The sequence below is a fragment of the Pseudonocardia yuanmonensis genome (assembly GCF_039542425.1).
Classification (GTDB): domain Bacteria; phylum Actinomycetota; class Actinomycetes; order Mycobacteriales; family Pseudonocardiaceae; genus Pseudonocardia; species Pseudonocardia yuanmonensis.
The window spans coordinates 1-55,515 of the sequence record NZ_BAABIC010000030.1 but is presented as its reverse complement, the minus strand read 5'-3'; the positions used below and the strand labels follow the sequence as shown (position 1 = coordinate 55,515).

Annotated in this window: 59 protein-coding genes and 1 pseudogene (1 of these 60 only partly in view); 8 read left to right on the top strand and 52 right to left on the bottom strand. The window is 73.9% G+C overall.

What is annotated here, in order from left to right; all coding sequences use genetic code 11:
* Positions 1-976 carry the 3' portion of a DEAD/DEAH box helicase gene (locus ABD990_RS30535; RefSeq protein ID WP_345384246.1) on the top strand. The gene continues 407 nt to the left of window position 1, outside the view, so the window shows 976 of its 1,383 coding nt (coding positions 408-1,383); its start codon lies beyond the left edge, outside the window; its stop codon occupies positions 974-976.
* A gap of 69 nt (positions 977-1,045) precedes the next feature.
* On the opposite strand, the gene ABD990_RS30530 is transcribed toward ABD990_RS30535, so the two are convergent.
* Both ABD990_RS30530 and ABD990_RS30525 read right to left on the bottom strand, forming a co-directional pair.
* Positions 1,046-1,453: a LapA family protein gene (locus ABD990_RS30530; protein WP_345384245.1), complete on the bottom strand. Its 408-nt coding sequence runs from the start codon at positions 1,451-1,453 to the stop codon at positions 1,046-1,048.
* 105 nt (positions 1,454-1,558) lie between these two features.
* Entirely contained in the window at positions 1,559-2,017 is a 459-nt protein-coding gene (locus tag ABD990_RS30525; protein ID WP_345384244.1) for a GNAT family N-acetyltransferase, read from the bottom strand.
* A gap of 61 nt (positions 2,018-2,078) precedes the next feature.
* Here ABD990_RS30525 and ABD990_RS30520 point away from each other — a divergent pair, with 61 nt between their 5' ends.
* Together ABD990_RS30520 and ABD990_RS30515 are read left to right on the top strand one after the other, a co-directional pair.
* Positions 2,079-3,461: a mycothione reductase gene (locus ABD990_RS30520; RefSeq protein ID WP_345384243.1), complete on the top strand. Its 1,383-nt coding sequence runs from the start codon at positions 2,079-2,081 to the stop codon at positions 3,459-3,461.
* 92 nt (positions 3,462-3,553) lie between these two features.
* Positions 3,554-4,551 (top strand): annotated as a pseudogene (locus tag ABD990_RS30515) (acyl-CoA desaturase).
* A gap of 430 nt (positions 4,552-4,981) precedes the next feature.
* On the opposite strand, the gene ABD990_RS30510 reads toward ABD990_RS30515, so the two are convergent.
* Positions 4,982-5,803, bottom strand: coding sequence for a lysophospholipid acyltransferase family protein (locus tag ABD990_RS30510; RefSeq protein WP_345384241.1), 822 nt, complete (start codon positions 5,801-5,803; stop codon positions 4,982-4,984).
* Between the two features lie 166 nt (positions 5,804-5,969).
* On the opposite strand from ABD990_RS30510, the gene ABD990_RS30505 reads away from it, so the two are divergent.
* Positions 5,970-6,671 carry an alpha/beta hydrolase gene (locus ABD990_RS30505; RefSeq protein WP_345384240.1) on the top strand — a complete coding sequence of 234 codons (702 nt, stop codon included), beginning with the start codon at positions 5,970-5,972 and terminating at the stop codon, positions 6,669-6,671.
* A gap of 95 nt (positions 6,672-6,766) precedes the next feature.
* On the opposite strand, the gene ABD990_RS30500 is transcribed toward ABD990_RS30505, so the two are convergent.
* The 12 genes from ABD990_RS30500 to dxr form a co-directional block, all read right to left on the bottom strand.
* A complete protein-coding gene (locus tag ABD990_RS30500) occupies positions 6,767-7,387 on the bottom strand; it encodes a DUF4142 domain-containing protein (protein WP_345384239.1) in 621 nt (206 codons plus the stop codon).
* Positions 7,388-7,512: 125 nt separating this feature from the next.
* Positions 7,513-8,082, bottom strand: coding sequence for a pyridoxamine 5'-phosphate oxidase family protein (locus tag ABD990_RS30495; RefSeq protein WP_345384238.1), 570 nt, complete (start codon positions 8,080-8,082; stop codon positions 7,513-7,515).
* 31 nt (positions 8,083-8,113) lie between these two features.
* Positions 8,114-8,659 carry a TIGR03086 family metal-binding protein gene (locus ABD990_RS30490; RefSeq protein ID WP_345384237.1) on the bottom strand — a complete coding sequence of 182 codons (546 nt, stop codon included), beginning with the start codon at positions 8,657-8,659 and terminating at the stop codon, positions 8,114-8,116.
* Positions 8,660-8,705: 46 nt separating this feature from the next.
* Positions 8,706-9,557 (bottom strand): type I methionyl aminopeptidase, encoded by an 852-nt coding sequence (gene map / locus ABD990_RS30485; protein WP_345384236.1) that lies wholly within the window; start codon positions 9,555-9,557, stop codon positions 8,706-8,708.
* A gap of 73 nt (positions 9,558-9,630) precedes the next feature.
* Complete coding sequence (locus tag ABD990_RS30480) at positions 9,631-10,014, bottom strand: DUF3054 domain-containing protein (RefSeq protein ID WP_345384235.1); 384 nt, start codon at positions 10,012-10,014, stop codon at positions 9,631-9,633.
* Positions 10,015-10,056: 42 nt separating this feature from the next.
* Positions 10,057-11,877: a penicillin-binding transpeptidase domain-containing protein gene (locus ABD990_RS30475; protein ID WP_345384234.1), complete on the bottom strand. Its 1,821-nt coding sequence runs from the start codon at positions 11,875-11,877 to the stop codon at positions 10,057-10,059.
* 123 nt (positions 11,878-12,000) lie between these two features.
* Entirely contained in the window at positions 12,001-12,837 is an 837-nt protein-coding gene (locus ABD990_RS30470) for a GNAT family N-acetyltransferase (RefSeq protein WP_345384233.1), read from the bottom strand.
* 100 nt (positions 12,838-12,937) lie between these two features.
* Complete coding sequence (gene ispG / locus ABD990_RS30465) at positions 12,938-14,083, bottom strand: flavodoxin-dependent (E)-4-hydroxy-3-methylbut-2-enyl-diphosphate synthase (RefSeq protein WP_345384232.1); 1,146 nt, start codon at positions 14,081-14,083, stop codon at positions 12,938-12,940.
* Positions 14,084-14,162: 79 nt separating this feature from the next.
* Positions 14,163-14,564 carry a hypothetical protein gene (locus tag ABD990_RS30460; RefSeq protein ID WP_345384231.1) on the bottom strand — a complete coding sequence of 134 codons (402 nt, stop codon included), beginning with the start codon at positions 14,562-14,564 and terminating at the stop codon, positions 14,163-14,165.
* Positions 14,561-15,097: a phosphatase domain-containing protein gene (locus tag ABD990_RS30455; protein ID WP_345384230.1), complete on the bottom strand. Its 537-nt coding sequence runs from the start codon at positions 15,095-15,097 to the stop codon at positions 14,561-14,563. Before ABD990_RS30455 ends, ABD990_RS30460 begins: the two co-directional genes overlap by 4 nt.
* A 142-nt stretch (positions 15,098-15,239) precedes the next feature.
* Positions 15,240-16,532 (bottom strand): M50 family metallopeptidase, encoded by a 1,293-nt coding sequence (locus tag ABD990_RS30450; RefSeq protein ID WP_345384229.1) that lies wholly within the window; start codon positions 16,530-16,532, stop codon positions 15,240-15,242.
* Positions 16,529-17,689 (bottom strand): 1-deoxy-D-xylulose-5-phosphate reductoisomerase, encoded by a 1,161-nt coding sequence (dxr, locus tag ABD990_RS30445; protein ID WP_345384228.1) that lies wholly within the window; start codon positions 17,687-17,689, stop codon positions 16,529-16,531. Before dxr ends, ABD990_RS30450 begins: the two co-directional genes overlap by 4 nt.
* A gap of 84 nt (positions 17,690-17,773) precedes the next feature.
* Here dxr and ABD990_RS30440 point away from each other — a divergent pair, with 84 nt between their 5' ends.
* Both ABD990_RS30440 and ligD read left to right on the top strand, forming a co-directional pair.
* Positions 17,774-18,025: a DUF2631 domain-containing protein gene (locus tag ABD990_RS30440; protein ID WP_345384227.1), complete on the top strand. Its 252-nt coding sequence runs from the start codon at positions 17,774-17,776 to the stop codon at positions 18,023-18,025.
* A 17-nt stretch (positions 18,026-18,042) separates the two neighbouring features.
* A complete protein-coding gene (ligD, locus tag ABD990_RS30435) occupies positions 18,043-18,999 on the top strand; it encodes a non-homologous end-joining DNA ligase (protein ID WP_345384226.1) in 957 nt (318 codons plus the stop codon).
* Between the two features lie 63 nt (positions 19,000-19,062).
* Here ligD and glnA read toward each other — a convergent pair whose 3' ends face one another.
* The 6 genes from glnA to ABD990_RS30405 form a co-directional block, all read right to left on the bottom strand.
* Positions 19,063-20,478, bottom strand: a complete 1,416-nt coding sequence (gene glnA, locus ABD990_RS30430; RefSeq protein WP_345384225.1) for a type I glutamate--ammonia ligase — start codon at positions 20,476-20,478, stop codon at positions 19,063-19,065.
* A gap of 221 nt (positions 20,479-20,699) precedes the next feature.
* Positions 20,700-21,254 (bottom strand): G/U mismatch-specific DNA glycosylase, encoded by a 555-nt coding sequence (mug, locus tag ABD990_RS30425; RefSeq protein WP_345384224.1) that lies wholly within the window; start codon positions 21,252-21,254, stop codon positions 20,700-20,702.
* A gap of 86 nt (positions 21,255-21,340) precedes the next feature.
* Positions 21,341-21,796, bottom strand: coding sequence for a MarR family winged helix-turn-helix transcriptional regulator (locus ABD990_RS30420; RefSeq protein WP_345384223.1), 456 nt, complete (start codon positions 21,794-21,796; stop codon positions 21,341-21,343).
* 61 nt (positions 21,797-21,857) lie between these two features.
* Positions 21,858-22,925 carry an ATP-dependent DNA ligase gene (locus ABD990_RS30415; protein WP_345384222.1) on the bottom strand — a complete coding sequence of 356 codons (1,068 nt, stop codon included), beginning with the start codon at positions 22,923-22,925 and terminating at the stop codon, positions 21,858-21,860.
* Between the two features lie 350 nt (positions 22,926-23,275).
* Entirely contained in the window at positions 23,276-24,388 is a 1,113-nt protein-coding gene (gene rlmN, locus ABD990_RS30410) for a dual-specificity RNA methyltransferase RlmN (RefSeq protein ID WP_345384221.1), read from the bottom strand.
* Between the two features lie 165 nt (positions 24,389-24,553).
* The gene (locus ABD990_RS30405) at positions 24,554-25,111 is read right to left on the bottom strand and encodes a hypothetical protein (RefSeq protein ID WP_345384220.1); all 558 of its coding nucleotides are present in this window, start codon (positions 25,109-25,111) and stop codon (positions 24,554-24,556) included.
* Positions 25,112-25,260: 149 nt separating this feature from the next.
* On the opposite strand from ABD990_RS30405, the gene ABD990_RS30400 reads away from it, so the two are divergent.
* On the top strand, positions 25,261-25,932 hold the full coding sequence (locus ABD990_RS30400) for a Rieske (2Fe-2S) protein (RefSeq protein ID WP_345384219.1): 672 nt from the start codon (positions 25,261-25,263) through the stop codon (positions 25,930-25,932).
* A gap of 1 nt (position 25,933) precedes the next feature.
* On the opposite strand, the gene ABD990_RS30395 is transcribed toward ABD990_RS30400, so the two are convergent.
* The 6 genes from ABD990_RS30395 to rpsB all read right to left on the bottom strand — a co-directional run bounded on the left by ABD990_RS30395 (position 25,934) and on the right by rpsB (position 30,912).
* The gene (locus tag ABD990_RS30395) at positions 25,934-26,662 is read right to left on the bottom strand and encodes a class I SAM-dependent methyltransferase (RefSeq protein ID WP_345384218.1); all 729 of its coding nucleotides are present in this window, start codon (positions 26,660-26,662) and stop codon (positions 25,934-25,936) included.
* A 22-nt stretch (positions 26,663-26,684) separates the two neighbouring features.
* Complete coding sequence (locus tag ABD990_RS30390; RefSeq protein ID WP_345384284.1) at positions 26,685-27,590, bottom strand: phosphatidate cytidylyltransferase; 906 nt, start codon at positions 27,588-27,590, stop codon at positions 26,685-26,687.
* 195 nt (positions 27,591-27,785) lie between these two features.
* Positions 27,786-28,343, bottom strand: a complete 558-nt coding sequence (gene frr, locus ABD990_RS30385) for a ribosome recycling factor (RefSeq protein WP_345384217.1) — start codon at positions 28,341-28,343, stop codon at positions 27,786-27,788.
* A gap of 32 nt (positions 28,344-28,375) precedes the next feature.
* Positions 28,376-29,128 (bottom strand): UMP kinase, encoded by a 753-nt coding sequence (gene pyrH, locus ABD990_RS30380; protein ID WP_345384216.1) that lies wholly within the window; start codon positions 29,126-29,128, stop codon positions 28,376-28,378.
* Between the two features lie 4 nt (positions 29,129-29,132).
* Complete coding sequence (tsf, locus tag ABD990_RS30375) at positions 29,133-29,948, bottom strand: translation elongation factor Ts (RefSeq protein WP_345384215.1); 816 nt, start codon at positions 29,946-29,948, stop codon at positions 29,133-29,135.
* Between the two features lie 94 nt (positions 29,949-30,042).
* Positions 30,043-30,912 (bottom strand): 30S ribosomal protein S2, encoded by an 870-nt coding sequence (rpsB, locus tag ABD990_RS30370; RefSeq protein WP_345384214.1) that lies wholly within the window; start codon positions 30,910-30,912, stop codon positions 30,043-30,045.
* A 697-nt stretch (positions 30,913-31,609) separates the two neighbouring features.
* Between rpsB and ABD990_RS30365 the strand changes: the two genes are divergently transcribed.
* The gene (locus ABD990_RS30365; RefSeq protein ID WP_345384213.1) at positions 31,610-32,092 is read left to right on the top strand and encodes a M23 family metallopeptidase; all 483 of its coding nucleotides are present in this window, start codon (positions 31,610-31,612) and stop codon (positions 32,090-32,092) included.
* A gap of 39 nt (positions 32,093-32,131) precedes the next feature.
* Here ABD990_RS30365 and ABD990_RS30360 read toward each other — a convergent pair whose 3' ends face one another.
* The 25 genes from ABD990_RS30360 to ftsY form a co-directional block, all read right to left on the bottom strand.
* Positions 32,132-33,388 carry a FliA/WhiG family RNA polymerase sigma factor gene (locus ABD990_RS30360; protein WP_345384212.1) on the bottom strand — a complete coding sequence of 419 codons (1,257 nt, stop codon included), beginning with the start codon at positions 33,386-33,388 and terminating at the stop codon, positions 32,132-32,134.
* Entirely contained in the window at positions 33,363-34,370 is a 1,008-nt protein-coding gene (locus ABD990_RS30355; protein ID WP_345384211.1) for a tyrosine recombinase XerC, read from the bottom strand. Before ABD990_RS30355 ends, ABD990_RS30360 begins: the two co-directional genes overlap by 26 nt.
* Before the next feature lie 405 nt (positions 34,371-34,775).
* A complete protein-coding gene (gene dprA / locus ABD990_RS30350) occupies positions 34,776-35,933 on the bottom strand; it encodes a DNA-processing protein DprA (protein WP_345384210.1) in 1,158 nt (385 codons plus the stop codon).
* Complete coding sequence (locus tag ABD990_RS30345) at positions 35,930-37,435, bottom strand: YifB family Mg chelatase-like AAA ATPase (RefSeq protein ID WP_345384209.1); 1,506 nt, start codon at positions 37,433-37,435, stop codon at positions 35,930-35,932. The genes dprA and ABD990_RS30345 overlap by 4 nt, the downstream gene beginning before the upstream one ends.
* Positions 37,435-37,803 (bottom strand): YraN family protein, encoded by a 369-nt coding sequence (locus tag ABD990_RS30340; RefSeq protein WP_345384208.1) that lies wholly within the window; start codon positions 37,801-37,803, stop codon positions 37,435-37,437. The genes ABD990_RS30345 and ABD990_RS30340 overlap by 1 nt, the downstream gene beginning before the upstream one ends.
* 140 nt (positions 37,804-37,943) lie before the next feature.
* Positions 37,944-38,267 carry a DUF2469 domain-containing protein gene (locus tag ABD990_RS30335; protein ID WP_037046945.1) on the bottom strand — a complete coding sequence of 108 codons (324 nt, stop codon included), beginning with the start codon at positions 38,265-38,267 and terminating at the stop codon, positions 37,944-37,946.
* Entirely contained in the window at positions 38,264-39,064 is an 801-nt protein-coding gene (locus ABD990_RS30330) for a ribonuclease HII (RefSeq protein WP_345384283.1), read from the bottom strand. The genes ABD990_RS30335 and ABD990_RS30330 overlap by 4 nt, the downstream gene beginning before the upstream one ends.
* Before the next feature lie 61 nt (positions 39,065-39,125).
* Positions 39,126-40,763, bottom strand: a complete 1,638-nt coding sequence (gene lepB / locus ABD990_RS30325) for a signal peptidase I (RefSeq protein ID WP_345384207.1) — start codon at positions 40,761-40,763, stop codon at positions 39,126-39,128.
* Between the two features lie 44 nt (positions 40,764-40,807).
* Entirely contained in the window at positions 40,808-41,167 is a 360-nt protein-coding gene (gene rplS / locus ABD990_RS30320) for a 50S ribosomal protein L19 (RefSeq protein ID WP_037046942.1), read from the bottom strand.
* A gap of 160 nt (positions 41,168-41,327) precedes the next feature.
* The gene (gene trmD, locus ABD990_RS30315; RefSeq protein ID WP_345384206.1) at positions 41,328-42,080 is read right to left on the bottom strand and encodes a tRNA (guanosine(37)-N1)-methyltransferase TrmD; all 753 of its coding nucleotides are present in this window, start codon (positions 42,078-42,080) and stop codon (positions 41,328-41,330) included.
* 112 nt (positions 42,081-42,192) lie between these two features.
* Positions 42,193-42,759, bottom strand: a complete 567-nt coding sequence (locus tag ABD990_RS30310; protein ID WP_345384205.1) for a Clp protease N-terminal domain-containing protein — start codon at positions 42,757-42,759, stop codon at positions 42,193-42,195.
* 10 nt (positions 42,760-42,769) lie between these two features.
* Positions 42,770-42,985, bottom strand: coding sequence for an AsnC family protein (locus ABD990_RS30305; RefSeq protein WP_037046931.1), 216 nt, complete (start codon positions 42,983-42,985; stop codon positions 42,770-42,772).
* Between the two features lie 112 nt (positions 42,986-43,097).
* Positions 43,098-43,646 carry a ribosome maturation factor RimM gene (rimM, locus tag ABD990_RS30300; RefSeq protein ID WP_345384204.1) on the bottom strand — a complete coding sequence of 183 codons (549 nt, stop codon included), beginning with the start codon at positions 43,644-43,646 and terminating at the stop codon, positions 43,098-43,100.
* Positions 43,624-43,863: an RNA-binding protein gene (locus tag ABD990_RS30295; protein WP_345384203.1), complete on the bottom strand. Its 240-nt coding sequence runs from the start codon at positions 43,861-43,863 to the stop codon at positions 43,624-43,626. The genes rimM and ABD990_RS30295 overlap by 23 nt, the downstream gene beginning before the upstream one ends.
* The gene (rpsP, locus tag ABD990_RS30290) at positions 43,860-44,303 is read right to left on the bottom strand and encodes a 30S ribosomal protein S16 (protein WP_345384202.1); all 444 of its coding nucleotides are present in this window, start codon (positions 44,301-44,303) and stop codon (positions 43,860-43,862) included. Before rpsP ends, ABD990_RS30295 begins: the two co-directional genes overlap by 4 nt.
* Positions 44,304-44,450: 147 nt before the next feature.
* Positions 44,451-45,311 carry a CPBP family intramembrane glutamic endopeptidase gene (locus ABD990_RS30285; RefSeq protein ID WP_345384201.1) on the bottom strand — a complete coding sequence of 287 codons (861 nt, stop codon included), beginning with the start codon at positions 45,309-45,311 and terminating at the stop codon, positions 44,451-44,453.
* An 80-nt stretch (positions 45,312-45,391) separates the two neighbouring features.
* On the bottom strand, positions 45,392-46,459 hold the full coding sequence (locus ABD990_RS30280; protein WP_425569694.1) for an amidohydrolase family protein: 1,068 nt from the start codon (positions 46,457-46,459) through the stop codon (positions 45,392-45,394).
* Positions 46,459-47,997, bottom strand: a complete 1,539-nt coding sequence (gene ffh / locus ABD990_RS30275) for a signal recognition particle protein (protein WP_345384200.1) — start codon at positions 47,995-47,997, stop codon at positions 46,459-46,461. Before ffh ends, ABD990_RS30280 begins: the two co-directional genes overlap by 1 nt.
* Positions 47,998-48,219: 222 nt before the next feature.
* Positions 48,220-48,846, bottom strand: a complete 627-nt coding sequence (locus tag ABD990_RS30270; protein ID WP_345384199.1) for an AAA family ATPase — start codon at positions 48,844-48,846, stop codon at positions 48,220-48,222.
* A gap of 206 nt (positions 48,847-49,052) precedes the next feature.
* Positions 49,053-49,391, bottom strand: a complete 339-nt coding sequence (locus ABD990_RS30265; protein ID WP_345384198.1) for a P-II family nitrogen regulator — start codon at positions 49,389-49,391, stop codon at positions 49,053-49,055.
* 26 nt (positions 49,392-49,417) lie between these two features.
* Positions 49,418-51,838 carry a [protein-PII] uridylyltransferase gene (locus tag ABD990_RS30260; protein WP_425569696.1) on the bottom strand — a complete coding sequence of 807 codons (2,421 nt, stop codon included), beginning with the start codon at positions 51,836-51,838 and terminating at the stop codon, positions 49,418-49,420.
* Positions 51,839-51,920: 82 nt separating this feature from the next.
* The gene (locus ABD990_RS30255; protein WP_345384196.1) at positions 51,921-52,259 is read right to left on the bottom strand and encodes a P-II family nitrogen regulator; all 339 of its coding nucleotides are present in this window, start codon (positions 52,257-52,259) and stop codon (positions 51,921-51,923) included.
* A 186-nt stretch (positions 52,260-52,445) separates the two neighbouring features.
* Entirely contained in the window at positions 52,446-52,784 is a 339-nt protein-coding gene (locus ABD990_RS30250; protein ID WP_037046916.1) for a P-II family nitrogen regulator, read from the bottom strand.
* Positions 52,785-52,787: 3 nt separating this feature from the next.
* Positions 52,788-54,146 (bottom strand): ammonium transporter, encoded by a 1,359-nt coding sequence (locus ABD990_RS30245; protein ID WP_345384281.1) that lies wholly within the window; start codon positions 54,144-54,146, stop codon positions 52,788-52,790.
* A gap of 298 nt (positions 54,147-54,444) precedes the next feature.
* Positions 54,445-55,515 (bottom strand): signal recognition particle-docking protein FtsY (gene ftsY / locus ABD990_RS30240; protein WP_345384195.1); only part of this gene is annotated, 1,071 nt, incomplete at its 5' end.

The following is a 55,515-nucleotide window of genomic DNA, read 5'->3' as shown; positions in this document are numbered from 1 at the left end:
CGTCGACCTGCTCGTCGCCACCCCCGGCCGGCTCACCGACCACCTGAACGAGGGCACCTGCGACCTGTCCGCCGTCGAGATCACCGCGATCGACGAGGCGGACCGCATGTCGGACATGGGCTTCCTGCCGCAGGTCCGGCGGATCCTCGACCGCACCCCGGCCGACGGCCAGCGGCTGCTGTTCTCCGCCACCCTCGACAACGAGGTGTCCACGCTGGTCGACCGTTACCTGCACGACCCGGTCACCCGCGCCGTCGCCTCGGCCGCCGCGCCCGTCGAAACCATGGACCACCACCTGTTCATGGTCGAGCGCGGCGACAAGAACCGGATCGTGCACGAGATCGCCGCCCGCGAGGGCCGCACGATCTTCTTCGTGCGCACCAAGCACGGCGCCGACCGCGTGGTGAAGCAGCTGCGCCGCGAGGGCGTGCAGGCCAGCGCGCTGCACGGCGGCAAGGCGCAGAACGCCCGCAACCGCGCGATCGACGCCTTCAAGGACGGCAGCATCCCGGTGCTGGTGGCCACGGACGTCGCCGCCCGCGGCATCCACGTCGACGACGTCAGCCTCGTCGTCCACGTCGACCCGCCCGGCGATCCGAAGGACTACCTGCACCGCGCCGGCCGCACCGCCCGGGGCGGGGAGTCGGGCGTGGTGGTCACCCTGGTCACGGATGCGGAGCGGCGCGACGTCGACACCCTGATGCGGCAGGCCGGCGTCACCCCCGAGGTGGCCGACGCGGCCCCCGGCTCGGTCTCGCTGGTCGAGGTCACCGGGGCGCGGCAGCCCAGCGGCGTCCCCGTCGAGGCGCCGAAGCCGCCGCAGCAGCAGCCCGCCGCCGGTACCGGACGGCGTCGCCGCGGCTCCGGGGGCGGGGCACCTGCCTCCGGTCAGGCCCGGTCGGGCGGCTCGTCCCGGGGCCAGCGGTCCGGCGGCCGGCGGGGTGGACGCGGCGGGAGCCCCCGCACCGCCGCCTGAGCACCGCCGTCCGACAGCGGGCGCGCCCTGACCACGGGGCGCCGCCCGTGGCCCGCGGCCCCGACCGGCCTACAGCGCCCGACGTCCCTTCTTCGCCGCGCGCCGGAGCTGCACGATCCGCGCGCTGCCCGGGATCGCGACGAGCAGCACCCCGGCGATCGCGGCGAAGAGCAGCGCGACGCCCGTCGGCAGGGTGCCCGTGGCGCCGAGGAAGTGGATCTGCACCGGGTTCAGGTTCTGCAGGATGAAGACCAGCAGGAACAGCAGGACGATCGCGGAGAGGACCAGCCCGACCCACATCCCGCTGATCCTCGTTCGGCCCGCCCCTGTCCGCGTGGTCCGTGGCGGCGTCGCCGGTCGGTCGCCCGGCACGGCCACCGTGGTGTCGGCCTCCGGCGCCGCCGACGGCACCACCGACGCGGTCTCCCTCTCGTCGGACGACCCGGTCCCGTTCGTCCGGACCTGCTCGTCGCTCATGACGTCCCCTCACACGCTCCGGGCACGAGCTGCCCGGCTGCGGGAAGTATCGCGCAGCGCCGACCGGTTCGCCCGGATCCCGGGCTCACCCGTGCAGGCGCATCCTCAGCGTGCCGGACGCCGCATCGGCAGGTGGGCGACACCGTCCCAGTCGTAGGCGGGGCCGGTCGGCTCGAAGCCGTAGGCGCGGTAGAACTCGGCGAGATGCTCCTGCGCATCGAGCACGCACGCCCCGTCCCCGACCTCGGCCATCGCCGCGTCCATCAGCTGCTTCCCGAGCCCCCGCCCGCGCGCGCTCTTCGCCGTGCACAGCCGCCCGATCCGGTAGCCGCCGTCGGGTTCCTTCAGCAGCCGCAGGGTCCCCAGGATCGCCCCGGGTTCGCCGTGGCCGGTCAGCCAGTAGTGGCGGGCCCGCTCCTCGAGGTCCCGTCCGTCGAGCTCGCCGTAGGGGCAGGCCTGCTCGACCACGAAGACGTCGACGCGCAGCCGGAGCAGCTCGTAGAGGGTGGCGGCGTCGAGGTCGAGGGCCCAGGATCGGCGGAGCGTCGCGGCGGTCTCGGTCATGGCCCGTGCCTACCAGACTTCCGGTCGAGCCGACGTGGGCGCGGGCGATTAGCCTCGTCCCGTGCGCCACCACGATCTCGTCGTCATCGGTACCGGGTCCGGCAACACGTTCGTCGACGAGCGGTACGCGGACAAGGACGTGGCCATCGTCGAGCACGGCGTCTTCGGCGGCACCTGCCTGAACGTCGGGTGCATCCCGACGAAGATGTACGTCTACGCGGCCGACGTCGCCGAGCACGTCCGGCGGGCGGCGAAGTACGGCGTCGACGCCAGCATCGAGAAGATCCGCTGGACCGACATCCGGGACCGGGTGTTCGGGCGCATCGACCCGATCTCGGCCGGCGGCCGGGAGTACCGGGTCGCGCGCAGCCCCAACGTCACGGTGTACTTCGGGCACGCGTCGTTCACCGGGCCACGGGCCCTCCGCGTCGAGTGTACGGACGGGTCCGGCGCGGACGAGCTGACGGCGGACCAGGTCGTCGTCGCGGCCGGGGGGCGACCGATGATCCCGCCGGTCATCGCCGAGTCGGGCATCCCGTACGAGACCTCCGACACGGTCATGCGCATCGACGAGCTGCCGCGGCGACTGGCGGTGATCGGCGGCGGCTACATCGCCGCCGAGTTCGCACACGTCTTCTCCGCGCTCGGCAGCAAGGTCACCCTGGTCGTGCGGGGCAGCCGGCTGCTCAAGTCGCACGACGAGACCATCTCGCGGGCCTACACCGACCTCGCGGTCCGGGGCTCGCGCATCGACGTCAAGCTCAGCACCCAGGTGCGGTCGGCCGCGCGGACGGCCGAGGGGATCGAGCTGGCGCTCGACGACGGGGAGACGCTCGAGGCGGACGTCGTGCTGGTCGCCGCGGGCCGCGTCCCCAACGGCGACCGGTTGAACCTCGGGGCGGCCGGGATCGGCACCCACTCCGACGGCCGGATCGAGGTCGACCGCTTCCAGCGCACCAGCGCCGAGGGGGTGTGGGCGCTGGGCGACGTCAGCTCGCCCTGGCAGCTCAAGCACGTCGCCAACCGCGAGGCGAAGGTCGTGGGGCACAACCTGCTGCACCCGGACGACCCGATCGAGATCGACCATCGCTTCGTCCCCTCCGCGGTGTTCACCGACCCCCAGGTCGCGAGCGTCGGGAAGACCGAGGAGCAGTGCCGCCTGGCGGGGATCGACTACGTGACGAAGGTCCAGCGGTACGGCGACGTCGCGTTCGGCTGGGCCATGGAGGACACCACCAGCCTCTGCAAGATCATCGCGGAGCGGGGCACCGGGCGGCTGCTCGGCGCGCACCTGATGGGGCCCGAGGCGTCGTCGTTGATCCAGCCGCTGATCCAGGCCATGTCCTTCGGCCTGCACGCCCGCGAGATGGCCACCGGGCAGTACTGGATCCACCCGGCGCTGCCGGAGGTGGTGGAGAACGCGCTCCTCGGCCTCGACATCTGATCTCGCCTTTCCGATGAGGCCACCCTTACCCTGAGAATGCCGATCACCGCGCCGGGGTTCCCCGGCCGCAGACCGACACACGAGGGACCCGCATGACCCTGGCCGCGCAGCCCGAGCAGACCCAGGCCTCGCAGACGCAGGACGCGCAGACGCCACCCGCGGCGCGGTCCGGAGCCAAGCCCGTCCTCGCCGGGACGCGCGGCCTGCCGCAGCAGATCGGGTCTACGTCTTCGTGTTCACGCCGCTGGTCGCGCTGCTGGCCGCGATCCCGCTGGCGGTGACCGTCGGGTTCCTCGGCTGGTCGGACGTCGTCATCGGCGCCGTGTTCTACGTGCTGAGCGGGCTGGGCATCACCGTCGGCTACCACCGCTACTTCACGCACGGCTCCTTCAAGGCCACCCGGGGGCTGAAGATCGCGCTGGCACTCGCCGGCAGCCTCGCCATGCAGGGCCCGGTGATCAAGTGGGTCGCCGACCACCGACGGCACCACGCCTTCTCCGACAAGGAGGGCGACCCGCACTCCCCCTGGCTCTTCGGCACCTCGACCCGCGCGTTGGCCAAGGGCTTCTGGCACTCGCACACCGGTTGGCTGTTCGACCGCAACCTCACCAACGAGGAGCGCTTCACCCCGGACCTGCTGGCGGACGAGGACCTGCGCCGCGTCGACTCGCTGTTCGGCCTGTGGAGCGTGCTGACCCTGCTGGTCCCCGCGCTGCTCGGTGGGCTGGTGACGTGGTCGTGGTGGGGTGCGCTCACCGCGCTGTTCTGGGCCGGCCTGGTGCGGGTGGCGCTGCTGCACCACGTCACCTGGTCGATCAACTCCATCTGCCACATGTGGGGCGAGCGCCCGTTCGCCGCCCGGGACCGCTCCGCCAACGTCTGGTGGCTGGCCGTGTTCTCCTTCGGCGAGTCCTGGCACAACCTGCACCACGCCGACCCCACCTGCGCCCGGCACGGTGTCCGCAAGGGCCAGATCGACCTCTCCGCGATCACCATCCGCGCCTTCGAGAAGCTGGGGTGGGCCACCGCGGTCCGCTGGCCCACCACCAAGCGCCTCGACCGCCTCGCCAAGGACCCCTCCGCGGCCTGAGCGCCTGCCGCGCATCGCCGCTGGCGAGATGCGCGTCGGGTCTCCCGGCGCGACCTCGATCCTCGGGACCGCGTGATCGACCGCGGCCTCGCCGTCACGGCACCCGCTCTCACCGTTCTGCAGACGACGCTCGCCCTTCCCGACGGCCCGACCTTCCTCGACCGCGCGCTGCAGAAGCACGTCTCGTTCCCGGCGGTGCTGAGCGCCTTCCGACGATCGATGGGCCGGGCCGGTTCCGCCGAGCTGGGCAGGCTGCTGGTCGCCGCGGCGGACCGGCTGGCGGCTGCTGCGATCAGTGGCAGATGCGCCGAGCACTCGGAGCGGTCGCCTGCGCGTGCTCCGGGCCGCTCGGGCGTGATTGGCACACGCGGTACCTCCCGGCCACCCACGGCCGCCCTGCACCGCGACGAGCGATCACCCGGCGCAGCCCTCAGCTCGCGGCGGGAGGCTCCGCGACCGGCTGCGGAGGGCCTGCGGGGGTGGGGGCGGAGGCGGGGTCGTAGGGCTGTGCGGGTGGCGTCTCCCCCCGCACCTGCCCGACCAGCTCCGTGACCGCGGACATGATGGCCGCGGTGGCGCCGTCGAGGTTGGTCCTGGTCCGCGGCTTGCCGATGTAGGCCGACAGGTCGACCGGTGGCCCCGCCACCACGCTGACCCGCTTCCGCGGCCACGGCGAGGGCTTGCCGTCGCGCGGCAGGAAATCCTGCGTCCCCCAGTTCGCCAGCGGGATCACCGGCACCCCGGTCATCACCGCGATCCGCCCGATGCCGTTCTTCGCCTTCATCGGCCAGCCCGCCGGGTCGGCCGTGTACGTGCCCTCCGGGTAGAACACCACGACCTCGCCGCGCTCGAGCGCCGCGACGGCCTCCTTGTAGGCGTCCGTGGCGCGCGTGGACTGCCGGTAGACCGGGATGTGCCCGCCCTTGCCGAGGACGGAGCGCACGATCGGCACGTCCCACAGCTCCGACTTGGCGAGGAATCGCGGCATGCGCCCGTGCGAGATCACGAACGCCGTGTCGAAGATCGGGTCGGACGACGACACGTGGTTGGCCGCGATCAGCACCCCGCCGGTGCGCGGGATCCGCTCCCCGCCCGACCAGCCGAGCTTGGTGAAGAGCATGACGAACGGCCAGATCACCTCGATGGCCAGCCCGAACCAGAAGCCCGAGCCCCGACGTCGGCGGCGCAGCGTCAGCAGCACGCGCCGGCGGGCGGTCAGCGGCGGCGGCAGGTCCGGCGCGGGACTCGTCACGTCTCCTCCATCGGTCGGCGGTCCTCCCGATCCTCGCTCACGGCCGACGGGCGGCCGGGCCCGGGTCGGGTGAGGATGTCCCCGGTGTGACACGTCTCCCAGCACACACGCCACGGGATCGGGTGGGATCGGGGGGACTACGGATCTCGACCCGCCTGGAGTGGACGTGCCCGACAGCCTGCCTCGGCTGGAGCCCGTGGGACCGCAGCCGACCCGGCCGGCCGGGCTTGTCGTCCTCGCGCACGGCGGCAGCGCCAACGCGACCGACTCCGGCGGCCGCCGCCGGCTCGCCTACTGGCGGATGATGCCGTTCGCCCGCGCGCTCGCACGCACGGACGGCCTGGCGGTGCTCGTGCTGCGCTACCGGCTGCGCGGCTGGAACGGCTCCGCCCGCGACGCCGCCCGCGACGCCGAGGAGATGCTCGCCGACCTGCACCGGCGCCGTCCCGGCGTCCCGACGGCGCTGGTGGGGCACTCGATGGGCGGCCGCGCCGTGCTCCACGCCGCCGGGGCCCCGGACGTCCGGGCGGTCGCCGCGCTGGCTCCCTGGCTCGACGGCACGGACCCCGTCGACCAGCTCGCGGGCCGGAGCGTGCTGATCGCGCACGGCGACCGCGAACGCATGACGGACCCGCGGGAGTCGCTGGCCTACGCGGTCCGCGCGCGCGAGGTGACGGATCGGGTCGCGCGGTTCGACGTGCTGGGCGACGGGCACGCCATGCTCCGCCGCGCCGCCGCGTGGCACGCCCTCGTCGCCCGGTTCGTGCGCGGCGAGCTCGGCTTCGCGCCGGAGGACCCGGCGATCGCGGCCGCCATGCGGCAGCCCGCCCCGGCCGGGCTCCAGGTACCCCTGTCGGGGGTCGGCTGAGGGATCGCCGGCCGGCGAATCGCCGGGCGGGCGCGACGACGGGTGAACCCGGCACACGCCGGGTCCACCCCTCGGATCGCGCTGGTCGGGCCGGGTCAGGCGGCGTGCTTCCCGTCCGGGCGGTCGTCCTTGTCGCCCTTCGAATCAGTGTCGTGGGCCGCGGGGGACGCGTGGTCGTCCTTCGCGTCGAGCAGCCGCTCCAGGTGGTCCTTGATCACGGGTGCCGACTTCTTCGCCAGCTCGATCACGTCGTCGTTCGATCCCTTATTCTGCTCCTTCTCGCCGTTCGCCAGCGCCTTCCGGTGCGCCACGATCTGCGCGTCGAGCCAGGCCTTGTCGAAGTCGCCCGAGAGACGCTTCAGCTTCGCCGCGACCGCGCGCTGCTCCGCGTTCGGCTTGTCGGGCAGGTCGACGTCGAGCTTCTCGGCGACCTTCTTCAGGTCGGCGTCGAGGTTGGTGTGGTGCTTGACGAACAGGCTGCCGAGGGCGCGGACGTCGGCGTCCTTCCCGCGCTTCTCGGCGAGCTCGCCGGTCTCGATCTCGGCGAGGTTCGACTGGTGGGCTGCACGGAGGAAGGCCTTGTCCTGGGCCGAGACCGCGTCGCCCTTGCCCGCGTCGCCGGACCCGGGGCCGGCCTGGGCGACGGCCGCTGGGCCCAGCAGGACGAGGGCGACCGCGGCGATTATCAGTCCCGCGGCACGGAGGATGGTTCTCATCGACGAGCTCCTGTGGTGGTTCGGGGAGTCGGCCCCCTGTGCCACCCGGTGAGCACGGCAAACCGGTCAGTGACGGCGGAGCGCGCGATCCCTTCCGGATCGGAAGGGTCGCCGACCCGGACGGCTCAGCCCGGTGTGACCAGACCGGGCAGCCCGTCCAGGCTGACGTCGTTGCGGGTGCGGTGGTACTCCACGAGCTGCTCGGGCGACTTCTTCGCCAGGGCCTTGTCGAGCACCGGCCGCTCCTCGACCAGGTCCATGCGCGGCACCGCGAACCCGCACGAGTCGGACACGCGCGTGACGTCCACGGTGACGACGGAGCGGGCGCCGTGTCGCCGGCTGGTGCCCGCCTCCCCGAACCCGGCGACGGCCTCCTCGAACCCGGGCTCGCCGACGGCCACCACGCGGCCCGTGCCGTGCAGCCGCACGATCGTCGGCCGGCCCTCGAACGCGCAGAACATCAGGCAGATCCGGCCGTTCTCGCGCACGTGGGCCACGGTCTCGATGCCGCTGCCGGTGAGGTCGAGGTAGGCGACCGTGTGCGCGTCGAGCACCCGGAAGGTGCCGCGCGTGCCCTTGGGCGAGACGTTCACCAGCCCGTCGCCGGCCAGCGGCGCCGTGCCGACGAAGAAGACCGGCTGCTGCTCCAGCCACTCCCACAGTTTCGGCGTGATGCCGTCGTAGACCGTGCTCACGACCCGAGCGTAGATCCCGACCGCCGCGGGTTCACCAGCCTTTCCGGCCGATCTCCGCGAGCAGACGGGTGTGCGCGTCGGCGTCGGACGGCGGCGTCAGCGCGGGACCGAACACCGTTCCGCTCGCGCGGACCTCGTCCGGCATCATCTCCAGCACCCGCGCGATGCTCGGGAACTCGTCCTCGGGGATCGTGACGTCCAGGCCGGCGGCCCGGCCCAGGTCCCACCGGTGGACGACGAGGTCGAGCGTCACGAAGCCGTCGACCGACCTCTCGAAGGACTGGGTGCCGAACATCCCCTCGTAGGTCGCACCCGCCCGCGACGGATCCTCCAGGTCCGCCTGCACGATCTTCCTGACGTGCGCGAACGCCTCGGCACGCCCCTCCGGGCCCGGCTCCGGCGTGCGGCCCACCAGGCCCAGGAACATGACGTGCACGTCGACGACGTGCGACACCACGTCCGCCGCGGTCCACCCCTCGCAGGGCGACGGCGCGGACCAGCGGTCCGCCGGGACGGCGGCGATCGTGGCGGCGAAGGCGTCGGCGTGCCGGGCGTAGCGCTCCGAGATCTCCGTCATGCGCCCAGCGTGGCAGTGCGCCGGGCGCCGGAACAGGAGAAACCCGTCAGGGCAGGGTGAGGATCTCGACGCCGTCGGCCGTGACGAGCACGGTGTGCTCGAACTGCGCGGTCCTCCGGCGGTCCTTGGTGACCACGGTCCAGCCGTCGTCCCAGATGTCGTAGTCGATCGTGCCGAGGGTGATCATCGGCTCGATGGTGAACGTCATCCCGGGCTCGAGGACGGTGTGGACGTCCGGCTGGTCGTAGTGGAGCACGACCAGGCCGCTGTGGAAGGAGCGGCCGATGCCGTGCCCGGTGAAGTCGCGGACCACGCCGTAGCCGAACCGCTTGGCGTAGGACTCGATGACCCGGCCGACGACGTTCAGCTCGCGGCCCGGCCGCACCGCCCTGATCGCGCGCAGCGTCGCCTCGCGGGTGCGCTCGACCAGCAGCCGGTCCTCCTCGGACACGTCCCCGGCGAGGAAGGTGGCGTTCGTGTCGCCGTGCACGCCGCCGATGTAGGCGGTGACGTCGATGTTCACGATGTCGCCGTCGTTGATCACCGTGGTGTCGGGGATCCCGTGGCAGATGACCTCGTTGAGGCTGGTGCAGCAGGACTTCGGGAAGCCGCGGTAGCCCAGCGTCGAGGGGTAGGCGTCGTGGTCGACCAGGAACTCGTGGACCACGCGGTCGACCTCGTCCGTGGTGACGCCCGGCCGCACGGCCTCGCCGCCCGCCTGCAGGGCCTGCGCCGCGATCCGGCTCGCGACCCGCATCGCCTCGATCGTCTCCGGCGTCTGGACGTCCGCGTCCCGGTTCGGCGACGGCGCCTTCTTCCCGACGTACTCCGGCCGCGGGATGTGGGCGGGGACGTCGCGGATCGGGGTGGGCGCGCCGGGAACGAGAACTGCGGTCACACCCCGACTGTAGCCCGGGGGTCCGGGCCCCTTCCGCTCACGGCGACGCAGGTCGCACCGGGGAGCCCTGGTCTCAGCGGACGGAGGTGCGGCGGTGGGAGAGACGGGAGGTGAGGGCGGCGATCCCCCGCCAGCCCAGCAGGAGCACCGCCAGCGACACGACGGTGACGATCGCGAAGCTCAGCGGCAGGCGGCCGGTGAAGGCGGCGCGGAGCAGCAGGCCGAGGACCGCGGTGCCGGCGAGGACCAGCCCGCCCGCCCGGATCCCGACGGGGTGCGCCCGCACCCACGGCGAGGCCCACGCGGCGACCACGCCGACCAGGAACGGGGCGGCGGTGCCGAGCAGCCCGACGACGCTGCCCGCCTCCTCGTGGCTCGCCCGCCCGATCGCGGCGAACACCAGGACGGCGACCGCGTCGGCGACGAGGGCGAGGACGGGGATGCGGGGACGACGCACGGCACGAGAGTACGCCCGTACTGCGGGGCGCCGCCGCACCGATCAGGTCCCGTTCAGGCCCGCCAGGAAGCGCTGGGCGGTCCCGACCGCCGGGCCGGAGGAGCCGCCGTCGACCACGAGCACCGCGAAGGCGAGGTCGCCGCGGTAGCCGACGAACCAGCCGTGCGCGCGGTTCGTCCCGTTCTGGCTGTACTCGGCGGTGCCCGTCTTGCCGTACACCTCGCCGGACCCGCGCAGCGCGGTGGCGGTGCCGTCCGTGACGACCTGCCGCATCATCGGGCGCAGCTGCTCGAGCGCGGCGGGGTCGGGATGCGTTGCGGCCGTGACCGTGGCGGTGGGGCGGCCACGGATCAGCTGCGGCACGACCGGGGCGCCGTGCGCGACCGTCGCCGCGACCAGCGCCATGCCGAAGGGCGTGGCCACGACCAGCCCCTGGCCGAAGCCGTCCTCGGCGCGCTGGACCAGGTCGTCGGCCGGCGGGACGGTGCCCGTCACCGTGGTCAGCCCGGGCACCGTGTAGTCCGCCCCGAACCCGAGCTGCAGGCCGGCGGTGGGCAGCGCGTCGGGGGCGAGCTGCGCGGCGAGGGTCGCGAAGGTCGTGTTGCAGGAGCGGGCGAAGGTCTGGCTCAGCGGCACCGTGCCCAGCACGAACTCGTCCTCGTTGGGCACCACCCGGCCGCCGATGGACGTCGTGCCCGGGCAGGGCTCCGGCGTGGTCGCCGTGACGCCCAGGTTCTGCAGCGCGGCGTTCGCCGTCACGATCTTGAACGTGGAGCCGGGCGGGTACCGGCCGGTGAACGAGATGGCGCCGGCCTGGTCGGCCGCGGGGTTCTGCGCGGCGGCGAGGACGTCGCCGGTCGACGGCTGGATCGCGACGATCGCGACCTGCTGCGGGAGCGCGTCCGCGGCGTCCTCGGCGGCGGCCTGGATCGTGCGGTCGAGGCTGACCTGAGCGGTGGTGCCCGGGGTGACGGGCTGCTCGGTCAGCGTCTTCTGCGTGGCGCCGGTGCTGTCGACGGCGTCGACGGACCAGCCGTTCGTGCCGTTGACCTGCCCGGCGACCTCCGTCCGCACGCCGGGCAGGACCTGGGAGGCGAAGTCCGCGTCGGGCGCCAGCAGCCGCGACGACGAGGTGAACCGCACGCCGGGCAGGTCGTGGATCTGGTCCCGGACGGTCTGGTAGTCGGCCTCGCGGAGCACCGCGACGGTGTAGGCCTGGCCGTCCGGGGTGCGCGCCGCGCCGTCGGTGATGGACCGCTGGGTGATCTCGCGGTCGATCGGACCGAGGGCCCGGGCGAGCGCGCCCGTGACGGCGTTGAGGTCGCCGGTCGCCTTGCGGTCCAGCAGGATCGTGACGACGGTCGTCGGCGCGAGCAGCGGGGTACCGGAGCGGTCGATGACCGGCGCGGGGTCGGGGCTGGTCGTGCGCAGCGCGAGGGCCTGGCCCCGCTGCAGGTCCGGGTGGACGGCGCCGGGCGCCCAGTGGATGCGCCAGCCGGTCTCCGCGTCCGGCGCAGGGTGCAGGTCGAGCTGGGTGAGGTAGCTCCAGCGCCGGTCCTGCCCGAGGTCCCAGGTCACGTTCACGGACGCCGACGACCGCTCCCCCGCGGTGCGGACCTGCGCCACCTCCGCGGTGATCGCGGCCGGTTGCAGGGCGGCGCGGGCCGAGCCGAGCAGCTCGCGGGCGGCGTCGGCGTCGTCCGTCTGCGCGGCGGCCCCGGCGTCGTCGCCCCCGGTCCACGCCGTGACGTAGGCGTCGACGGTGTCCTGGGGGCCGCTGTCGCCGAACAGGCCGCACCCGGCCGTCGCGAGCACCGTCACCAGGGCGAGCAGGAGGGCCGGGATCCGGGCGGGTCGGGGCACCGGACGAGTATGCATTATGGCTCGATAACGCGATTTCCGAGGGCCACCCGGCGCATTGTGGTTGCCTGATCCGCGCAGATCCCGCGCGAAATCACATTATGGTTCCCGGATGCGATTTGGCGACTAGAACAGCACCGTCGCGAAGCTCGCGACCTGTTGGAATCCGATCCGGTCGTAGGTGCGGCGGGCCGGCGCGTTGAAGCCGTTGACGTACAGGCTCGAGATCCGGCCCAGCGCCGTGAGCCGCTCGACCACGGCGGCGGTCCCGAGCGTGCCCAGTCCCTCGCCGCGGCGCGCCGGGTGCACCCACACGCCCTGGATCTGCCCGACCCGCGCGGACATCGCGCCGATCTCGGCCTTGAACACGACCTCGCCGTTCTCGTCGAAGCGGGCGAACGCCCGGCCCGCGGAGATCAGCTCGGCGACCCGCGCGCGGTAGCCCGCACCGCCGTCCCCGGCCCGGGGGTCGACGCCGACCTCCTCGGTGAACATCGCGATCGCGGCCGGCAGATACCGGTCGATCTCCTCCGGCCGCACGGGGCGGACCTGCGGGTCCGGCGCGATCCGCGGGGGGCCGGTCAGCACCATCAGCGGCTGGTCGGCACGCACTTCGCGGGCGGGCGCCCAGCTCGGTGCGAGCTCCTCCCACAGCGGCAGGACGAGCTCGGCCCGGCCGACGAGCGACGAGCAGGAACGACCGTGCCGGCGGGCGCGGTCGGCGAAGGCGCGGATGGCCCCGCGCTGCCCGCGCAACGGGACGAGGTTGGCGCCGGAGAAGCAGAGGCCCTCGAGCCGGGAGCCCGAGGCCCAGATCTCACCGCCGAGCCGCCAGGGATCCAGGCCGGCCGCCTCGACGCGGGCGGCGACCATGCACGACGCCACCGGGTCCGCCTCGAGGGCGGCGCGGACCGCCCCTCGGTCCCGATCATCGAGCAATCGAGCCCCGGCGACCCTCAGCACTCCCCTACGGTGCCATACGCGGGGCGTGCTGCCTACGTCAGGATCACCGGTCCGATCACCGGCACGGTCACCCCCGCCCCGCAGGACGTTCATCCGGCGCTCATCCGACGGTCACCGACGGCTCGCCGGCGCCCTCCTCCATCGTCTCGGCGATCTTCATCGCCTCCTCGATCAGGGTCTCGACGATGGCGTGCTCCGGCACCGTCTTGATGACCTCGCCCTTGACGAAGATCTGGCCCTTGCCGTTGCCGGAGGCCACACCCAGGTCGGCCTCGCGGGCCTCGCCCGGGCCGTTGACGACGCAGCCCATCACCGCGACGCGCAGCGGGACCTCCATGCCGGTGAGCCCGGCGGTGACCTGGTCGGCCAGCTTGTAGACGTCCACCTGCGCACGCCCGCACGACGGGCACGACACGATCTCCAGCCGGCGCGGCTTGAGGTTCAGCGACTCGAGGATCTGCCGGCCGACCTTGACCTCCTGGACCGGCGGCGCGGACAGCGAGACGCGGATGGTGTCCCCGATGCCGCGCGAGAGCAGCGCGCCGAACGCCACGGCGGACTTGATCGTGCCCTGGAACTCCGGGCCGGCCTCGGTGACGCCGAGGTGCAGCGGGTAGTCGCACTGCGCGGCCAGCAGCTCGTAGGCGCGGACCATGACGACCGGGTCGTTGTGCTTCACCGAGATCTTGATGTCGTGGAAGTCGTGCTCGGCGAAGAGGCCGGCCTCCCACATCGCCGACTCGGCGAGGGCCTCCGGGGTGGCCTTGCCGTACTTCTGCAGCAGCCGCTTGTCCAGCGAGCCCGCGTTGACGCCGATCCGGATCGGGGTGCCGTGGTCCTTGGCGGCCTTGGCGATCTCCTTGACCTGGTCGTCGAACTTCCGGATGTTGCCCGGGTTCACGCGCACGGCGGCGCAGCCGGCCTCGATCGCGGCGAAGACGTACTTGGGCTGGAAGTGGATGTCGGCGATGACCGGGATCTGCGCCTTGCGGGCGATCGCGGGCAGCGCGTCGGCGTCGTCCTGGCTCGGGCAGGCGACGCGGACGATGTCGCAGCCCGCGGCGGTCAGCTCCGCGATCTGCTGCAGGGTGGCGTTGACGTCGGCGGTGAGGGTGGTGGTCATCGACTGCACCGAGATGGGGTGCTCGCTGCCGACACCGACGGACCCCACCATCAGCTGCCGCGTCGGGCGGCGCGGCGCCAGGGTGGGAGCGGGTGTCGAGGGCATTCCCAGGGAGACGCTCACGACCCCCAGTATGCGCCTGTCCGGGGCGGGGATCGGTGTGACCCGGGTCTGCGTCACCCGCTGTTCAACTCTGCGCCGGTCAGCTCTGCGCGTTCACGGCGGCGGTCAGCAGCGACGTCAGGTCCCGGTGCACCGCCAGCACGTCGGTCGGGACGATGCCGAGCTCGTGGCGTTCCTGCGTGGGCAGGTGCACGGCGTACCGCGCGCTCGACCCCTCGGCGAGCACGAGGTACTCGTCCAGTCCGCCGGGGTCGCGGATCGCCTGGTTGTGCTCCACGAGCTCGCGGGTGCCGAACACCCGCAGGCCGTTCGCCTCGAACCCGTCCATCGCGCGCAGCAGCCACAGGAACGCCCGGGGCGGCTCGGCCCCGAACAGCGCGATGCACTCCGCGGCGAGGATCACGACGTCCGCCTCGGACGCGCCGGGCCGCAGCGGCTCCCCGCACTCGGCGGCGAGCGCCTTCAACCGCGCTGCGATCATGTGCGCCCCTTGTTCTCCTGGGCGTCCTGCAGGGTCGACGAGTGCGGCAGCCAGGTGGCCAGCTCGACCGGCCAGCCGTCCGCCTCCAGCACGCGGACGACGGCGGGGTCGTCGTCGATCACGGACGCGATCTCGCGCCGGTCGGCGAGCAGCCGCAGCACCTCGCGCTTCATCATGCGGGCCGGGCGGTAGTCGTCGTCCTCCCGCATGAACAGCGGGCCGGTGGGCAGGCCGTGCCCGGCGAGCCAGCGCTCGGTGAGCCGCCGGTTCCGCTCCGGCCGCCCGGTGAGGTACACGACGTCGTGGTCGGACTGGGCGGCCCGCAGCCGGTCCGCGCCCTCCTCGAGCAGCGGGTCGACGTCCGCGGCCGCGAAGAACCGCTCCCAGCGTTGCGGCCGGGCGCGCAGGTGGTGCAGACGGTGCGTGACGTCGGCCAGGACGCCGTCGATGTCGAAGACGGCCAGGGGCCGGCCGTCGAGCTCGGCGCCGTCGGTGCGGGGGCGGGTGCGGGGGCGGGCTCCGTTCCGGGTCACGGCACGATCACCGGTCCAGTATCGCCGGTGGTCGCCGTCTCAGCCCATCCGGCTCGGGCCGTGCCGATCGGCGCGCTCGGATCGGCCCGCGCCCGGATCGGCCCGCGCCCGGTCGGCCCCTGCCCGGTCGGCCCCTGCCCGGTCAGCTCAGCCGGACGGGGTTGATCACGTCCGCCACGAACACCAGCGCGCTCCAGCCGATGAAAATCAGCGCAACGGTCATCGCCACCGGCATGAGCTTGGCCGCGTCGACCGGACCGGGGTCCGGCTTGCCGCGCAGCATCGCGAAGCGCCGCCGGATCGCCTCCCAGACGGCCGGGAAGATCTGGCCGCCGTCGAGCGGGGGGATCGGCAGCAGGTTGAACAGGAACAGCGAGACGTTGACCAGCGCCAGCAGCGACAGGAAGGCGGAGATCTCCTGGCCCGGCGGGGCGTCGCTGGCCAGGATCTGCCCGCCGATCCGGGAGGCGCCCACGATCCCGACCGGCGAGTCCTGGTCCCGCTGCTCGCCCAGGAACACCGAGCCGAACAGGTTCGGCACGCGCTGTGGCATCTCGACGAGCTTCTGCCCCACCTGCGACACGATGTCGACCATCGTGGTGCCGACGGCGTCGATGCCCTGGCGCTGGACCTCCCGCAGCGGTGAGAGGCCGAGGAAGCTCGCCTGCTCGGTCCTCTCCGGGTCGTCGAGGTCCGGCAGCTCGGTGGTGATGAGGGTGGGAGTGAGTGCGACCTGCTGCCCGCCCCGGTCGACGACGACCGTGACCGTCCCGCTCGCCTGCCGGATGGCCGCCTGCAGGTCCTCCCACCTCTCGAAGGTCCGCCCGTTGAACGACACGATCCGGTCGCCGGCCTGGAAGCCTGCGGCGGCGGCCGGGGTCGGCGGCGCACCGGCCGGGCAGGTGTCGGTCCGGGTGGCGGTGGCGGGCAGGACGCACTGGCTGACCGTGCTCACGGTGAGCGTGGAGGTCATCTGCCCGAAGCCCATGAGCACGATCGCGAACAGGACGACCGCGAGGATCAGGTTCATGAGCGGCCCGGCGGCCATCACGATGATCCGCTTCCACGGGCGCCGGGTGTAGAACTGCCGGTCCAGGTCCTCCGGCCCGACGTCGGCCAGGGAGGCCTGCCGCGCGTCGTCGATCAGGCCCTGGAACGGCCCGGTGCGCCGGCTGCGCCCGTAGACCTCGCCCCTGGCCGGGGGCAGCATGCCGATCATGCGGATGTAGCCGCCGAGCGGGACCGCCTTCACGCCGAACTCGGTCTCGCCGACCTTGCGGGACCACACCGTCTTCCCGAACCCGACGAAGAACTCGGGGACCTTGATCCCGAACCACTTGGCCGTCGCGAAGTGGCCGAGCTCGTGCCAGGCCACCGAGAAGAGGATGCCGAGGAAGAAGACGACGATCCCGACGATCGTCCACACAACTGTCACAGCACCCGCTCCTGTGCGTGGGCCCGCGCCCACTCCTCCGCCGCCAGGACGTCCGCCACGGTAGCCGGGTCGCCGCACCAGGCGTCGGCGGCCGCCAGCACGCGCTCCAGCTCGTCCGTGATCGCCGTGTAGCCGATGCGGCCGGCCACGAACGCGGCCACCAGTTCCTCGTTGGCGGCGTTGAACACCGCCGGCAGGCACCCGCCGGTCTCCCCCGCCGCCCGGGCCAGCCGCACGCCGGGGAAGGCCTCCTGGTCCAGCGGTTCGAAGGTCCAGCTCTGCGGGGCGTCCCAGGTGCACTGCGGGGCCGCGCCTGGCACCCGCTCCGGCCAGCCGAGGGCGAGCGCGATCGGCAGCCGCATGTCCGGCGGGCTGGCCTGGGCGAGGGTGGCCCCGTCGGCGAAGGTGACCATGGAGTGCACGATCGACTGCGGGTGCACCACCACGTCGATCCGGTCGTACGGCACGTCGAACAGCAGGTGCGCCTCGATCAGCTCCAGGCCCTTGTTGACGAGCGTGGCCGAGTTGATCGTGACGACGGGGCCCATGTCCCAGGTCGGGTGCTTGAGCGCGTCGGCCACCGACACGTGCTCGAGGTCGGAGCGCGGCCGGCCGCGGAAGGGGCCGCCGGACGCCGTGAGCACCAGCCGCGCCACCTCCTCGCGGCTTCCCCCGCGCAGGCACTGCGCCAGCGCCGAGTGCTCCGAGTCGACGGGCACGATCTGGCCCGGGCCGGCCGCGTCGAGCACCAGCGGCCCGCCCGCGACCAGCGACTCCTTGTTCGCCAGCGCGAGCACCGCGCCCGAGCGCAGGGCTGCGAGCGTGGGGCCGAGGCCACGCGATCCGGTGATGCCGTTGAGCACGACGTCGGCCGGGGTGGACTCCACGAGCTCGGCGGCCGCCGCGGGCCCGTCGAGCACCTCGACGCCCGGCACCTGCTCGCGCAGCCGCGCGGCCGCGGCCGGGTCGGCGACCGCCACCCGGCCCACCCCCGTGGCCTTGACCTGGGAGGCGAGCAGCCCGACGTCACCGCCGCCCGCCGCGAGGCCGGCCACGGTGAACCGCCCGGCCGCCTTCTCGACGACCTCCAGGGCCTGGGTCCCGATCGAGCCGGTCGAGCCCAGGACCAGCACCGACCGTGGGGGGTTCGCGTTCATCACCGCCCATCATCCCCGGCGTCGTGTTGTGCGACGATGAGGCCCGCACGACAGCGCTCCCGTTCGGCGACACAGGAGGAACCCATGGCGAGCAGCTCCCGCGAGCTGGCGAAGGTCGACCCCGCGGACGAGCCCTCGGCCGAGTGGGGTTGGCACGGCACGTTCCCGAAGGCGATCCCGGCGGCGGGCGTCGTCACGGCGGTCCTGCTGTGCCTGATCCTGATCGGCCACCCCGCCAGCTGGACCGAGATCCTCTTCGCCGTGGTGCCCGCGGTGGCCATCCTGCTGGCCGTCATCGTCGGGACCGTCCGCAAGCGCAACGACTGGCGGCGCTGAGCCACCGGGCCGCACCGGTGGCGGGGGACGCGATCGAGCTGGAGGTCGGGGACCGCACGGTCCGGCTCTCCAGTCCCGACCGCGTGTACTTCGCCGCGCGCGGCGAGACCAAGCTGGATCTCGCCCGCTACTACATGGCCGTGGGGGACGGGATCGTCCGCGCGCTGCGCGAGCGGCCCTGCATGCTGCACCGCTTCCCCACCGGCACCAGCGGCGAGAAGGTGCACCAGAAGCGCCTGCCGCGCGGCGCCCCTGAGTGGGTGCGCACGGTGCGCGTGCACTTCCCCCGCTACAACCGGCATGCCGACGAGCTCGCCGTGACCCACCTCGCGGACGTGGTGTGGGCCGTGCAGATGTCCACCGTGGAGTTCCACCCGTGGAACTCGCGGGCGGCCGACACCGAGTCGCCGGACGAGTGGCGCATCGACCTCGACCCGATGCCCGACGCGTCGTACGCCGACGTCCGCCGGGTCGCGCACGTCGCCCACGAGGTGCTCGACGAGCTGGGGGCCACCGGCTACCCGAAGACGTCCGGCGGCAAGGGCATCCACGTCTACGTGCGGATCCCGCCGGAGCACGGGTTCGCCGAGGTGCGCCGGGCCGCGCACGCCTTCGCCCGCGAGGTGGAGCGGCGCTGCTCGATCGTCGACCTGAGCTGGTGGCGCAAGGACCGCGACCCCAGGTCGATCTTCGTCGACTACAACCAGAACGCCCGCGACCACACCATCGCCTGCGCCTACTCGGTGCGCGGCGTGCCCGAGGCGCGGGTGTCCACGCCGATCCGCTGGGACGAGATCGACTCCGCGGAGCCCGGCGACTTCACCATCGCCACCGTCCCGGCGCGGTTCGCCGAGTTCGGCGACCTGCACGCCGGCATCGACGACGACGTCTTCCGGATCGAGCCGCTGCTGGAGTGGGCGGACAAGGACGCCCGGGACTCGGGCAGGGACGTGCCGGACCTCGACGAGCTCTAGTGTCCTGCGACTGGACTCCGGTCACGCGTGCGGCGCGTCGCCGATCACGCGTCGGCATCGACGTCAGAGGTCGTAGTAGAGCATGAACTCCCAGGGGTGCGGGCGCTGGCGGATCTGGTCGAGCTCCTTGGTCCGCTTGTAGTCCAGCCAGGTCTCGATCAGGTCCTCGGTGAAGACACCGCCCTCGAGCAGGAAGTCGTGGTCCTCCTCCAGGGCCGCCAGGACGGCCTCGAGCGACGCCGGCACCTGGCGGATCGCCGTCGACTCCTCCGGGGCGAGCTCGTAGAGGTCCTTGTCGATCGGCTCCGGCGGCTCGATCTTGTTCCGGATCCCGTCGAGGCCCGCCTGCAGCATGGCGGAGAAGGCGAGATAGGGATTCGCGGTGGGGTCGGGAGGCCGGTACTCCAGGCGCTTCGCCTTGGCGCTCTGCACGTACATCGGGATGCGGACACACGCCGACCGGTTGCGCTGCGAGTACACGAGGTTGATCGGTGCCTCGAAGCCGGGGACCAGGCGGCGGTAGGAGTTGGTCGTCGGCGCGCAGAACGCCAGCAGCGCCGGCGAGTGCTGGAGCAGCCCGCCGATGTAGTGGCGGCCCATGTCGCTGAGCCCCGCGTACCCGGCCTCGCTGTAGAAGACGTTCTGCCCGTCCTTCCACAGGGACTGATGGACGTGCATGCCCGAGCCGTTGTCCGCGAACACCGGCTTGGGCATGAACGTGGCGGTCTTGCCCGCCCGCCAGGCGACGTTCTTGACGACGTACTTGTAGTTCATGACGTTGTCCGCCATGTGCAGCAGGGACGAGAAGCGCATGTCCATCTCGGCCTGGCCGGCGGTGCCGACCTCGTGGTGCTGGACCTCGACCGGGATGCCCAGGTCGACGAGGGTCAGCGCCATCTCGCTGCGCAGGTCCTGGTGCTGGTCCATGGGGGGCACCGGGAAGTACCCCTCCTTGTACCGGGGACGGTAGCCGCGGCTCCCCGGCTGTCCGGACGCCCAGACCCCCTCCACCGAGTCGACGTGGTAGTAGCCCTCGTGCTGGTTCTGGTCGAAGCGCGCCCCGTCGAAGATGTAGAACTCCAGTTCGGGGCCCCAGTACGAGACGTCGGCGAAGTCCGTCGTCAGCAGGTGCGCCTCCGCCTTCCGGGCGATGTGGCGCGGATCGCGGGAGTAGCTCGTCCGCGTGATGGGGTCGGCGACGAAGCAGTGGATCTGGAGCGTCGGCACCTCCCGGAACGGGTCCATCACCGCCGTCGTCGGATCCGGCATCAGCAGCATGTCGGATTCGTGGATCTCCTGGAATCCGCGGATCGAGGAGCCGTCGAAGCCGTAGCCGGCCTCCATGCCCTCCTCGGTCAGTTCCTCCACCGGGACGGAGAAGTGCTGCATCAGCCCGGGGAGGTCGCAGAAGCGGAGATCCACCATCCGGGCGGCACTGTCGTGGGCGAGAGCGACGACGTCTCGAGGGGTTTCAGGCATTTCCGGCTCCTCGCTGAATCCCATGCCCTGGAACTCGTGCGAGGTCAGCGGCCCGCTGCCCGGGCCGGCCGGGCCGCCACCCGCACCGACCGCAGCGGGTGCGGGACGTGGCCCGCGACGTGGCTGCCGAGGCGCACGTCCCCCGCTCGCTGCTGGTCGCCGGCACGACGCTAGTCCCACGGGGTGGCAGATGCCCAGGGGTTCCGGCGAGGCTCGCCGGGTCAGAACGCCGCGGCGTGCAGCCGCGCGAACTCCTCGGTCAACGTGGCCCGCGACCAGTGGGCGTTGAGGCCGCTCGGGTTGGGCAGCACCCAGATCCGGGTGGCGCCCAGCGTCGGCTCCTGCGCCCCGACGATCGCGCCGCGGTCGGCGAAGGCCGTGCGGTAGGCCCCCAGCCCGACGACGGCGAGCCACGTCGGCCGCAGCCGCTCCACCAGGGTCCGCAGCACCCGGCCGCCCTCGACCAGCTCGGCGTCGCTCAGCTCGTCCGCCCGGGCGGTGGGCCGGGGGGCCATGTTCGTGATGCCCATGCCCCAGCCCGGCAGCAGCCCCTGCTCGTCCGGGCGCAGCAGCCGGGGCGTGAGACCGGCGTCGTGCAGGACCGGCCAGAAGCGGTTGCCGGGCCGCGCGAAGTGGTGCCCGGTGGCGGCCGAGACGAGGCCGGGGTTGATGCCACAGAAGAGCACCCGCAGGGCGGGATCGTCCGGGCCGGGCAGGACGTCCGGGAGCAGGCGCTCGCGGGCGGCCTCGAGTTCGGCCGCGGTCGGCATCGCCATGGGGCCATCATCGCCGCGGGCACCGCGGCACGCACCCGGATGGAGGCGGAAGGGCCCGTTCGGGCGGGCTGTCCCGGCCCGGCCGGTCAGGACAGGTTGCGGGCCATCCGCTGCAGCACCGCGACGGTGGCCCGGTACTCCTCGTCGCTGACGCCCTCGGTGATCCTCGCGCGGTAGGCGCGCACCGCGGCGACCAGCCGGCCCCGGGCGGCCGCCCCGGCCGGGGTGATCGTCACGCGTCCGGCGGCCTCCTGCACCCAGCCCTTCGCGCGCAGCTGGTCGAGGACCATCCGGATCTCCGGCCCGGTGCCGCGGAACGGGGCGAGCGAGGAGTCGAGCGCGGCGACGGTGTCGGCGCCACCGGCGATGGCGTTGAGCGTCTGCCAGTGCCGGCGGCCGATCCCCTCCCCGGCGAGGGTGCGGTCGAGCGAGGACTCGATCAGCCGGTCGACGTGTTTGAGCCACCAGCCGATCGGCTTGTCGGCCGAGTGGTCGCAGCCGGGCCCGTGCACGTGTCCTGGCCGGTCGTGGGCGGTGTCCACGTGATCAGGATGCCCCTTCGGCGGCCCGCTGACCAGCGGTGACGCCCGGCGGGCCGCGGGGTCAGCCGCCCGCGAGCACCTCGGCGAGGTCGAAGGAGACGGGCCGCTCGAGCTGCTCGTAGGTGCACGACTCCGGCTCGCGGTCCGGCCGCCACCGGACGAACTGGGCGGTGTGCCGGAAGCGCGCGCCCTCCATGTAGTCGTAGCGGACCTCGACGACCCGCTCGGGGCGCAGCGGGACGAAGGACAGGTCCTTGCCCGCGTTCCAGCGGCTCTGCTCGTTCTTGCGCGGGGTCCGCTCCCCGTCCAGGTGCGCGGCCCAGTTCCAGGGGTGTCCCTCGAAGTCCGTGACCAGGGGCTGGAGCTCGGTGAACAGCTCCCGCCGGGTCGCCATCGGGAACGCCCCGACCACGCCGACGGACGCCAGCACGCCCCGGTCGTCGAACAGCCCGAGCAGGAGCGAGCCGATCGCGTCGGGCCCCGACTTGTGCACCCGGTAGCCGGCGACCACGCAGTCGCACGTGCGCTCGTGCTTGACCTTGGCCATCACCCGCTTGTCCGGCTGGTAGGTCAGGTCGGCCTCCTTGGCGATCAGCCCGTCGAGCCCCGCGCCCTCGAACTGCTCGAACCAGCGACGGGCCTCGTCGGTGTCGCGGGTCAGCGGCGTGAGGTGGATCGGCGGCTGCGCCTTCGCCAGCACCTCCTCCAGCCGGGCGCGGCGCGTCTCGAAGGGCTGCTCCATGAGGTCCTCGTCGCCGACGGCGAGCAGGTCGAAGGCCACGAAACTGGCCGGGGTCTGCTCCGACAGGAGCGTGACCCGGCTTGCCGCCGGGTGGATGCGCTGCTGCAGGGCCTCGAAGTCGAGGGTGTTGCGGGCGGTGTCGGCCACGACGATCTCGCCGTCGATCACCGCGCGCTCCGGGAAGTTGGCGAGCACGGCCTCGACGACCTCGGGGAAGTACCGGGTCATCGGCTTCTCGTTGCGGCTGCCGATCTCCACCTCGGCGCCGTCCCGGAAGACGATCGACCGGAAGCCGTCCCACTTCGGCTCGTAGAGCCGGCCGGGCGGGATGTCCTTGACGGGCTTGGCCAACATCGGCGCGACGGGCGGCATCACGGGCAGGTCCACGCCGCCCAGTGTGTCGTGCGGCGCGGGCGGAGGCGAGCGGACTCCCCCGGGCGGGACGCGTCCACGCAGCTCACCCGGGGTCGTGAGTGGCCAGTGCCCCTCTAGCGGCAGTTGCCGCTAACGGGCAGCCGCAGGGGTCCCGGTGCACGAACCTCGGGGTGAGCCGGGTGAGGTACGCGCGGCGGGTGACGATCCCCGCTGATTGAGCGAACGGCACTCTCGCTCAGATCTAGTGAGCGAGCGGCACTTTCGCTCAGTGCGAGCGAGCGACTCTTTCGCTCAAGCCTGTTGAGCGAGCGGCGCTCTCACTCAGACCTAGTGAGCGAGGGTGCCGCTCGTTCAACCCGTGGTCAGGAGCGGGCGGTGGCGGCGAGCTGGCCGCAGGCCGCGTCGATCTCCTGGCCGCGGGTGTCCCGGACCGTGCAGGAGACGCCGGCGGCCTGGACCCGGCGCACGAACTCGCGCTCGACGGGCTTGGGGCTCGCGTCCCACTCGCTGCCCGGCGTGGGGTTGAGCGGGATGAGGTTCACGTGCACCCGCCTGGTGCCGATCCGCCGGCGCAACAGCGTCCCGAGCAGGTCCGCGCGCCAGGGCTGGTCGTTCACGTCCCGGATCAGGGCGTACTCGATGCTGATGCGACGACCGGTCGTCTGCGCGTAGCGACGCCCGGCGTCGAGGACCTCGCCGACCTTCCACCGGTTGTTGACCGGCACGAGGGTGTCGCGCAGCTCGTCGTCCGGGGTGTGCAGGGAGATCGCCAGGGTGACCGGCAGTCCCTCCTGCGCGAGCTTGTCGATGGCCGGGACGAGCCCGACCGTCGACACGGTGACCCCGCGCGGGGAGATGCCGAGCCCGTTCGGGGCGGGCTCGGTGATCCGGCGCAGCGCGGCGACGACCCGCTTGTAGTTCGCCAGCGGCTCGCCCATCCCCATGAACACGATGTTGGACAGCCGCCGCGGCTCACCGAGCGCGCCCTCCTGCGCCTTGCGCGCGGCCTGCCGCACCTGGTCCACGATCTCCGCGGTGGACAGGTTCCGCTGCAGTCCGCCCTGGCCGGTGGCGCAGAAGGGGCAGGCCATTCCGCAGCCCGCCTGGCTGGAGATGCAGACGGTGGCGCGGTCCGGGTAGCCCATGAGGACGGACTCGGCCAGCGTGCCGTCGTGGCCGCGCCAGAGGGTCTTGCGGGTCTGCCCGTCGTCGCAGACCTGCTCGGTGACGGTCTCGACCAGCGGCGGCAGCAGGGCTCCGAGCTGCGCGCGGGCCGCCGCCGGGAGGTCGGTCATCTCGTCCGGGTCGGCGGTGAGCCTGCCGAAGTAGTGCCGCGCCAGCTGGTCGGCCCGGAAGCCGGGCAGGCCGAGCTCCGTCACCGCGGCCTTGCGGTCGGCGGGCTCGAGGTCGGCGAGGTGACGGGGCGGGGTCGCGCGCTTCGGCGCGTCGAAGACCAGGGGCAGGGATGTCGACATGGCCCTTCCAGTGTGCCACCCGCACCGGACCGCGCCGCTACCCGGCTCGGCCCGGCGTCGGGCGGCCGTCGGCCCGGGCTACGACCCGGACGACGACTCGGGCGGCGGCTCGGGCCGCGCTCGCGGCGACTCGGGCGGAGACCCGGGCGGAGACCCGGGCGCGACTCACCGGCCGACGCGCTCGCGCAGCTCCTCGACCAGCCCGATCCGGCGCGCCCCGGAGAGCCACAGCACCACGGCGCCGCCGATCCCGACCACACCGAGCGGGAGTGCGGCGCCCCCGCTGTTCAGCGCGAGCAGCGCCCCGACGGCACCGAGCACGACGAGCAGGCCCCCGACGGCGACGAAGGACCGCTCGCCGAGCAGCGTCGACAGCGAGCACAACCCGGCCCCGACGACCACCGCGCCGACCGGAACGGTCAGCTCGCCCCAGCCCTGCCCGATCAGCGGCAGCCCGACCCCCAGCACGACCAGCACCACGCCGACCACGACGGCGAGCCGCAGCACCCGCGTCCGCAGCACCCGGTCCAGGCGGGCACCGAGCCCCTGGCGCCGCCGGACGGTGAGGAACAGCCAGCCCGTGAGCAGCAGACCCGCCGCCATGACCAGGGTCCCGCCGCCCGCGCCGAACCCGAGCGAGCCCGCGACCCAGCCCGCGCCGCCCAGCAGGATCTCCAGCTGCGGCAGGGGGATGCCGGAAACGGTACGCGCGGTTCGGCTCATACCGCCACGGTAGCGAGGCCGTCACCCGGCCGGGGCACGGCCCGGGGCGTACCGCGGAGCCCGCCGTGGACCCACAGCGCCGCCACAGCCGGGCGTGCCAGGGTGACGGACACCACCACGACACTGGCCGATCCCCGTGAGGAGCCGACATGCCCGACCCCGCCGCCGCGCCCAGCCCCGCACCGTCCACCACCGCACCGTCCTCGACCGCACCGTCCTCGACCGCACCGCACACCTCCGCACCGCCCACGACCGACACGCCCACCCCCGCCACGCCCGCCCGTTCCGCACGCGCCCGCTCCTCCGCCCCGGACGCCGGCCCTTCCGGCGGTCCTGCCACCCGTCCGGCCGTCCCTGCCGCGGTCTCCCCCGCCGCGGCGCCCACACTCTCCCGTCGCGCCGCCGTGGCCGGTGCCGGCGTCGCGGCCGTCGGCGTCGGGTTGCTCGCCGCGGGCTGTGCGAGCGGCGGCTCGGGCAGCGCCCCCGGCGGGAGCACCGGCGGGGCCACGACGGGGGGCGCGCCCTCGGCCTCCGCGGGCGCCACGCTCGGCCCGGCGTCCGCCGTGCCGGTCGGGAGCGCCGCGGTGTTCGCGGACCAGAAGGTGATCGTCACGCAACCGACCGCCGGCACCTACCGGGGCTTCTCCTCGACCTGCCCGCACCAGGGCTGCGCGGTGTCCGAGGTCCGGGGCGCCACGCTGGTGTGCCCCTGCCACGGCAGCGTCTTCGGCCTCGACGGGCAGGTGCAGGACGGACCGGCCACCCGGGGCCTGACGCCGGAGACCGTCGCGGTCCAGGGGGACCGGATCACCCTGGCCTGAGTCAGCGGGTGGTGATGATCCCGGCGGGCCTGCGGCGTGTGTGCAGCCGGTAGCCCACGGGGATGCTGAGCCCGGTCGTCTCGGCGATCGCGCGTGCCGCGGTCGCGGGGGCGAACTCGATCCGCAGCACGGCCTCGAGCGTCTCCCGGTCGCGAAAGCGCCAGGTCGACGTGACGCGTTCCTGCGTGAAGCCCTGCCGCGCGAAGAACCGCTCGACGGCCGCAGGGTCGTAGCGCGGCAGGTCCGCGCGCAGCCAGTCGCCGTAGGGCGGCACGGTGAAGTCGAGGTCGACGATCGCGAGCACGCCGCCGGGCCGCAGCACCCGGTCCGCCTCGGCGAGTCCGGGCTCGCAGCCCTCGCCGAAGAAGTAGGCCGTGCGGGCGTGCACGACGTCCGCGCAGGCGTCGGGCAGCGGGAGCGCCTCCGCTCCCCCGCGCAGCACCTCGAACCCGCGCCGCCGTCCGCGCTCGACCAGCGGCGGGTGCGGCTCCACGCCCACCACCGAGCGCGCCTCCTGCGCGAAGTGCGGCAGGTGGAAACCGTCCCCGCAGCCGACGTCGACGACGTCCCGCCCCGCCCACGGCGCCGCGGTGCGCAGGGCCGCCCAGAGCACGCCGTCGGCGTCCTGCGCGCGGTTCTCGCGCTCGTACACGTCCGGCCAGTGCCAGATGTTGGGGCTGGGGATCGCGGGACCGGTCCTGAGCTGCCCGCCGAAGCCCTTGTACCTCATGCGGTCATCCGGGGCGCGTGCCTCACGTGACGGGGACGAAGACGCTCAGCAGCGCCCACGAGACGAAGGCGGCCGGGAGCATCGAGTCCAGCCGGTCCATCAGGCCGCCGTGACCGGGCAGCAGCGTGCCCATGTCCTTGATGCCGAGGTCCCGCTTGACCATGGATTCGGTGAGGTCGCCCAGCGTGGCCGTGACGACGAGGACGGCGCCGAGGACCGCCCCGAGCCACCAGGCGCCGTCGAGCAGCAGGAGCACGGACAGCGCGCCCGCGACCATGCCGGCCAGCAGCGAACCGCCGAAGCCCTCCCAGGACTTCTTCGGGCTGATCCGCGGGGCCATCGGGTGCCTGCCGGCGACGACCCCGGCGGCGTACCCGCCGACGTCCGACGCGACGACGCAGATCATGAAGGTCAGCACCCGGCCGACGCCGTCCTCGGGCAGCACGAGCAGCGTGGCGAAGGAGACGAAGAACGGGACGTAGGCGGCGGAGAAGATGCCGGCCCCGACGTCCCGGACGAACCCGTCGGCGGGGTTGAGGCCGCTGCCCTTCGCGCCGCCGCCGAAGCCCATCCGCCACAGCAGCGACACGAGGACCGTGACGGCGAACGCCACCGCCGATCCGCGGAGGCCGAACGGCCAGGCCAGCCACACCATCGCCTGCCCACCGACGAGCAGGACCGGCAGCGGAACCTTGATCTTCTCCCGGCTCCGGCGGAACGCGCCCGCGAGCTCCCAGGTACCGACGGCCGTGGCGGCCGCCAGCACGATGATGAAGGCCTGCCGCTGCACCAGCAGCGACGCCAGGATGACGGCACCCAGTGACAGCCCGACCGCGATGGCCGCGGCGAGGTTCCGGCCGAGCCGCGCGGACCGCGGCGGCGGCGAGGGCGCGCCCGGCAGCCCCGCCCCCGGGAGGTCCGAGGTCACGGGCGGCGTCCCTGCGGGATCGGTCGGCGGGCCGTCACCGGCCCGGTCGGCCCCGCGGTCGGTCCCGTCGGCCCCGCGGTCGGTCCCGTCGGCCCCGCGGTCGGTCCCGTCGGCCTCGTGGTCGGTCCCGTCGGCCTCGTGGTCGGCCTCGTGGTCGGCCTCGTGGTCGGCACTGTGCGAGGTGGTCACGGTCCTTCAGAGCTCGAGAAGCTCGGATTCCTTGTGCTTGACCAGCTCGTCGACCTGGTGGACGTACTTGTCCGTGACGCCCTGGAGCTCCTTCTCGGCCCGGGTGACCTCGTCCTCGCCCGCCTCGCCCTCCTTGACGATGCGGTGCAACTCGTCCATGGCCTTGCGGCGCAGGTTGCGGATGGTGATGCGCGCGTCCTCGCCCTTGCTGCGCGCGACCTTGACCATCTCCCGGCGCCGCTCCTCGGAGAGCTGCGGGATGATGCAGCGGATGATCTGGCCGTCGTTGCTCGGGTTCAGGCCCAGGTCCGAGTCCCGGATGGCCTTCTCCATCGCCTTGAGCTGGCTGGCGTCGTACGGCTTGATGACCGCCATCCGCGCCTCGGGGATCGTCACCGAGGCGAGCTGGTTGAGCGGCGTGTAGGCGCCGTAGTAGTCGACGACCACCTTCGAGAACATCGCCGGGGTGGCCCGGCCGGTGCGCACACTGGCCAGGTCGTCCTTGGCCACCTCGACTGCCTTCTCCATCTTCTCCTCGGCGTCGAAGAGGGTTTCGTCGATCACGGCTGCTCCCGGTGCGTTCTGGCGTGTCGTTCTCAGGTCTCGGGTGTGCTCACCAGCGTGCCGATCCTCTCACCCGCGACCGCGCGGGCGATGTTGCCCTCGGTCAGCAGGTTGAACACGATGATCGGCATCCGGTTGTCCATGCACAGGCTGAAGGCGGTGGCGTCGGCGACCTTGAGGCCCCGCTCGAGCACCTCGCGATGGGTGATCTCGTGGAACATCTCGGCCGTCGGGTCGATCTTCGGGTCCGCGGTGTAGACCCCGTCGACGCCCTTGGCCAGCAGCAACGCCTCGCAGCCGATCTCCAGCGCGCGCTGGGCCCCGGCCGTGTCGGTGGAGAAGAAGGGCATCCCGACGCCCGCCCCGAAGATCACGACCCGGCCCTTCTCGAGGTGCCGGATGGCCCGCCGGGGGATGTAGGCCTCGGCGACCTGCCCCATCGTGATCGCGGTCTGCACGCGGGTGTCGAGGTGGTGCTCGCGCTCGAGGAAGTCCTGCAGCGCGAGACAGTTCATCACGGTGGCGAGCATGCCCATGTAGTCGGCGCGGGCGCGGTCCATCCCGCGCTGCTGCAGCTCGCTGCCGCGGAAGAAGTTGCCGCCCCCGATCACGACCGCGATCTGGGCGCCGCTCGCGACGACCTCCGCGATCTGTCGGGAGACGGTCTCCACGACCTTGGGATCGACGCCGAGCCCGCCGCCGCCGAACATCTCGCCGCCGAGCTTGAGCAGCACGCGGCGGTACCCGGGGCGGGTGGTCTCGGCGTCGATCCCGTGGTCGTTCATGCGATCAGGCCTGGCCGACCTCGAAGCGGACGAAGTCCTTGACGGTCACGCCCGCCTCGTCCAGCAGCGCCTTCACGGTCTTCTTCGAGTCCAGCACGGAGGCCTGCTCGAGGAGCACGACGTCCTTGTAGAACCCGGTGATCCGGCCCTCGACGATCCGGTCGAGGATCTTCTCCGGCTTGCCCTCCTCGCGGGCGGTCGCCTCGGCGATCCGCTTCTCGTTCTCCACGACCTCGGTCGGGACCTGGTCGCGGGTGGTGAACTGCGGGCGCGCGGCGGCGATGTGCATCGCGACGTTCCGGGCGGCCTCGGCGTCCTCGCCCTCGTAGGCGACGAGCGCGCCGATGGCCGGCGGCAGGTCGCTGGCGCGGCGGTGCAGGTACACGGCGACGGGGCCGTCGACGTGGATGTACCGCTTGAGCTCGAGCTTCTCGCCGATGCGGGCGGAGAGCGCCTGGATCGCGTCGGCCACGGTGCCGCCCTCGAGCGGGGCCTTGGCCAGCGCCTCGACGTCGGCCGGCTTCTGCTCGACGGCGACGGCGAGGATCTTGGTGGCGAGGTCGACGAAGTCGTCGCTCTTGGCGACGAAGTCGGTCTCGCAGTTCAGCTCGACCATGGTGCCGCCCTCGGCGACGACCAGGCCGTTGGAGGTGGAGCGCTCGGCGCGCTTGCCGACGTCCTTCGCGCCCTTGATGCGGAGGAGCTCGACGGCCTTGTCGAAGTCGCCCTCGGCCTCCTCGAGCGCCTTCTTGCAGTCCATCATCCCGGAGCCGGTGAGCTCACGGAGCCGCTTGACGTCGGCGGCGGTGTAGTTCGCCATCTCGGTGTCTTCTCGTCCTTCGCGCTGCGGGTGGGTCGGGTCCGACCGGCGGCCGGGGCGGGGGTGCGCCCCGGCCGCCGTGATCGGGTGGTGCTCAGCCGGCGGTCTGCTGGGTGCCGTTGCTGGTGCTGGCCGGGACCGAGCCCGCGTTCGCCGCGGCCGGCTCGCCGCCCAGGCTCGCGCCGTCCGACCCGCCGCCGGTCAGGAGCTCCTGCTCCCACTCGGCCAGCGGCTCCTCGGCGCCCTCGGCCTTCTCGCCCTCGCCGCGGGCGCGCGCGGAGCGGGCCATGAGGCCGTCCGCCGCCGCCTTGGCGATCACCCGGGTGAGCAGCGCCGCGGAGCGGATCGCGTCGTCGTTGCCCGGGATCGGGTAGTCGACCTCGTCCGGGTCGCAGTTGGTGTCGAGGATCGACACGACCGGGATGCCCAGCTTGCGGGCCTCGCCGACGGCGATGTGCTCCTTCTTGGTGTCGACCACCCACACCGCGCTCGGCACCTTCGACATGTCGCGGATGCCGCCGAGGGTCTTCTCGAGCTTGTCCTTCTCGCGGGTGAGCATGAGGATCTCCTTCTTGGTGCGACCCTCGAAGCCACCCGTCTGCTCCATCGACTCCAGCTCCTTGAGCCGCTGGAGGCGCTTGTGCACGGTCTGGAAGTTGGTGAGCATGCCGCCCAGCCAGCGCTGGTTGACGAACGGCATGTTGACCCGGCCCGCCTCCTCGGCGATGGCCTCCTGGGCCTGCTTCTTCGTCCCGACGAACATGATCGTGCCGCCGTGGGCCACGGTCTCGCGGACGAACTCGTAGGCGCGGTCGATGTACGACAGCGTCTGCTGCAGGTCGATGATGTAGATGCCGTTGCGCTCGGTCAGGATGTAGCGCTTCATCTTCGGGTTCCAGCGCCGGGTCTGGTGCCCGAAGTGCACGCCGCTGTCGAGCAGCTGCTTCATGGTGACGACGGCCATGGCCGATGTTCACCTCTCGGTCGGGCGCGGGCGGCGGCGGGTGATCACCGATCACCACCGGCCGGTCCGCGCGTGGCGGTTGTCGCGGGACCCCCGCGGAGGGGCCCCGCCCTGGCGCCGCGCCGGCTCCCGGACCCGCACCCGGCCGCTCGGCGGGGATGCGGGACCGCCCGGTCGCCGACCCCGCTTCCGCAGGGCACGCGAGCGCGCGAAGTCACCTCGAGCGGTCGAGGTGCGTGGTCGAGTGTACGCCCGGCCGCCGATCGACCTCACCCGGGACGGCCCCGCCGGACCGATCCGTCCCCAGGCTCGGAGGCCTGTGGATCGATCGTCCCCACGACGCCCGGTCCCCCCTGCTCATGGGCAGGGTGACGGCATGGGGCGGGCGGGACGGACGGTGGGTCGGCGGGCGGGGCGGGTGCGGTGGGTTGACCAGAGGGCTGTGCGGGCGGCCGGGCAGGCGGCTGAGCGGGTTCGGCGGACCGGACGGGCGGTGGGGCGGCGGGTCGTGGTGGGCCTCGTGCTGAGCGGGCAGCTGCTCGGGACGGGGATCGGGGTGGGGGGCGGGGGTGGGGTGGCGCGAGTCGCCTTCGCCGCACAGGTCGATTCCGCGCCCGCGCCCGTGGAGCCCACGCTCGAGACGTCCAGGCCCGAGGAGCCCGCACCCGGGCAGCCGGCGCCCGAACAGGCGTCGGCCATGCCAGCGCCCCAGGAGCCGACCGCCGAGACGCTCGCGCCGGGAGTGGAGTACGGGTGGCCCTTGTCGCCGACGCCGGCGGTCGCGCGGCCGTTCGACCGGCCGCCCTTCCGCTACGGCCGCGGGCATCGCGGCGCCGACCTGGTCGGCGCCGTGGGGCAGGCGGTGCTCGCGGCCCGGAACGGGGTCGTCGTGTTCGCGGGGCCGGTGGCGGGGCGCGGTGTGGTGTCGGTCGAGCACGCCGACGGGCTGCGGACGACCTACGAGCCGGTCACCGGCACCGTCGCCGTCGGCGTGCGGGTGGCGCGGGGCGACCCGATCGGCGTGCTCGAGGCCGGGCACGCCGGGTGCCCGGCGGAGGCCTGCCTGCACTGGGGCGTGCGCCGGGGTGTGCGGTCGACGTCCGAGTACATGGATCCGCTGGTGCTGCTGCGGCCACGGCACGTCCGGCTGCTGCCGCTGCCCGATCCGTGGCCGGGATGAGCGGGCGCCGCCGTCGACTGCCGCGCCGGGCCGACCCGCTCAGGCGGGCTCGGTCAGGCGGGTGCGCAGCCGCGTGACCAGGCGGGAGTGCAGCTGGCACACCCGCGACTCGGTGACCCCGAGCAGGCGGCCGATCTCGGCGAGGGTCCGGTTCTCCAGGTAGTAGAGGCGCACGACCTCCCGGTCCCGCTCCCCCAGCGCGCCGACCGCGAGGGCGAGCTCGCGCACCGTCTCGCCGTGCTCCACGATCTCGGCCGGGCTCGGCGCCGACTCGTCCGGCACCAGCTCGGCGACGGGCACCTGGCTCTCGCCGCCGGCCTCGAGCGCCTCCACGCTCACCAGCTGGCGGTGCTGCAGCATCCCGCGCAGCTCCCGGAGCCCCACGCCCAGCTCCTCGGCGAGCTCCCGGTCCTCGACCGTGCGCCCGAGCCGCGTCTCCAGCCGCTCCCGCGCCCGCTCGGCCTCGCGACGCCGCGCGCGGGCCGTGCGCGGGACCCAGTCCTGTGCGCGCAGCTCGTCGAGCATCGCCCCGCGGATGCGCTGCGCCGCGTAGCTCTCGAAACGCACCTCGCGCTCGGGCTCGAAGCGCTCGACCGCGTCGATCAGGCCGAACATGCCGACCTGCACCAGATCGGCGGCGTCGACGTGCACGGGCAGGCCGCTGACCATCTTGCCCGCGACCCCCCGCACGAGCGCGCGGTAGTGGATCACGAGCCGGTCGCGGGAAGCCGGGGTGCGGTTCGCGAGGAAGTCCGCCCACAGCGTCGAGGTGATGTCGGCGGCGGCGCGGTCCCCGGCGGCTCGACCCTCGGCGACGCGATCTCCGGCGACGCGATCCCCGCCGGTCCGGTCTCCGGCACCGCGGTCCTCGGCTACCTCGTCCCTGTCCGCACCGGCCGTCGCCGGCTCGATGCGCGTCGGGGCCGCAGCGGCGCCAGGCGTGCCGACCGCGTCGGCGACCGGGGTCTTCGGGGAGGGCGTGCCGTTCACCGACGGGCGGTGCGCGATCGGGGGAACCGCGAGGGCGTCGGGCGTGTCGGGCCGGAGCGGGGCGACGAGGGCGACGTGTTCGGCGGCGCGGTGCGGCCCGCCGAGGTTCGATTCCGGGCCCGCCACGTCCGGTGTCACCCCGCACTCGGCCGGGACCGCCCGCAGTGACACCCTGCGTTCGGCGACCGGCGGCTCGTCCGCGGTGGTCAGGGCCCTGGCCAGGGCTCCGGCCAGCATGCCGATCGTGTGCGTGACCTGCGCAGACTCGACGTCCGGAACGTCATGCCCGGGGATGAGCCTGGTCATGGACCACCTTCAGACGGTCGACGGTCACGTGCGTGTACAGCTGAGTGGTCGACAGCGTAGCGTGACCAAGCAACTCCTGTACGTGACGAAGGTCGGCGCCGCCGTCGAGCAGGTGTGTCGCCGCGGCGTGCCGGAAGCCGTGTGGTCCGATGTCCGGCGCGTCGGGCAGCGCCGCCATCACGCGGTGCACGATCGTGCGTGCGACGCGGGCGTCGAGGCGTCCGCCGCGGACCCCGAGGAAGAGCGCGGGCGGAGAGCCCGGACGGGCCAGCGCCGGGCGGCCGAGGGCACGCCAGCGCCGCAGCGCGTCGGCCGCGGGCACGCCGAACACCACCGTCCGCTCCCGGTTGCCCTTGCCCAGCACGCGGAGGGTCCGCCGCTCGTCGTCGACGTCGTCGACGTCGAGCCCGCAGGCCTCGCCCACCCGGATGCCGGTCGCGTACAGGACCTCGAGCAGCGCGAGGTCGCGGAGCGCCTCGGGGTGCTCCTCGGCCGCGCCGGAGACGGCCGCGTCGAGCACCGCGGCGGCCTGGTCCTCCCGCAGCACCTCGGGCAGGGCTCCGCGCGAGCTCGGCGAGCTCAACCGGGCCCCGGGATCGCTCGTGATCAGCCCGGCGCGCGCCGCCCACGCCGTGAAGGTCCGGACCGCGGCCGCGCGGCGGGCGAGCGTGGCGCGGCTGGTCCCGGCCGCGTGCGCCTCCCCGAGCCGCCGCCGCAGGTGCGCGAGGTCGAGCGACGCCAGGGACGGCAGCCCCCCGAGCATCCCGGCGAGGTCCGAGCGGTACGCCCGCACGGTGTGGGTGGACCGGCCCCGCTCCAGCTCGAGGTGTCGGACGAAGCGCTCCACCGCGGCCCCGACGTCGGCCGCGAGTGTGCGGTGGGACGGATCGGCGCGCGGGTCGGCGGAACCGCCGGGCGTGCATCCGGCGTGCTCGCTCTCGGACCGATCTTCCGGCGGGTTCGCGGGTTCGGGCGGCGCCATCCCCCGACGGTGCGGGTCGTCCCCGCCCCGGTCAACGATCCACGCCGGAGGCATCGGCGCGGGTGCCGGCAGCTCACCCGCCTGCGTGGGTCGCCGCCGATGGCCGACGCGGGGCCGCCCAGCGGGTCGAGCACTCGGCTCTCCGGCCTCGGCCCGGACCGACAACGGCGCTGAACCAGGACGCCCCGTCCCCGCCCCGCCCGTCGCGGGGCTCCCTGTCCACCGTGATCTGGCTGGAGGAAGCAGACCCGGCGGCCCGCTCGTGATCGCCTCCTGTGGGTGCCCGGCGAACCCGCCGGCCGCGCTGCACCGCTCGTGGCGATCTCGGTGATCACGCAGACCCGCCGGCACGACCGGAGGTCATGTGCACCCGCTGAGCGCGTCGCGCTCGGCAGGCCGCAGCGCTCACCGGTTCCTCCGCCTCGTCCTGCGCTGCCACCGGCCCTCGTGGAACGAGGCGAGCCCGCGGCGCTCGAGCTCCATCAGCGCGGAGCGGACCGTGTCCCGGTCCATGCCGGCCTCGACCGCGAGCCAGGCGATGTCGCGGGCCGCGCGCGGGGGTAGCGCGTCGTGCACCCGCGCCTGCACCTCGTCGAGCGCGTCCGTGCCGCGCTGCGGCCGGTCCGGCTCCCGCGCCAGTTCGACGCCCAGCCGCCCCGTGGCCTCGGTGATCTCCTCGGCCCGCGTGACCAGCAGGGCGCCCTGCCGGATCAGCTCGTGACAGCCCGCCGACGCCGCCGAGGTCACCGGGCCGGGAACCGCCATGAGGACCGTGCCGAGCTCCCGCGCGTCGGACGCCGTGCGCTGGGCTCCGCTCCGCAGCGCCGCCTCGACCACCACCGTGCCCGCCGACAGCGCCGCGATGAGCCGGTTCCGCACCAGGAACCGGTGCCGCGCCGGCACCGCGCCCGGTGGGTACTCCGACACGACCAGGCCCTGACGGGCGATTCGGTCGATCAGCCCGGCGTGCGAGGTCGGGTAGGCGCGATCGAGCCCGCACGCCAGCACCGCGACCGTGGGCCCGCCGCCGGCGAGCGCGCCGCGATGCGCGGCCCCGTCGATGCCGATCGCCGCCCCCGACACCACCGTCTGCCCGGCCGCGGCCAGCCCGGCGCCGAGCTCGGCGGCGGTGTGGGTGCCGTAGCCGGTGGCGGCACGGGCGCCGACCATCGCCACCGCCCGGTCGGTGAGCCCGCCGAGCGAGCCGGTACCGCGGACCCACAGCGCCAGCGGCGGCGCCAGGTCCTTGCGCTCGGTCAGCCCGAAGCACGCGAACGGCCACTGCGGCCACTCCGGATCCTCGGGGACGAGCAACCGTGCCCCGCAGGCCGCGGCGGCCTCGAGATCGGCGTCGACGCGCTCGGCCCCGCTCCGCGCGGAGGTCTCGTCCGCGACGGCCTCGGGAACGTCGCCCCGCCGGATCGCGTCGGCCGCCGCCACCGCCCCCATCAGGTCGGCGAGGCGACCGGTGGCACGTGCGGGCGGCTCGGCGACCCGCAGCAGGTAGGCGCGGGCCCGCAGGATCTCCTCGCCCACCACGGCGGGCGGCGCCGCCGCGATCACGCCGCACCCCGCTCGCGGTAGTACAGCGCGTTGTCGACGGCCTCCCGGTCCGGCGACGACGCCCCGGCCAGGTCGGCCAGCGTCCACGCCACGCGCAACGCCCGGTCCGCGCCGCGCGCCGACAGCTCCCCGGCCCGCATCCGCTCCTCCAGCGGCCGGACGACGGACCGGGGCAGGCCGAAGGTGCGCCGCAGGGCCGGGCCGGGAACCTCGGCGTTGGTCCGCCAGCCGTGCGCCGACCATCGCTCGGCCGCCGCCGCCCGTGCGGCGAGCACCCGCTCGCGGACCGTCGCGGTGTCCTCCTCCACGGTCCCGGTGCTGCCGATCTCGGTGACCGGGGCCATCCGCGCCCGCAGGTCCACGCGGTCGAGCAGCGGGCCGGACAGCCGGCCGAGGTACCGGCGCCGCACGATCGAGGTGCAGATGCAGTCGCGGTCCCGCGCCGGCGCGCACGGGCACGGGTTGGCCGCGAGGACCAGCTGGAACCGCGCGGGGTACCGCACGCTCCCGTCCGCCCGGGCCAGCCGGATCTCGCCCTCCTCGAGCGGCGTGCGCAGGGCGTCGAGCACGTGCGGCTGGAACTCGGCGCACTCGTCGAGGAACAGGACCCCCCGGTGGGCGAGCGACACCGCGCCGGGCCGGGCGAGCCCGGCGCCGCCGCCGAGCAGCGCGGCCATCGAGGAGGAGTGGTGCGGCGCGACGAACGGGGCGACCCGGCTGAGCGGATCGCCGCCCGCCTCGCCGAGCACGGAGCGCACCGACGCGAGCTGCAGGGCCTCGTCGCGACTCAGCTCGGGAAGCAGCCCGACGATCCGCCGGGCGAGCATCGTCTTGCCCGTGCCCGGCGGGCCGACCAGCAGCAAATGGTGCCCGCCCGCGGCGGCGACCTCGAGAGCGCGCCGCGCGTCCGGCTGGCCCACGACGTCCGCCAGGTCGGGCACCGGGGCCGCCGGCCCGGGCTGCGGGCCCATCGGACGGTCGAGCTCGCGCTCGCCGGCGAACCAGCCCACGACCTGCTCCAGCGTGGTGGCCCCGAAGATCTCGACGTCGTCGACCAGCCCGGCCTCCTCCAGCGCGGCCACGGGCACCACCATCCGCCGCAGCCCGGCCGACCGGGCCGCGAGGACGCTCGGCAGCACCCCGCGGACGGGCCGCACCCGGCCGTCGAGGGCCAGCTCGCCGAGCAGCACGGTGCCCGCCAGCCGGTCGGGGTCGACGACCCCCGCCCCCGCCAGCACACAACAGGCCAGGGCCAGGTCGAAGCGCGACCCGGTCTTGCGCAGCGTCGCCGGGGAGAGCGCCAGCAGGATGCGCACCGACGGCCACTCGCGGCCGGAGTTCACCACGGCCGACCGCATCCGGTGCACCGACTCCTGCAGGGCGGTGTCGGCCAGCCCCACGATCTGGACGCCGGGGATCCCGCCGCCCACGAGCGCCTCGATCTCCACGGGCACACCCTCGACGCCGTGCAGCGCCACGGACCAGCCCCGCGCGAGCGCCATCAGAACGCTCCCTCGTAGTGCTCGAGGGTGACCGGTCGGCCGGGGCGCATCAGCACCGCGACGACGTCGAACCGGATCTCGCACCACGGCACGTGGTGGGCCGCGAGCCACGCCTTGGTCACCCGCCGGATGCGCTGGGCCTTGAGCCCCGTGACGGCCTCGGCCGGCTCGCCGTACCGCGTGCCGGAGCGGGTCTTGATCTCGCAGACCACCAGCCGGGTGCCGTCCCGCTGCCGCTGGGTGGCCACCACGTCGATCTCGCCCTCCCGGCACCGCCAGTTCCGGGACAGCACGACGAGGCCCTTGCGTTCGAGGTACTCGACCGCGACGTCCTCGCCGCGGCGGCCGAGCTCGTCCTTGGCTGCCATGCCGGACACGATCTCCGCCCGCACCGACCCGTGGGGCGGAACGCGGAAAGTGCTCCACAGGAACCGCGGACGGTGGACAACCACCGGTGCAGGCCCCCGGACGGACCGGAACCGTCGGGGGGAGGTGCTAAAGGGGGCGTCTAGTGGCCGAACTGGTCGCCCTCGGGCAGCCGCAGGTCGGGCTTGTCGAGCTCCTCGATGTTGACGTCCTTGAACGTCACCACCCGGACGTTCTTCACGAACCGCGCCGGCCGGTACATGTCCCAGACCCACGCGTCGGACATCCGGACCTCGAAGTAGACCTCGCCGTCCGCGTTGCGCGGCGCGACGTCGACGGAGTTGGCCAGGTAGAAGCGCCGCTCCGTCTCCACGACGTACGAGAACTGCGAGACGATGTCGCGGTACTCCTTGTAGAGCGTGAGCTCCATCTCGGTCTCGTACTTCTCGAGATCCTCGGCGCTCACGACTCCACTCCCCCTGCGACCCTGTCCTCGCCCGCGTCCCCGACGAGGAGGTCCTCGTCCGCCGCGACGAACTCCACGTCGTCCGCGTCCTCGGTCTCCTCGCCGGCCGCCCCATTCTGGACCAACGCCACCCGGTCGCCGACGCGGGCCACCGACGCGACGTTGACGAACGAGAACCGGTGCTCGGGACACGGCCCGTGCTCGGCCAGCGCGGCGTCGTGCACCGGCGTGCAGTACCCCTTGTGCTCGGCGAAGCCGTACTGCGGGTAGCGCCCGTCGAGCTCGACCATCAGCCGGTCCCGGGTCACCTTGGCCAGCACGGACGCCGCCGCCACGCACGCCGCCGTCAGGTCGCCCTTGGGCACTGCCAGGGTCGGCCTGCCGAACCCGCGGACGGGGAAGCCGTCCGTGAGCACGTAGCCCGGCGGGCGGCTCAGCCCCGCGACGGCCCGGCGCATCCCCTCGATGTTGGCGACGTGCACGCCCCTGCGATCCACCTCGGTGGGCGGGATCACGATCACCGAGAAGTCCTCCGCCCGGCGGAGGATCCGGTAGTAGAACTCCTCGCGCACCGCGTGGGTGAGCATCTTCGAGTCCGTCAGGCCCTCGAGCCGCTTGGCGTCCCCGGCGCGCAGCACGCAGGCCGCGACGACGAGCGGACCGGCGCACGCCCCGCGGCCGGCCTCGTCGACGCCCGCGACGGGGCCGAGGCCGTGCCGCTGCAGCGTGCTCTGCAGGGTCCAGGTGCCTGCGGAGGCGCGCACGGTCGCCCGGCCGGGCCTCCACTCCGGCGGCAGGAGCTCGGCGGGACGCTTCCTCCGGGGGCGGCGGGCGGGCCGCTGGACGGGTGCAGCCACCTCAGGTTCGACGTCGGCGGGGCAGGAACTCCTCCTCGGCCGCGAGCAGGGATCGCCTGCGGAGCAGCCAGAACGGGACCACGCCCAGCACCCCCAGGGCGAGCGGCGCGCCGTCCTCGGCGACCCCGAGGGCGGTCGCCTGCGACTGCTGCGGGTTCGTGCTGTCGATGAAGCCGAACCGGCTGATCGGCAGCACCTTCATGCGGGCCTTGCCGATGACGTTCTCGACGGGGATCGGCCCGTGGCCGTCCACCCGGGAGTCCGAGGAGTTGTTGCGGCTGTCGCCCATCACCCACAGCTCGCCCTGCGGCACGGTGATGGGCCCGAACGGGATCTGCCGCGCCGGCCCGGCCTCGGGCAGGTAGTAGATGTAGGGCTCGTCGAGCGGCTGGTTGTCGACCATGACCCGGTTGCGGGAGTCGCAGCAGGACACGGTCTGACCGCCGACGGCGATCACGCGCTTGACGAAGTCCTTCTCGTCCGGCGGCGCGAGCCCGATCAGGGACAGGAACTGCTGGACGACCTCGCCGAACGTGCTGGTCGGCTCCTCGACGGAGAACTCGGTGTTGACCCACGAGTCCGGCCCGCGGAACACCACGACGTCCCCGGGCTGCGGGTCGCCGAACCGGTAGGTGACCTTGTCGACGAGCACCCGGTCGTTGGTGCAGCCGGTGCAGCCGTGCAGCGTGGTCTCCATCGAGCCCGACGGGATCACGTACACCTTCGCCAGGAACGCCTGGATGAGGATGGTGAGGACCAGCGCCACGCCGACGAGGAGCGGGAGCTCTTTCCAGAAGGTGTTGCGCCGGCGCCGCCCCGAGCGGAGCTTCTTGCCGCCGGGCCCGCGCTTGGGCACGTAGTCCGACGCGGGGTGGCTGCCGGACGAGGCGCCCGCGCGGCGGCGGTGCCGGCCGGGGACGCCGTCCGACTCGGCGGCGGAGGGGTCGACCCGGCGCTGCGGCTCGATCGCGGCGGCGTCGGCGGTCTCCTCGGTGATCTCGGGGTCCGCCTCGGCGGGAACCGGCGGCAGGCCGACGACGTCCGTGGGGCGGTCGTCGTCGAGGGGGCGACGCGGGGATCCGCGGCGGGGGTGCGGGCCGGATCCGTTCAGCGGGGGGCCGACCGGCCGGAAGCCCGGACTGCTGTGCGCGGGCGGCGGGCCTGCGGGGCGAAACGGCCGCTCGCCGTTGGCCGGGACGCCGGTGCGCGGGGGCAGACCGTTCGGCGGGCCGCTGTTCGGCGGGCCGCTGTGCGGGCCGCCGTACGAGACAGGGTGCCCACCGCTGTGCGGACCCTGCTGGGCCTGAGCCGGGAACCGACCCTGCCCGTTCCACGCGCCCTGCCCGTCGACCTGAGGGCCGCCCTGGACACCGCCGGTCCGAGAGCCGTTGACCGGCGGTCCGTCGCCCTGCGATCCGGCGGCCTGGCCGGGCGCGTACCCGTTCCCGCCCGGCGCGCGCCCGTCGAACCCGCCGTGCGGCCCCGGGAAGGGGGCGCCGGCGGGTCCGGTCCCGGGCACGTGCCGCGCGGGCACCTCACCGACGGGAGCCGCGCCGCCTGACCGGGGGTCGGACGGGTCCGCGGACCCGTACCGCCGCGGCGGGCCGCGGCGGTCGTCGGGGAGCTCGGGTGACGCCACGTGGTGAGGCTACGTCAGGGCCGCGTCTCGGAGGGGTGACGGGCTCAGGACGCGGTCGGGGTCTCGCGCTTCTCCTTGATCTTGGCGGCCTTGCCGCGCAGGTCGCGGAGGTAGTAGAGCTTGGCGCGACGCACGTCACCCCGCGTCGCCACCTCGATCTTCTCGATGTTCGGGGTGTGCACCGGGAAGGTGCGCTCGACGCCCACGCCGAACGACACCTTGCGGACCGTGAAGGTCTCGCGGGCGCCGGCGCCCTGGCGACGGATGACGACGCCCTGGAACACCTGGACCCGGGAGCGGTTGCCCTCGATGACCTTCACGTGAACCTTGAGCGTGTCACCCGGCCGGAAGCTGGGGATGTCGGAGCGCAGGATCTGTGCGTCCAGGTCGTCCAGGGTGTTCATCGCGCGGTCCGTCCTCGTCCAATGATCGTCGTGCGTGCGTGCCGGGGCTCGGGCAGGGGCACCAGTCCCCGATGGGAGGCGCCGACACACGTGCGTCGGCCCATGGCAACCCGTCCATAGTGCCAGACGGGTTCCGAGCGGGTGACACCGGTGGGGCCGGTCAGCCCCGCTCCGCTGCCCCCAGGGTATCGAGGACCGCGCGGTCGGCCGCGTCCAGGGCCCCCTCGGGCAGCGCGGCCAGCAGGTCGGGGCGCCGCCGGGCCGTGCGTTCGAGGGCGCGGTCGCGCCGCCAGCGGTCGACGGCGGCGTGGTTGCCGCTGCGCAGCACGGCCGGCACCGGCAGGTCCCGCCACACCTCGGGCCGCGTGTAGGAGGGCCCTTCCAGCAGACCGTCCGAGAAGGAGTCCTCGGCCGCCGAGCGCGGATTGCCGAGCACGCCGGGCAGCAGCCGCGCGACCGCCTCGACCATCACCAGGACCGCCACCTCGCCGCCGACCAGCACGTAGTCCCCGATGCTGACCTCGTCGACGGGCATCCGCGCCGCGTAGTGGTCGACCACGCGCTGGTCGATGCCCTCGTAGCGGCCGCAGGCGAACACCAGCCGCTCCTCCCCCGCCCACGCGCGCGCCGTGGCCTGCGTGAACGGCCGCCCGGCCGGGGTCGGCACCACGAGCCGGCCCGGCTCCTCGCCGAGCACCTCGTCGAGCGCCTCGCCCCAGACCTGGGGCTTCATGACCATGCCCGGGCCGCCGCCGTAGGGGGCGTCGTCGACGGCCTGGTGGACGTCGTGCGTCCAGTGCCGCAGGTCGTGCACCCGGACGTCCACCAGGCCCTTCTCGACCGCCCGGCCCAGCAGCGCCTCGCGCAGCGGGGCGAGGTAGCCCGGGAAGATGGTCACGACGTCGATCCGCACCGGGCGGATCCTGCCAAAGCGAAGGTGGCGAGGTGCCCACCGGCCCGCTCCTCGCCGTGGTCCTCCGTCGGGCTGCGGGCGCTCGTGCACCCGGTGCTGCCTGCGAGTCCGATCAGCCGCTCGCCTGGCCGCGGCCGAGCTCCTCGACCGCGGTGCGCATGGCCTCGAGCGTGACGCCGCGGGCCGCCAGCAGGTCCCGCGCCCCGCCCTCGGCGTGCAGCAGGCCGAGCAGGACGTGCTCGCTGCCGATCTCCGAGTGCTTGAGCCGCAGCGCCTCGCGCAGCGACAGCTCGAGCGCCTTCTTCGAGGCCGCGTCGAACGGGATGTGCCCGAACATCCGGCGCCGCTTGCCCGCCCGGGTCCGCTCGAGCGCCCCGGGCCCGAAGGTCTCCTCGGCCTGCCGGCGCACCTCGTCCAGGTCGATGCCGAGGAGGGCCAGCTTCTCCGCGTCCGGCGCCGCCTCCTCGCGTGCGAGCCGCTTGACCCCGGCCGCGACGTCGGCCCGTTCCACCCCGGCCCGGCGGAGCAGCGCGGCGGCCGTCGACGCCGGCGTCCCGGGCGCGTCGTACAGCGCGAGGAGCAGGTTCTCGGTCCGGATCTGCGCCTGCCGGCGCTCCCGGGCGTCCTCCTGGGCCAGCACCACCGCGCGGCGGGCCGCCTGCGTGAACCGTTCGAACATCGTCGTCCCCCTAGTACCCGAGCCGCCGGTACTTCTTGTGCACGGCCTGCTTGCTCACCTGCAGCACGCCCGCGATCTGCGCCCAGGACCAGCCCTGGGCCCGCGCGTTGCCCACCTGCAGCTCCTCCAGCGACTCCTGCAGCGCCCGGAGCGCCGCCACCGCCGCCAGCCCGACGTGCGGGTCCTTGCTGGACGCCGCCGCGGCCACCGCCGTCGCATCTGTCATGACGTCAACCTACGTTGACGGCGTCCGGTCGTCAACCTTGGTTGACGAACGCTGACGGAAAAAGGCCCCGCCGCAGCAGCGACGGGGCCTTTCGGGGCCGGTCAGGGGTGACTCAGGGGGTGTCGAGGTCCAGCAGACCCTCGGGCGGGTCGACGACCACGCGCCCGCCCTCGAGGTCGATCGTCGGGACGATCTCGGCGACGAACGGGACAAGCGCGTCCGGCCGGCCCTCTCGAACCACGGCCAGCAGGTCTCCGCCCGGGCCGAGGACGACCTCGCGCACGGTCCCGATCACGGTGCCGTCCGTCAGCTCGGCGCGCAGGCCCTCGAGCTGGTGGACGTGGAACTCCTCGGGGTCCTCCGGCGGCGCCAGCTCCGCGGTCGGCACCAGCAGCTGGGTGCCGCGGAGCGCCTCGGCCGCCGTGCGGTCCGGTGCCTCCGCGAACCGGACGAGCAGCCGACCCGAGTGGGGACGGCTGCTCTCCACGGTCAGCGTCGTGTCCGGGGCGCCGCGGCGGCGGGCGCGCAGCACGGACCCGGTGGCGAAGCGCACCTCCGGCGAGTCCGTGCGGACGTCGATCGCCAGCTCGCCGCGCAGGCCGTGGGCCCGCGCGACGACGCCGACGAGCAGTTCGGTGTTACCGGTCGGTGTCGACGACATCGACCCGCACACCCCGCCCGCCGATGCCCCCCATCACGGTGCGCAGCGCGGTGGCGGTGCGCCCGCCGCGACCGATGACCTTGCCCAGGTCGTCCGGGTGCACCCGGACCTCGAGCGTGCGGCCCCGGCGGTTGGTGACCAGTTCCACCCGCACGTCGTCCGGGTGGTCGACGATGCCCCGGACCAGGTGTTCCAGGGCGTCCGCCAGGACGCTCACGACTCGGTCGACTCCGCGGCCGGCTCGTCGGTGCCGGCCTCCTTGTCGGCCTTGGCGGCCTTCTTCCTCGGCGTGGTGGCCTCGGTCGTCGGCTCCTCGCCCGCGGCGGCCAGGGCGGCGTTGAACCGGGCCAGCTTGTCGACCTTCTCCGGCTGCGGCTTGAGGGTGCCCTCGGCGCCCGGCAGGCCCTTGAACTTCTGCCAGTCACCGGTGACCTCGAGCAGGTGCTGCACCGGCTCGGTCGGCTGCGCGCCGACACCCAGCCAGTACTGCGCGCGCTCCGAGTCGATCTCGATCAGGCTCGGCTCGCTCTTCGGGTGGTACTTGCCGATCGTCTCGATGGCGCGCCCGCTGCGGCGGGAGCGCGCGTCGGCGACGACGACGCGGTAGTACGGCTGGCGGATCTTGCCCAGACGCATCAGCTTGATCTTGACGGCCACGCTTCTCGGTGCTCCTCGCGGATCGTGTGTGCTGCTCGTGAGTCAGCGCAGGACCGCGTGGGGGTACGGCTCGCTCACTCGACTGCTCCCGGCCGCGGCATCGGTAGAGGGCCGGCCACGGACCTGACACGCCATTCTGCCAGACGCCTACAGCCCCGCGGGCACCCCTCCGGTCAGTGCGAGGGCCAGACCCAGCGCGGGCAGCAGGTTGTTGACCTGGTGGGCCACGATGCTGGCCGGCAGCCGCCCCGTGAACACCCGGGCCAGCCCGATCGGCAGCGCCACGACCAGCAGCAACGGGGTGCGGGTCAGCTCGAAGTGCGCCATGGCGAACAGCAGGGTGGTGATGGCGAAGGCCACCCACCGGTTCGCGCCGTGCTTGGTCACCGCGCCCCAGAGCAGCCCGCGGTAGACGATCTCCTCACAGACCGGCGCCACGAACGCGACCAGCACGAACACGCCGAGCGCGACCGGCCAGCCGACCCGGATGCCGTCGAACGCCTGCCCGACGGCCGTGGTCGCGTTGTCCGGCCCGACGATCGCCACGAACACCAGCGCCGCGGGGACGCTCACGACGAGGCCGGCGAGACCCCACATCAGGCCGGTCCCGACGTCCCGGGCGTTCCACCGCAGGCCCAGGTCGATCCGCGGCCCGTTGCCGCGCACCCGGGTGATGAGCACCGCGGTCGCGGCGGCCAGCAGGGTCGGCACGGACAGCCCGAGGATCACCGCGACGACCGACGGGCGCTCGGGGTCCGCCAGCAGCGCGGCGATCAGGAACGACGAGCCGAGGAACAGGATCTCGACCAGCACGTACGCCCCGATCCCCCACCGGTGCGGGGGCGGGCCGTCCGCTGCCGGCGGTTCCGGCGCACCCGTGGCCGCGCCCGCCGGCGGGAAGCCGGCCGGGGGGTAGGGCGGCTGCGGGTACGGCGGCGTCGCGTAGGGGGACGGGCCGGACGGCGGCGGCGCGGACGGCGGGTCCGGGGTCGAGTCGGGCTGGCCCACGATCACGACGCTACCCGGCGCGCCGGGTCACGGCGGGCCCTTCCGCGGTTCGGTTCCGGCCGGCGTCGGCCGGGGGGCGCTCAGTAGCGGCGGCCGCGGAGCAGGACCAGCGCGGGGTCGCGCAGGACCGCCGGGGTCCGCCGCGGGTCCTCCCGGTACACGACCAGGTCCGCGGGTGCGCCGGGCTCGAGCCCAGGCCGTCCCAGCCAGCTCCGGGCGGTCCAGGAGGCGGCGCCGACCGGGTCGGGGTGGCCGGCCTGCCTCAGCGCCTCCACCTCGTCGGCGATCCAGCCGTGGCGGATGCCGCCCCCGGCGTCCGTGCCCGCGAAGACCGCGACGCCGGCGTCGATCGCCCGCCCGACGGTGTCCCGGGCGGTGCGGTGCAGCTCGCGCATGTGCTCGGCGTAGGCCGGGTACTTGCCGGCCTTGTCGGCGATCCCGGGGAAGGTGTCGACGTTGATCAACGTCGGGACCAGCGCGGTCCCGCGGGCGGCCATCTCGGCGATCAGCTCGTCCGTCAGGCCGGTGCCGTGCTCGATGCAGTCGATCCCGGCGCCGATCAGCCCGTGCAGGGCTTCCGTGCCGAAGACGTGGGCGGTGACGCGGGCGCCGGCGGCGTGGGCGGCGTCGATCGCGGCCTTCAGGACCTCGTCCGGCCAGAGCGGGGTGAGGTCCGCGTCGGCCCCCATGCCCCGGTCGATCCAGTCCCCGACGAGCTTCACCCAGCCGTCGCCCGCGGCGGCCTGCTCGGCGACGGCGTCGGGCAGCAGGGCCGGGTCGTCGAGGTCGATCGACAGGCCGGGGATGTAGCGCTTCGGCCGGGCCAGGTGCCGCGCCGCGCGGATGATCTCCGGCAGGTCCACGCGACCGCGCAGCGGCGTGGTGTCCGTGGGCGAGCCGCAGTCGCGCAGCAGCAGGGCGCCCGCCCCGCGCTCGGTGACGGCCTGCTCCTCGCACTCCGCCAGGTCGGCGGGCGTGCCACCGGCCGCGATGCCGACGTGGCAGTGGGCGTCGACCAGCCCGGGGAGGATGAACGGTGCGTCGACGACCTCGGCGCCGGCCAGGGGCTCTGCGCTGACCCGGCCGGCGTCGTCGACGTACAGGTCCGTGCCGCCGTCCGGGAGGACGGTGCCGCGCAGGTGCAGCACTACTTGCCCTTCTTGTTCCCGAAGTTCAGCTTCGACGGGTCGAACCCGGGCGGGAGCTGGTCCAGCCCGGGCGGCAGCTGCTGCAGGCTCGGCGGCAGCTGCGAGAGGTCGGCGCCGAACGGGTTCGCGCTGGCGGGCTGCCGGTTCGGCCGGCTGTTCTTCTTCGCCTGCTTCGCCTTGCGCTTGTTCTTCGTCTGCTTCCGGGTGGCCGAGCGGCCGCCGCCGAAGCCGAACTGGCCCGCCATCATCTTCATCTGCTTGCGGGCCTCGAAGAAGCGGTTGACCAGGTCGTTCACGTCCGAGACGGTGACGCCCGAGCCGTTCGCGATGCGCAGCCGCCGCGAGCCGTTGATGATCTTCGGGTCGGCCCGTTCGGCCGGCGTCATGCCGCGGATGATGGCCTGCAGCTTGTCCAGCTGCCTGTCGTCGACCTGGGCCAGCGCCTCCTTCATCTGCGCCGAGTTGGCGCCGGGAAGCATGTTCAGGATGTTGCCGATGGGGCCCATCTTGCGGATCGCGAGCATCTGCTCGAGGAAGTCCTCCAGGGTGAGCTCGCCCGTGGAGATCTTCTGCGCGGCCTTCTGCGACTGCTCCTCGTCGAAGACCCGCTCGGCCTGCTCGATCAGGGTGAGCAGGTCGCCCATGCCCAGGATCCGGCTGGCCATCCGGTCCGGGTGGAAGACGTCGAAGTCCTCGAGCTTCTCGCCGTTCGACGCGAAGAGGATCGGCTGGCCGGTGACCTCGCGGACGCTCAGCGCGGCACCACCGCGGGCGTCGCCGTCCAGCTTCGTGAGGACGACACCGGTGAAGCCGACCCCGTCGCGGAACGCCTCGGCCGTGGCCACCGCGTCCTGACCGATCATCGCGTCGACCACGAACAGCGTCTCGTCCGGCTGCACGGCGGCCTTGATGTCGCTGGCCTGCTGCATCAGCTCCGCGTCGACACCCAGGCGGCCCGCGGTGTCGACGATGACGATGTCGTACTGCTTCTCACGGGCGAACGCGACACCGCGCCGCGCGACGTCGACCGGGTCGCCGACGCCGTTGCCCGTCTCGGGGGCGAAGGTCGGCACCCCGGCGCGCTCGCCGACGATCTGCAGCTGGTTCACCGCGTTGGGCCGCTGGAGGTCACAGGCGACCAGCAGCGGCGTGTGGCCCTGGACCTTGAGGTGCCGGGCCAGCTTGCCGGCGAGGGTGGTCTTGCCGGAACCCTGCAGACCGGCGAGCATGACGACGCTCGGCGGCTCCTTGGCCAGCGCGATCCGGCGGGTCTCGCCGCCGAGGATCGCGATCAGCTCCTCGTTGACGATCTTGACGACCTGCTGCGCCGGGTTCAGCGCCTGCGAGACCTCGACACCCTTCGCCCGCTCCTTGATCCGGGCGATGAAGGACCGCACCACCGGCAGCGCGACGTCGGCCTCGAGCAGCGCGATGCGGATCTCGCGCGCCGTGGTGTCGATGTCGGCGTCGGACAGCCGGCCCTTGCCGCGCAGGTCGCGCAGCGCTCCGGACAGGCGGTCGCTCAGGGTGTCGAACACCCCAGCGAGTCTACGTGGCCGCGGTGCGGCGACGCAGACCCCTGCTCCCGGACCCCGCACCGCCGCGGATCGCGCCCGACCTCCGCGGGTCGCGCCCTGAGCTTCCGCGAGTCGCGCCCTGGGCTCCCGCCAGTCGCGAGTTCCTGCAGCGCGAGTCGCGAGCTCCGACACATCCCGGGTCGTGAGCTCCGGCATGGCGCCCGACGGGCGGTCGCGGTCCGATCAGGAGGTGACGGCGAGGCCCCGCGCGGCGGCGGGTCGGTCGAGGGCGATCGCGCGTGTCCAGCGCTCACCCAGCGTCCCGGCGGAGATCCGGGCGGCGACGCCGTCCGCCCTCCTCACGTGCCGGGCGAACGAGCCGCTCTCGATCAACCGGCCGCGGTCGGCCTGTCCGCGCAGCGCCTCCTCGGGCGCCGCGTCGATCCACACGAGGTAGGCGGAGCGGCCGGTCACCCGGGCCAGCCCCCGGACCAGGCGCCGCAGCCGCGGCGAGGTCGCCGGCAGGTGCACGACGACGACGCGCGCCGGGCCGATCGCCGCCAGCACCGCGGCGAGCCGGTGCAGGAGGTGGACCAGCGGCCGGATCCGCGCGTACGGGACGCCGGGCAGGACGCGTGCCACCACGTCGCGCTGGGTCTCGGAATCGAGCACCCGCAGCCCCGGCAGCTCCGGCATGCGCCGCAGCAGCGTGCTCTTGCCGGCGCCCGGCACACCGGCGACCAGCACCAGCGCGCGGCCCGGCATCGACAGCCGCGTCGGCGCCGCGGCGCCTCCGGCGGCGAGCCCGGGCCCCGGCGGGACGGGCAACGGGCGGGGCGGGGTGTCGCCGGGCACGGTCGCGAGGGTCATGGGCACCCAACGTCCGGTTCCGCCCGTTCGTTCCGGCCACCCGGGTTCCTCACAGCCACGCCACAGCCGGCGCTCGCGACTCGCGCTGTCACAACTCCCGACTCGAGCTGTCACAACTCGCGACTCGCGGAAGCCCACGGCCCGACTCGCGGGAGCCCAGAGCGCGACTCGCGCCCCCGCCCCCGTCCGTCCACCTCCCCGTCCGGCTACAGGGCGTCCGTGCCGCGTTCGCCCGTGCGGACCCGGACGATCGTCTCGACCGGGGTGACCCACACCTTGCCGTCGCCGATCTTGCCGGTCCGGGCGGCGGCGACCAGGGCGTCGACGACCCGGTCGGCCACGGCGTCGTCGACCACGACCTCGACCCGGATCTTCGGCACGAAGTCGACGGCGTACTCCGCGCCGCGGTAGACCTCGGTGTGGCCCTTCTGCCGGCCGAAGCCCTGCACCTCGGTCACCGTCATGCCGAGGACGCCGAGCTCCTCCAGCGCTTCCTTGACGTCGCCGAGCGCGAAGGGCTTGACGATCCCCGTCACCAGTCTCATGCCCGGATCCTGCCCGGTCCCGGGCCTCACCGTGTCGTCGAGGTCGCCCGCGCCTTGCCGGCCGCGGCGAGGACCGCCTGCTCGATGCGGCGCCGGTCGGTCCGCGGCACCTGGCCGTCCGGGCCCGGGCCGGACACCCCGAAGGAGTCGACGACGGACGCGCCGAGGGTTGCCACCCGGGCCCAGCGGATGTCGAGCCCGGAGTCCTCGAGCGCCGCGGCGACGCGGTGCAGCAGCCCGATCCGGTCCTGCCCCCGCAGCTCGACGACGACGGCGCCGGTCGCCTCGTCGTCGAACCACAGCACGCGGGGCGGGGCGGTCCGCTCGACCGCCTCGGTGGTCGGCGCGTAGTCGCGTTCCTTGCGCGCCAGCGCCTCGGCCAGCCCGAGCGTGCCGTCGAGCACGCGGCCCAGGTCGTGCCGCACGACCGCCGGGTCCGGCAGCCCGCCGAAGCGCGGCGACACGGCGAAGCCCGAGACCGTGACCTCGCCCTCGGTCGTGACGCTGGCCGCGTGCACCTCGAGCGAGTGCAGCGCCAGCACACCGGCGGCGGCGGACAGCGAACCGGGCTGGTCCGGCATCCCGATGACGACCGTCGCGAGGTCCTGCTCGGAGATCAGCCGCAGTTGCGGCTTGCCCTCCTTCTCCACGCCGGCGACCACCTCGGCCGCGGCCTGCTCGGCGGTGTCCGCGATCGGCACCGGGCCCGGCGGCGGCTCGCCGATCATCAGCGCGCGGACCCGGCCGCTGAGGTCCCGGATGAGCGCGCGCTTCCAGGGGCTCCACACCCCCGGCCCGGTGGCCAGCGAGTCCGCCTCGGCGAGGGCGTCGAGCAGGTCGAGCAGCAGCGGGTTGCCGTCGAGCGTCTCGACGATCCTGCTGAGCGTCGCCGTGTCGTCGAGGTCCCGGCGGGTTGCGGTGTGCGGCAGGAGCAGGTGGTGGCGGACCATCGCGCCGAGCGTCTCGACGTCGTGCTCGCCGAAGCCGAGCCGCCGCCCGATCTGCAGCGCGAGCGACTCCCCCACCTCGGAGTGGTCGCCGCCCCGGCCCTTGCCGATGTCGTGCAGCAGCGCGCCGACCAGCAGCAGGTCGGGACGGGAGACGCGGGTGGTCAGCCTGCCGGCCTGCGCGCAGGTCTCGACCAGGTGCCGGTCCACGGTCCACATGTGCGCCCGGTCCCGCGGCGGCAGGTCGCGCACCGCGCCCCACTCGGGGAACAGCCGCCCCCACAGGCCGGTCCGGTCCAGCGCCTCGATCACGTCGATCATGCCCTCGCCCGTGCCGAGCAGGGAGAGCAGCTCGCCGAGGGCGGCCCGCGGCCAGGGTTCGCGCAGCTCGGGCGCGGTCTCGGCCAGGCGGTGCAGGGTGCCGGCGGCGACCGGCAGCCCGGTGCGCGCGGCGGTGGCCGCGACCCGCAGCACGAGGGCGGGGTCGCGGTTGGCGGCGGCGTCCCGGGCGAGGGTGACCTCGCCGGCGTGCTCGACGACGCCGGAGTCCAGCGGTCGCCGGACGGGCGCGCGGCGCAGCGCGGAGAGCCCGCGGCGCGGCAGCGCGGCCTTGGCGGCGCGCAGCCCGACCTCGGCGGAGAAGGCCACGGCACGCGCGGCTCCGGAGATCGCGCGGGCCAGGTCGAAGCGGTCGCCGAGCTCGAGGGTCGAGGCGATCTCGTCGGCGTCCTGGGCGCGCAGCACGTCCCGCGCGCGGCCGGCGATCCGGTGCAGCTCGGTGCGGACGTCGAGCAGCAGCATCCGCGCCTCGACGACCTCGCCGGAGGGCCGGTCGACCAGCTGCGCGGCGGCGAGGTGGTCCAGGAGCTGGACGTCCCGCAGCCCGCCGTGCCCGGACTTGAGGTCCGGCTCGATGCGGTGCGCGACCTCGCCGACCTTGGCCCAGCGCTCCCGCGCGGAGTCGGCGATCTCGTCGAAGCGGTTGCGCATCCCGGCCCGCCACGCCTGCCGGACGGCCTGCTTGACCTTCTCCGACAGGGCCGGGTCGCCCGCGATGTGGCGCAGCTCGAGCAGTCCGTACGCGGCGCGCAGGTCGGTCGCCGCGACCTGGACGGCCTGGCCCGGGGTGCGGACCGAGTGGTCCAGCCCGATGCCGGCGTCCCACAGCGGGTACCACAGCTGCCCGGCGAGCCGGTCGACGTCCTTGCGCCCGTCGTGCAGCAGCACGAGGTCGAGGTCCGAGTACGGCGCGAGCTCGCGCCGCCCCAGCCCCCCGACCGCGACCAGTGCCGCGCGATCGGTGATGCCGATCGCGGCGCACCGCGACGACAGCCAGAAGTCGTGCAGGTCGACCAGCGCGGTCCGCAGGGCGTCCGGGGCCAGCCGCCGCCGCCCGCCCTGCCGGTCCAGCAGCACGGCCTTGGCCCGGACGAGGTCCTCCGCCGATCCGGAGGCGGCCCCCGCCCCCGATCCGGAACCCGATCCCGGACCCGATCCCACTGCCGTCACCGACTCGCCCTCACGTCCGCCGGCCCCCGGCCGGCACCGCTCCACCCCGACAGAAGCGTCACCGCCACGAGCCTCACAGCGCGTCCGGGCCCCGCTCCCCGGTCCGGACCCGGACCACCGTCTCCAGCGGCACGACCCACACCTTCCCGTCACCGATCTTCCCCGTGCGGGAGGCCTGGACGACCGCGTCGACGGTCTTCTCGACGACCGAGTCGTCCACGACGATCTCGATCCGCACCTTCGGCACGAAGTCCATCCGGTAGTCCGCGCCCCGGTAGACCTCGGTGTGTCCCCGTTGCCGGCCGTAGCCGGTCACCTCGCTGACGGTCATCCCCGCCACCTCCAGCCGCTCCAGGCCGGCCCGGACGTCGTCGAGCGCGAAGGGTTTGACGATCGCGGTCACGAGCATCATCACGGTTCTCCGATCGGTGGTGGGTCGGGGCGGACCGACGGCCCCCGCCCGGCCCCGCGAGCAGTGCCTCGGGACCGAACGGGACGGAACGGGAGGAATCCGGCCTCGTCGCGAGACGGCGGGGCCCGCCGTGCCGACTGGCACGACGGGCCCCGGCCGCTCGGGCGAGTGCCGTCGAGGGGTCCGTCAGATCGCGTCGGTCCCGCGCTCGCCCGTGCGGACGCGGACGACGGTCTCGACCGGGGCGACCCAGACCTTGCCGTCGCCGATCTTGCCGGTGCGGGCGGCCTCGACGACCGCGTCGACCACCTTGTCCGCGAGGGCGTCGTCCGCGACGACCTCCACCCGGACCTTCGGCACGAAGTCCACGGAGTACTCCGCACCCCGGTAGACCTCGGTGTGGCCCTTCTGCCGGCCGTAGCCCTGGACCTCGGAGACGGTCATCCCGAGGACCCCGATCTGCTCGAGGGCGCCCTTGACGTCCTCCAGCACGAACGGCTTCACGATGGCGGTGATCAGCTTCATGGCTCAGCTCTCCTTGCCTGCGGCGACGTGCGCGGCGGCCTGCGGGGTGGCGGCGTCGGGGCGCGGGGTGCCCGCGGTCCCGGCCAGCCCGCGGTGGCTGGAGAAGTCGTAGCTGGTCTCGGCGTGCTCGGTCTCGTCGATGCCGGTCGCCTCGTCCTCCGGGCTGATCCGGATCTTGCCGCCGAAGATCGCCTTGACGATCAGGGCGATGACGAAGGTCAGGATGCCCGAGTACAGGAGCACCGCGACCGCGCCCACGACCTGGCGCCAGAGCTGGTCGACACCGCCGCCGTAGAACAGGCCGGCCACCGCCGCGCCCGAGCCCGGGTCGGCGAAGAAGCCGATGAGCACGGTGCCGGCGAGACCACCGACGAGGTGGACGCCGACGACGTCGAGCGAGTCGTCGTAGCCGAAGCGGAACTTCAGGCCGACGGCCAGGGCGCACAGCGCCGAGGCGATGGCACCGACCGCGATCGCGCCCATCGGCGAGACCGAGGAACAGGCCGGGGTGATCGCGACCAGACCGGCGACGACACCGGACGCGGCGCCGAGGCTGGTGGCCTTGCCGTCCCGGATCCGCTCGACGAGCAGCCAGGCGAGCATCGCGGCGCAGGTGGCGACGAGGGTGTTGATCATCGCGTAGGCGGCGAGGCCCGAGGAGCCGACGGCCGAACCGGCGTTGAAGCCGAACCAGCCGAACCACAGGATGCCGGCGCCGAGCATGACCAGGGTCAGGTTGTGCGGGCGCATGGGCTCGCGCGGCCAGCCGCGGCGCTTGCCGACGACGATCGCCAGCGCCAGGGCGGCGACACCGGCGTTGATGTGGACCGCGGTACCACCCGCGAAGTCGATCGCCTTGAGCTGGTTGGCGATCCAGCCGCCGGTCTCGGCGGTGATGCCGTCGAAGGAGAACACCCAGTGCGCGACCGGGAAGTAGACGACGGTCGCCCAGATGCCGGCGAAGAGCAGCCAGGCGCCGAACTTCATGCGGTCGGCCACCGCGCCCGAGATCAGGGCGACGGTGATGATCGCGAAGGTGGCCTGGAAGCCGACGAACACGAGCGCCGGGATCGAGCCGACGAGCGGGAAGCTCACGTCCGGCGCCGAGTCGGTGGCGACGTAGTTGCCGACGAAGAGGCCCTTCAGGCCCCAGTGGTCGGTCGGGCTGCCGAGCAGGCCGCCGCCGATGTCGTTGCCGAAGGCCATCGAGTAGCCGTAGAGCACCCACAGGACGCCGACGAGCCCCATCGAGGACAGGCTCATCATCATCATGTTGAGCACGCTCTTGCTACGGACCATTCCGCCGTAGAAGAACGCGAGCCCAGGCGTCATGAAGAGCACCAGCGCGGTACTGGTGAGCATCCACGCGGTATCGCCGCTGCTGAACGCGTCCACGGATCTCCCTCCCGTTCGTGTCCGCACCCTCGTGCGGCAGGTGCCGGAATAATCGGAGCGGGATGTTTCCGGGAAGATCGCACTATGTTTCCGGGGGATGAACCCCGCTCCCCGCCGGGTTACATCCACGTTTCCCATCCCGGCAGTCGCCGTTCGTGCGCGCAGCGTGACGGGATCTGTGACCGTTTCGTGCCCTCCACGCCGGGGACGTCACGGCTCGTGATCATCCCGACGCACGTCGGCGGGGTGGGTCCGCGCGGGAGTCTCAGCCCAGGAGGGCGTCGACGAAGGCCTTCGGCTCGAAGGGCGCGAGGTCGTCCGGGCCCTCGCCGAGGCCCACGAGCTTCACGGGCACGCCGAGCTCGCGCTGCACCCGGAAGACGATGCCGCCCTTGGCGGTGCCGTCGAGCTTGGTCAGCGCGATGCCGGTGACCTTCACGACCTCGCCGAACACCCGGGCCTGGATCAGGCCGTTCTGGCCGGTCGTGGCGTCGAGCACGAGGATCACCTCGTCGACCTCCGCCTGCCGCTCGACGACGCGCTTGACCTTGCCCAGCTCGTCCATCAGGCCGGTCTTGGTGTGCAGCCGGCCCGCGGTGTCGAGGATGACCGCGTCGGCCCCGTCGGCGGTGCCGCGCTTGACGGCGTCGAAGGCGACAGCGGCCGGGTCGGCCCCCTCTGCTCCCCGGACGACGGCGGCGCCGGCCCGCTCGCCCCATGTCGCGAGCTGCTCGGCGGCAGCCGCACGGAAGGTGTCGGCCGCGCCCAGCACGACGTGCCGGCCGCTCGCGACGAGCACCCGCGCCAGCTTGCCGGTGGTGGTGGTCTTGCCCGTGCCGTTGACGCCGACGACGAGCAGGACGCCCGGGCGGCCGTCGTGCGGCAGCGCGCGGATCGAGCGGTTCGCGTCGGACTCGAGGGCCTCGGTGAGGACCTCGCGGAGCAGCTGGCGGGCCTGGTCCGGGGTGCGGACGGCCCGGCGGGCCAGCTCGGTGCGCAGCGTCTCGACGAGCTCGGCGGTCATCTCCGGGCCCAGGTCGGCCTGCAGGAGGGTGGCCTCGACGTCCTCCCACGACTCCTCGTCGAGCTCGCCGCCGCCGAGCAGGCCGAGCAGGCTCTGGCCGAACGCGGAGCGCGAGCGGGAGAGGTTGCCGCGCAGCCGCTCGAGCCGGCCCTTCGCCGGAGCGATCTCCTCGGTGGGTGCGGCCGGGGCGGTGGACGTGGTGGGCGCGGCCGGGGCGGCGGGCGCCGCGTCGGACGGCGGCGCGGTGGGCTCCGCGGGCGGGGCCGTGGTCGTGCGCTCGGCGGGCCGGGCCGGCGGCGCCTCGGGAGCGGG

What these genes read in the sequence shown, in the direction of transcription:
- ABD990_RS30530 (WP_345384245.1), bottom strand. Translation starts at nt 1,453, where the DNA reads ATGAGCGACGAGCAGGTCCGGACGAACGGGACCGGGTCGTCCGACGAG.
- ABD990_RS30525 (WP_345384244.1), bottom strand. Translation starts at nt 2,017, where the DNA reads ATGACCGAGACCGCCGCGACGCTCCGCCGATCCTGGGCCCTCGACCTC.
- ABD990_RS30500 (WP_345384239.1), bottom strand. Translation starts at nt 7,387, where the DNA reads ATGAGAACCATCCTCCGTGCCGCGGGACTGATAATCGCCGCGGTCGCC.
- ABD990_RS30490 (WP_345384237.1), bottom strand. Translation starts at nt 8,659, where the DNA reads ATGACGGAGATCTCGGAGCGCTACGCCCGGCACGCCGACGCCTTCGCC.
- ABD990_RS30460 (WP_345384231.1), bottom strand. Translation starts at nt 14,564, where the DNA reads ATGATCGCAGCGCGGTTGAAGGCGCTCGCCGCCGAGTGCGGGGAGCCG.
- dxr (WP_345384228.1), bottom strand. Translation starts at nt 17,689, where the DNA reads ATGAACGCGAACCCCCCACGGTCGGTGCTGGTCCTGGGCTCGACCGGC.
- ABD990_RS30440 (WP_345384227.1), top strand. Translation starts at nt 17,774, where the DNA reads ATGGCGAGCAGCTCCCGCGAGCTGGCGAAGGTCGACCCCGCGGACGAG.
- glnA (WP_345384225.1), bottom strand. Translation starts at nt 20,478, where the DNA reads ATGCCTGAAACCCCTCGAGACGTCGTCGCTCTCGCCCACGACAGTGCC.
- mug (WP_345384224.1), bottom strand. Translation starts at nt 21,254, where the DNA reads ATGGCGATGCCGACCGCGGCCGAACTCGAGGCCGCCCGCGAGCGCCTG.
- rlmN (WP_345384221.1), bottom strand. Translation starts at nt 24,388, where the DNA reads ATGTCGACATCCCTGCCCCTGGTCTTCGACGCGCCGAAGCGCGCGACC.
- ABD990_RS30405 (WP_345384220.1), bottom strand. Translation starts at nt 25,111, where the DNA reads ATGAGCCGAACCGCGCGTACCGTTTCCGGCATCCCCCTGCCGCAGCTG.
- ABD990_RS30400 (WP_345384219.1), top strand. Translation starts at nt 25,261, where the DNA reads ATGCCCGACCCCGCCGCCGCGCCCAGCCCCGCACCGTCCACCACCGCA.
- ABD990_RS30395 (WP_345384218.1), bottom strand. Translation starts at nt 26,662, where the DNA reads ATGAGGTACAAGGGCTTCGGCGGGCAGCTCAGGACCGGTCCCGCGATC.
- pyrH (WP_345384216.1), bottom strand. Translation starts at nt 29,128, where the DNA reads ATGAACGACCACGGGATCGACGCCGAGACCACCCGCCCCGGGTACCGC.
- tsf (WP_345384215.1), bottom strand. Translation starts at nt 29,948, where the DNA reads ATGGCGAACTACACCGCCGCCGACGTCAAGCGGCTCCGTGAGCTCACC.
- rpsB (WP_345384214.1), bottom strand. Translation starts at nt 30,912, where the DNA reads ATGGCCGTCGTCACCATGAAGCAGCTGCTCGACAGCGGCGTGCACTTC.
- ABD990_RS30365 (WP_345384213.1), top strand. Translation starts at nt 31,610, where the DNA reads ATGCCAGCGCCCCAGGAGCCGACCGCCGAGACGCTCGCGCCGGGAGTG.
- ABD990_RS30360 (WP_345384212.1), bottom strand. Translation starts at nt 33,388, where the DNA reads ATGACCAGGCTCATCCCCGGGCATGACGTTCCGGACGTCGAGTCTGCG.
- ABD990_RS30355 (WP_345384211.1), bottom strand. Translation starts at nt 34,370, where the DNA reads ATGGCGCCGCCCGAACCCGCGAACCCGCCGGAAGATCGGTCCGAGAGC.
- ABD990_RS30345 (WP_345384209.1), bottom strand. Translation starts at nt 37,435, where the DNA reads ATGGCGCTCGCGCGGGGCTGGTCCGTGGCGCTGCACGGCGTCGAGGGT.
- ABD990_RS30340 (WP_345384208.1), bottom strand. Translation starts at nt 37,803, where the DNA reads ATGGCAGCCAAGGACGAGCTCGGCCGCCGCGGCGAGGACGTCGCGGTC.
- rplS (WP_037046942.1), bottom strand. Translation starts at nt 41,167, where the DNA reads ATGAACACCCTGGACGACCTGGACGCACAGATCCTGCGCTCCGACATC.
- ABD990_RS30310 (WP_345384205.1), bottom strand. Translation starts at nt 42,759, where the DNA reads ATGTTCGAACGGTTCACGCAGGCGGCCCGCCGCGCGGTGGTGCTGGCC.
- ABD990_RS30305 (WP_037046931.1), bottom strand. Translation starts at nt 42,985, where the DNA reads ATGACAGATGCGACGGCGGTGGCCGCGGCGGCGTCCAGCAAGGACCCG.
- rimM (WP_345384204.1), bottom strand. Translation starts at nt 43,646, where the DNA reads ATGTCGTCGACACCGACCGGTAACACCGAACTGCTCGTCGGCGTCGTC.
- ABD990_RS30270 (WP_345384199.1), bottom strand. Translation starts at nt 48,846, where the DNA reads ATGACCCTCGCGACCGTGCCCGGCGACACCCCGCCCCGCCCGTTGCCC.
- ABD990_RS30265 (WP_345384198.1), bottom strand. Translation starts at nt 49,391, where the DNA reads ATGAGACTGGTGACGGGGATCGTCAAGCCCTTCGCGCTCGGCGACGTC.
- ABD990_RS30255 (WP_345384196.1), bottom strand. Translation starts at nt 52,259, where the DNA reads ATGATGCTCGTGACCGCGATCGTCAAACCCTTCGCGCTCGACGACGTC.
- ABD990_RS30250 (WP_037046916.1), bottom strand. Translation starts at nt 52,784, where the DNA reads ATGAAGCTGATCACCGCCATCGTGAAGCCGTTCGTGCTGGAGGACGTC.
- ABD990_RS30245 (WP_345384281.1), bottom strand. Translation starts at nt 54,146, where the DNA reads ATGCTCACCAGTACCGCGCTGGTGCTCTTCATGACGCCTGGGCTCGCG.